53 protein-coding genes and 1 tRNA gene are annotated in these 56,039 nt (G+C 61.6%); 27 read left to right on the top strand and 27 right to left on the bottom strand.

Features of this window, described 5'->3' with window-relative positions:
* Nucleotides 1-174: 174 nt before the first annotated feature.
* The 3 genes from NIT7645_RS00005 to NIT7645_RS00015 all read right to left on the bottom strand — a co-directional run bounded on the left by NIT7645_RS00005 (nt 175) and on the right by NIT7645_RS00015 (nt 1,091).
* A tRNA-Arg gene (locus NIT7645_RS00005) sits at nt 175-251 on the bottom strand.
* 34 nt (nt 252-285) lie between these two features.
* Complete coding sequence (locus tag NIT7645_RS00010; protein ID WP_008559514.1) at nt 286-777, bottom strand: GNAT family N-acetyltransferase; 492 nt, start codon at nt 775-777, stop codon at nt 286-288.
* A 2-nt stretch (nt 778-779) separates the two neighbouring features.
* On the bottom strand, nt 780-1,091 hold the full coding sequence (locus tag NIT7645_RS00015) for an ETC complex I subunit (protein WP_046210927.1): 312 nt from the start codon (nt 1,089-1,091) through the stop codon (nt 780-782).
* Between the two features lie 224 nt (nt 1,092-1,315).
* On the opposite strand from NIT7645_RS00015, the gene uvrB reads away from it, so the two are divergent.
* Nucleotides 1,316-3,514: an excinuclease ABC subunit UvrB gene (uvrB, locus tag NIT7645_RS00020; protein WP_050685750.1), complete on the top strand. Its 2,199-nt coding sequence runs from the start codon at nt 1,316-1,318 to the stop codon at nt 3,512-3,514.
* A gap of 131 nt (nt 3,515-3,645) precedes the next feature.
* Here the strand turns inward: uvrB and NIT7645_RS00025 are convergent, their stop codons facing one another.
* The gene (locus tag NIT7645_RS00025; protein ID WP_008560171.1) at nt 3,646-3,951 is read right to left on the bottom strand and encodes a hypothetical protein; all 306 of its coding nucleotides are present in this window, start codon (nt 3,949-3,951) and stop codon (nt 3,646-3,648) included.
* A 148-nt stretch (nt 3,952-4,099) separates the two neighbouring features.
* On the opposite strand from NIT7645_RS00025, the gene NIT7645_RS00030 reads away from it, so the two are divergent.
* Nucleotides 4,100-4,285 (top strand): PLD nuclease N-terminal domain-containing protein, encoded by a 186-nt coding sequence (locus NIT7645_RS00030; RefSeq protein ID WP_008559408.1) that lies wholly within the window; start codon nt 4,100-4,102, stop codon nt 4,283-4,285.
* 102 nt (nt 4,286-4,387) lie between these two features.
* On the opposite strand, the gene NIT7645_RS00035 is transcribed toward NIT7645_RS00030, so the two are convergent.
* From NIT7645_RS00035 to NIT7645_RS00045, 3 genes are all read right to left on the bottom strand, one after another.
* Entirely contained in the window at nt 4,388-4,666 is a 279-nt protein-coding gene (locus tag NIT7645_RS00035; protein WP_008563040.1) for a TFIIB-type zinc ribbon-containing protein, read from the bottom strand.
* A gap of 125 nt (nt 4,667-4,791) precedes the next feature.
* On the bottom strand, nt 4,792-5,199 hold the full coding sequence (locus NIT7645_RS00040; protein WP_008562719.1) for a universal stress protein: 408 nt from the start codon (nt 5,197-5,199) through the stop codon (nt 4,792-4,794).
* Nucleotides 5,200-5,304: 105 nt separating this feature from the next.
* Nucleotides 5,305-5,622 carry an antibiotic biosynthesis monooxygenase family protein gene (locus tag NIT7645_RS00045; protein ID WP_008561234.1) on the bottom strand — a complete coding sequence of 106 codons (318 nt, stop codon included), beginning with the start codon at nt 5,620-5,622 and terminating at the stop codon, nt 5,305-5,307.
* A gap of 145 nt (nt 5,623-5,767) precedes the next feature.
* Between NIT7645_RS00045 and NIT7645_RS00050 the strand changes: the two genes are divergently transcribed.
* Nucleotides 5,768-6,508, top strand: coding sequence for a hypothetical protein (locus NIT7645_RS00050; RefSeq protein ID WP_008560117.1), 741 nt, complete (start codon nt 5,768-5,770; stop codon nt 6,506-6,508).
* 14 nt (nt 6,509-6,522) lie between these two features.
* On the opposite strand, the gene NIT7645_RS00055 is transcribed toward NIT7645_RS00050, so the two are convergent.
* The 3 genes from NIT7645_RS00055 to NIT7645_RS00065 all read right to left on the bottom strand — a co-directional run bounded on the left by NIT7645_RS00055 (nt 6,523) and on the right by NIT7645_RS00065 (nt 11,132).
* On the bottom strand, nt 6,523-8,808 hold the full coding sequence (locus tag NIT7645_RS00055; RefSeq protein WP_008561792.1) for a glycosyl hydrolase family 28-related protein: 2,286 nt from the start codon (nt 8,806-8,808) through the stop codon (nt 6,523-6,525).
* A gap of 118 nt (nt 8,809-8,926) precedes the next feature.
* Nucleotides 8,927-9,346, bottom strand: coding sequence for a DUF4864 domain-containing protein (locus NIT7645_RS00060; protein ID WP_008563050.1), 420 nt, complete (start codon nt 9,344-9,346; stop codon nt 8,927-8,929).
* A 142-nt stretch (nt 9,347-9,488) separates the two neighbouring features.
* Nucleotides 9,489-11,132 carry a lysine--tRNA ligase gene (locus tag NIT7645_RS00065; protein WP_008559402.1) on the bottom strand — a complete coding sequence of 548 codons (1,644 nt, stop codon included), beginning with the start codon at nt 11,130-11,132 and terminating at the stop codon, nt 9,489-9,491.
* 348 nt (nt 11,133-11,480) lie between these two features.
* Between NIT7645_RS00065 and NIT7645_RS00070 the strand changes: the two genes are divergently transcribed.
* Nucleotides 11,481-11,903 carry a tellurite resistance TerB family protein gene (locus NIT7645_RS00070; RefSeq protein ID WP_008562021.1) on the top strand — a complete coding sequence of 141 codons (423 nt, stop codon included), beginning with the start codon at nt 11,481-11,483 and terminating at the stop codon, nt 11,901-11,903.
* Nucleotides 11,904-11,939: 36 nt separating this feature from the next.
* On the top strand, nt 11,940-12,461 hold the full coding sequence (locus NIT7645_RS00075; protein WP_008563276.1) for a GNAT family N-acetyltransferase: 522 nt from the start codon (nt 11,940-11,942) through the stop codon (nt 12,459-12,461).
* Nucleotides 12,462-12,505: 44 nt separating this feature from the next.
* Here NIT7645_RS00075 and dacB read toward each other — a convergent pair whose 3' ends face one another.
* On the bottom strand, nt 12,506-13,990 hold the full coding sequence (dacB, locus tag NIT7645_RS00080; protein WP_008559345.1) for a D-alanyl-D-alanine carboxypeptidase/D-alanyl-D-alanine endopeptidase: 1,485 nt from the start codon (nt 13,988-13,990) through the stop codon (nt 12,506-12,508).
* A gap of 215 nt (nt 13,991-14,205) precedes the next feature.
* Here dacB and NIT7645_RS00085 point away from each other — a divergent pair, with 215 nt between their 5' ends.
* Nucleotides 14,206-15,012, top strand: a complete 807-nt coding sequence (locus tag NIT7645_RS00085; RefSeq protein ID WP_008562489.1) for a DMT family transporter — start codon at nt 14,206-14,208, stop codon at nt 15,010-15,012.
* Between the two features lie 9 nt (nt 15,013-15,021).
* Here NIT7645_RS00085 and NIT7645_RS00090 read toward each other — a convergent pair whose 3' ends face one another.
* Entirely contained in the window at nt 15,022-15,627 is a 606-nt protein-coding gene (locus NIT7645_RS00090) for a nicotinate-nucleotide adenylyltransferase (protein WP_037302929.1), read from the bottom strand.
* A gap of 126 nt (nt 15,628-15,753) precedes the next feature.
* Here NIT7645_RS00090 and NIT7645_RS00095 point away from each other — a divergent pair, with 126 nt between their 5' ends.
* The 5 genes from NIT7645_RS00095 (at nt 15,754) to NIT7645_RS00115 (ending at nt 20,758) form a co-directional block, all read left to right on the top strand.
* Nucleotides 15,754-17,208, top strand: coding sequence for a KAP family P-loop NTPase fold protein (locus tag NIT7645_RS00095; RefSeq protein WP_008563203.1), 1,455 nt, complete (start codon nt 15,754-15,756; stop codon nt 17,206-17,208).
* A gap of 313 nt (nt 17,209-17,521) precedes the next feature.
* Nucleotides 17,522-19,189, top strand: coding sequence for an energy-dependent translational throttle protein EttA (gene ettA / locus NIT7645_RS00100; protein WP_008562649.1), 1,668 nt, complete (start codon nt 17,522-17,524; stop codon nt 19,187-19,189).
* A 575-nt stretch (nt 19,190-19,764) separates the two neighbouring features.
* Nucleotides 19,765-20,121, top strand: coding sequence for a hypothetical protein (locus NIT7645_RS00105; protein WP_008559023.1), 357 nt, complete (start codon nt 19,765-19,767; stop codon nt 20,119-20,121).
* 74 nt (nt 20,122-20,195) lie between these two features.
* Nucleotides 20,196-20,372, top strand: a complete 177-nt coding sequence (locus NIT7645_RS00110) for a hypothetical protein (protein ID WP_242656143.1) — start codon at nt 20,196-20,198, stop codon at nt 20,370-20,372.
* 182 nt (nt 20,373-20,554) lie between these two features.
* Entirely contained in the window at nt 20,555-20,758 is a 204-nt protein-coding gene (locus NIT7645_RS00115) for a hypothetical protein (protein ID WP_008560575.1), read from the top strand.
* Between the two features lie 108 nt (nt 20,759-20,866).
* On the opposite strand, the gene trxC is transcribed toward NIT7645_RS00115, so the two are convergent.
* Together trxC and NIT7645_RS00125 are read right to left on the bottom strand one after the other, a co-directional pair.
* Nucleotides 20,867-21,292, bottom strand: a complete 426-nt coding sequence (gene trxC / locus NIT7645_RS00120; protein WP_008560417.1) for a thioredoxin TrxC — start codon at nt 21,290-21,292, stop codon at nt 20,867-20,869.
* Nucleotides 21,293-21,405: 113 nt separating this feature from the next.
* Nucleotides 21,406-22,689 carry a hypothetical protein gene (locus NIT7645_RS00125; protein ID WP_008559646.1) on the bottom strand — a complete coding sequence of 428 codons (1,284 nt, stop codon included), beginning with the start codon at nt 22,687-22,689 and terminating at the stop codon, nt 21,406-21,408.
* Between the two features lie 343 nt (nt 22,690-23,032).
* Here NIT7645_RS00125 and NIT7645_RS00135 point away from each other — a divergent pair, with 343 nt between their 5' ends.
* Entirely contained in the window at nt 23,033-23,584 is a 552-nt protein-coding gene (locus tag NIT7645_RS00135) for a L,D-transpeptidase (RefSeq protein WP_008559486.1), read from the top strand.
* A 234-nt stretch (nt 23,585-23,818) separates the two neighbouring features.
* Nucleotides 23,819-24,025, top strand: a complete 207-nt coding sequence (locus NIT7645_RS00140) for a cold-shock protein (protein ID WP_008558873.1) — start codon at nt 23,819-23,821, stop codon at nt 24,023-24,025.
* Nucleotides 24,026-24,228: 203 nt separating this feature from the next.
* On the opposite strand, the gene NIT7645_RS00145 is transcribed toward NIT7645_RS00140, so the two are convergent.
* Nucleotides 24,229-24,870, bottom strand: a complete 642-nt coding sequence (locus tag NIT7645_RS00145) for an arylesterase (RefSeq protein ID WP_008560165.1) — start codon at nt 24,868-24,870, stop codon at nt 24,229-24,231.
* Nucleotides 24,871-24,920: 50 nt separating this feature from the next.
* Between NIT7645_RS00145 and NIT7645_RS00150 the strand changes: the two genes are divergently transcribed.
* Together NIT7645_RS00150 and NIT7645_RS00155 are read left to right on the top strand one after the other, a co-directional pair.
* A complete protein-coding gene (locus NIT7645_RS00150; protein ID WP_008561898.1) occupies nt 24,921-25,637 on the top strand; it encodes an ABC transporter ATP-binding protein in 717 nt (238 codons plus the stop codon).
* On the top strand, nt 25,634-28,159 hold the full coding sequence (locus NIT7645_RS00155) for an ABC transporter permease (RefSeq protein WP_050685757.1): 2,526 nt from the start codon (nt 25,634-25,636) through the stop codon (nt 28,157-28,159). The genes NIT7645_RS00150 and NIT7645_RS00155 overlap by 4 nt, the downstream gene beginning before the upstream one ends.
* Before the next feature lie 164 nt (nt 28,160-28,323).
* Here NIT7645_RS00155 and NIT7645_RS00160 read toward each other — a convergent pair whose 3' ends face one another.
* Entirely contained in the window at nt 28,324-28,779 is a 456-nt protein-coding gene (locus NIT7645_RS00160) for an RrF2 family transcriptional regulator (RefSeq protein WP_037302528.1), read from the bottom strand.
* Between the two features lie 166 nt (nt 28,780-28,945).
* Here NIT7645_RS00160 and NIT7645_RS00165 point away from each other — a divergent pair, with 166 nt between their 5' ends.
* Nucleotides 28,946-29,587: a gamma-glutamylcyclotransferase family protein gene (locus tag NIT7645_RS00165; RefSeq protein ID WP_008560066.1), complete on the top strand. Its 642-nt coding sequence runs from the start codon at nt 28,946-28,948 to the stop codon at nt 29,585-29,587.
* Nucleotides 29,584-30,786, top strand: a complete 1,203-nt coding sequence (locus NIT7645_RS00170; RefSeq protein ID WP_008560758.1) for a DUF2254 domain-containing protein — start codon at nt 29,584-29,586, stop codon at nt 30,784-30,786. Before NIT7645_RS00165 ends, NIT7645_RS00170 begins: the two co-directional genes overlap by 4 nt.
* An 86-nt stretch (nt 30,787-30,872) precedes the next feature.
* Here the strand turns inward: NIT7645_RS00170 and gltX are convergent, their stop codons facing one another.
* A complete protein-coding gene (gene gltX, locus NIT7645_RS00175; RefSeq protein WP_008559203.1) occupies nt 30,873-32,198 on the bottom strand; it encodes a glutamate--tRNA ligase in 1,326 nt (441 codons plus the stop codon).
* A gap of 217 nt (nt 32,199-32,415) precedes the next feature.
* Between gltX and NIT7645_RS00180 the strand changes: the two genes are divergently transcribed.
* The gene (locus tag NIT7645_RS00180; RefSeq protein WP_008561349.1) at nt 32,416-33,348 is read left to right on the top strand and encodes an MBL fold metallo-hydrolase; all 933 of its coding nucleotides are present in this window, start codon (nt 32,416-32,418) and stop codon (nt 33,346-33,348) included.
* 154 nt (nt 33,349-33,502) lie between these two features.
* Here the strand turns inward: NIT7645_RS00180 and NIT7645_RS00185 are convergent, their stop codons facing one another.
* Nucleotides 33,503-35,167, bottom strand: coding sequence for an NAD+ synthase (locus NIT7645_RS00185; protein ID WP_008562713.1), 1,665 nt, complete (start codon nt 35,165-35,167; stop codon nt 33,503-33,505).
* A gap of 171 nt (nt 35,168-35,338) precedes the next feature.
* Between NIT7645_RS00185 and NIT7645_RS00190 the strand changes: the two genes are divergently transcribed.
* Nucleotides 35,339-36,850, top strand: a complete 1,512-nt coding sequence (locus NIT7645_RS00190; protein ID WP_008560762.1) for an MORN repeat-containing protein — start codon at nt 35,339-35,341, stop codon at nt 36,848-36,850.
* Between the two features lie 299 nt (nt 36,851-37,149).
* On the top strand, nt 37,150-38,721 hold the full coding sequence (locus tag NIT7645_RS00195) for a 2-isopropylmalate synthase (protein ID WP_008563252.1): 1,572 nt from the start codon (nt 37,150-37,152) through the stop codon (nt 38,719-38,721).
* A gap of 120 nt (nt 38,722-38,841) precedes the next feature.
* On the opposite strand, the gene NIT7645_RS00200 is transcribed toward NIT7645_RS00195, so the two are convergent.
* Nucleotides 38,842-39,642 carry a 23S rRNA (adenine(2030)-N(6))-methyltransferase RlmJ gene (locus tag NIT7645_RS00200; RefSeq protein ID WP_008559715.1) on the bottom strand — a complete coding sequence of 267 codons (801 nt, stop codon included), beginning with the start codon at nt 39,640-39,642 and terminating at the stop codon, nt 38,842-38,844.
* Between the two features lie 292 nt (nt 39,643-39,934).
* Here NIT7645_RS00200 and NIT7645_RS00205 point away from each other — a divergent pair, with 292 nt between their 5' ends.
* The 7 genes from NIT7645_RS00205 (at nt 39,935) to NIT7645_RS00235 (ending at nt 47,161) form a co-directional block, all read left to right on the top strand.
* A complete protein-coding gene (locus NIT7645_RS00205; protein WP_008561252.1) occupies nt 39,935-40,981 on the top strand; it encodes a rod shape-determining protein in 1,047 nt (348 codons plus the stop codon).
* A 56-nt stretch (nt 40,982-41,037) separates the two neighbouring features.
* Complete coding sequence (mreC, locus tag NIT7645_RS00210) at nt 41,038-41,988, top strand: rod shape-determining protein MreC (protein WP_008561258.1); 951 nt, start codon at nt 41,038-41,040, stop codon at nt 41,986-41,988.
* Complete coding sequence (locus tag NIT7645_RS00215; protein ID WP_008560433.1) at nt 41,981-42,517, top strand: hypothetical protein; 537 nt, start codon at nt 41,981-41,983, stop codon at nt 42,515-42,517. Before mreC ends, NIT7645_RS00215 begins: the two co-directional genes overlap by 8 nt.
* Complete coding sequence (mrdA, locus tag NIT7645_RS00220; RefSeq protein ID WP_008559448.1) at nt 42,517-44,463, top strand: penicillin-binding protein 2; 1,947 nt, start codon at nt 42,517-42,519, stop codon at nt 44,461-44,463. Before NIT7645_RS00215 ends, mrdA begins: the two co-directional genes overlap by 1 nt.
* Before the next feature lie 94 nt (nt 44,464-44,557).
* Nucleotides 44,558-45,697, top strand: a complete 1,140-nt coding sequence (gene rodA / locus NIT7645_RS00225) for a rod shape-determining protein RodA (protein ID WP_008559217.1) — start codon at nt 44,558-44,560, stop codon at nt 45,695-45,697.
* Between the two features lie 130 nt (nt 45,698-45,827).
* Nucleotides 45,828-46,238, top strand: a complete 411-nt coding sequence (locus tag NIT7645_RS00230) for a VOC family protein (protein WP_008561496.1) — start codon at nt 45,828-45,830, stop codon at nt 46,236-46,238.
* A complete protein-coding gene (locus NIT7645_RS00235; protein WP_008563191.1) occupies nt 46,235-47,161 on the top strand; it encodes a 2-hydroxyacid dehydrogenase in 927 nt (308 codons plus the stop codon). Before NIT7645_RS00230 ends, NIT7645_RS00235 begins: the two co-directional genes overlap by 4 nt.
* A 423-nt stretch (nt 47,162-47,584) precedes the next feature.
* On the opposite strand, the gene NIT7645_RS00240 is transcribed toward NIT7645_RS00235, so the two are convergent.
* The 8 genes from NIT7645_RS00240 to NIT7645_RS00275 all read right to left on the bottom strand — a co-directional run bounded on the left by NIT7645_RS00240 (nt 47,585) and on the right by NIT7645_RS00275 (nt 55,714).
* Nucleotides 47,585-49,600 carry a M3 family metallopeptidase gene (locus NIT7645_RS00240; RefSeq protein ID WP_008562722.1) on the bottom strand — a complete coding sequence of 672 codons (2,016 nt, stop codon included), beginning with the start codon at nt 49,598-49,600 and terminating at the stop codon, nt 47,585-47,587.
* A gap of 104 nt (nt 49,601-49,704) precedes the next feature.
* Nucleotides 49,705-50,049, bottom strand: a complete 345-nt coding sequence (locus tag NIT7645_RS00245) for a hypothetical protein (protein ID WP_008560685.1) — start codon at nt 50,047-50,049, stop codon at nt 49,705-49,707.
* Between the two features lie 30 nt (nt 50,050-50,079).
* Entirely contained in the window at nt 50,080-50,901 is an 822-nt protein-coding gene (locus tag NIT7645_RS00250) for an amino acid ABC transporter permease (RefSeq protein WP_008559652.1), read from the bottom strand.
* A gap of 92 nt (nt 50,902-50,993) precedes the next feature.
* Nucleotides 50,994-51,809: a transporter substrate-binding domain-containing protein gene (locus NIT7645_RS00255; protein WP_008562931.1), complete on the bottom strand. Its 816-nt coding sequence runs from the start codon at nt 51,807-51,809 to the stop codon at nt 50,994-50,996.
* A gap of 92 nt (nt 51,810-51,901) precedes the next feature.
* Nucleotides 51,902-52,969 carry a HesA/MoeB/ThiF family protein gene (locus tag NIT7645_RS00260; protein ID WP_008558915.1) on the bottom strand — a complete coding sequence of 356 codons (1,068 nt, stop codon included), beginning with the start codon at nt 52,967-52,969 and terminating at the stop codon, nt 51,902-51,904.
* A complete protein-coding gene (gene dut / locus NIT7645_RS00265; protein WP_008563093.1) occupies nt 52,969-53,424 on the bottom strand; it encodes a dUTP diphosphatase in 456 nt (151 codons plus the stop codon). Before dut ends, NIT7645_RS00260 begins: the two co-directional genes overlap by 1 nt.
* Nucleotides 53,425-53,466: 42 nt before the next feature.
* Nucleotides 53,467-54,669, bottom strand: coding sequence for a bifunctional phosphopantothenoylcysteine decarboxylase/phosphopantothenate--cysteine ligase CoaBC (gene coaBC / locus NIT7645_RS00270; protein WP_008560877.1), 1,203 nt, complete (start codon nt 54,667-54,669; stop codon nt 53,467-53,469).
* Between the two features lie 166 nt (nt 54,670-54,835).
* A complete protein-coding gene (locus NIT7645_RS00275) occupies nt 54,836-55,714 on the bottom strand; it encodes an RNA polymerase factor sigma-32 (protein WP_008562072.1) in 879 nt (292 codons plus the stop codon).
* Between the last annotated feature and the right edge of the window lie 325 nt (nt 55,715-56,039).

The following is a 56,039-nucleotide window of genomic DNA, read 5'->3' on the forward strand; positions in this document are numbered from 1 at the left end:
AATTCTCAGTGACAATTTATAGGGCTACCGGGTCAGTTCTCAGTGACAATCAACATTATAGCAAATCAGCGGACATGCGGCGGGTCATTTCCGGAACAGAATTTCCAACTCCGGCGAGCCAGAGTTCCAAATCCGCATCTAAGTGACTGATTTTCCAAACGTCTTTTCTGTTAGTGGCGATCCCTGAAGGACTCGAACCCTCAACCTGCTGATTAGAAGTCAGCTGCTCTATCCAGTTGAGCTAAGGGACCGCTGGCGCCAGTTATGACAGGACCGGCGAGAGGGTCAAGCCGCCCTATCAAGGTCCAGGCGCATAAAGAGCGACCAAGGGTCGAATGTGTATCCTTCGAACGGATCGCATTCGACAAACCCATACCCCTCATAGAGTTTTCGGGCTGGGTCAAAATCGGAGGTTGAGCCGGTTTCCAGATAGATCGCGCGCGCGCCCTCTGCTCTGGCGTGGTCCAGCAGGAACTCAAGCATGGCCTTGCCCGCCCCGGTGCCGCGGGCTTCTGAGGCGGTGTGCATTGATTTCAGCTCGCAGCCATCATTCTGCAGGGTTTTGAGCGCCCCCATGGCAATCGCCTTGCCATCCTTGCGCAGCAGGAAAAACGCCACATCCGGCGCATCAAGCCCGCTGCCGTCCAGCGCATGGCAGCTCTCTTCGGGGGACTGGGCCGCCATCTGGTCAAGGTGGCGGCGGATCAGGGCAGCGGCTTCGGGATCACTGGCGCTGGCGCGCTGAATGTCGAACCCGGTCTTGGCTGCCCCGCTCATGATCAGTGGGTCCAGGGACCGCGGCGGTTGGTGGCGAAATTTTCGCCGTAGCCGCCTGCGCGGACATTGGCCTTGCGCACTTTGGGTTCGCTGACCACGGCGTCGATCCCGTGGGCCTCTGCGTATTCCAGCGCCGCTTCCTTGGTGTCAAAGCGCAGGCGCACCTGGCTCTGCGTGTCAGAGGAGGACGTCCAGCCCATCAGCGGATCTACTTCCCGCGCGCTGGAAGGAACGAAATCAAGAACCCATTTCCGGGTCTTTGCCATGCCAGAGGTCATGGCGTTCTTGGCTGGCCGATAAATCCGCGCTCGCATCGCAGTCTCCTCGTGAATCTTTGGCAACTATATGCGCTGAACAGCGGGTCCGGGCAAGGTGGCAAATGCCGCAGATTGCGCAGGTTCGGCAGGAAATCCGCCACTTTGCCCCTGTTTTGCGCCTCATGCTGGCAACCACACCGCGGCATCAGCGGTTGTGAAGCAAATCGCACTTGAATAAGAACAAAAACAGACCATCTACTGCCCCTAGCAGGAGACCCCGAATGCCCTATGCCCATTCTGACAAGTCCACCCCCACCATGGCAGAGCGCGCGCCCCAGCAGCGCCCCAAGCTGGAAGGTGGCAAGAAATTCGTGATGCACACCGAATTTGCCCCGGCAGGTGATCAGCCAGCGGCAATCAAGGAACTCGCAGGCGGCATTCAGGACGGCGAGCGCGATCAGGTTCTGTTGGGCGCCACCGGCACCGGCAAGACCTTCACCATGGCCAAGGTGATCGAGGAAACCCAGCGCCCGGCCATCATCCTTGCCCCGAACAAGACACTGGCGGCCCAGCTTTATGGCGAGTTCAAAGGCTTCTTTCCGGAGAACTCCGTCGAATACTTCGTCTCCTTCTACGACTACTACCAGCCAGAGGCCTATGTGCTGCGCTCGGACACCTATATCGAGAAGGAAAGCCAGATCAACGAGCAGATCGACCGGATGCGCCACTCGGCGACCCGCGCCCTGCTTGAACGCGATGACGTGATCATCATCGCGTCCGTCAGCTGCATCTACGGCATCGGCTCGGTCGAGACCTATTCGGCGATGACGCAGGATCTGAAGGTGGGCGAGGAATACGACCAGCGGCAGGTCATGGCCGACCTGGTCGCCCAGCAGTACAAGCGCAACGATCAGGCGTTCCAACGCGGCTCTTTCCGGGTGCGCGGCGACTCGCTTGAAATCTTCCCCGCTCACCTCGAAGACCGTGCCTGGCGGCTGTCCTTCTTTGGAGAAGAGCTGGAAGGCATCACCGAATTCGACCCCCTGACAGGCGAGCGGACCGGCACATTTGACCAGATCCGCGTCTATGCGAACTCTCACTATGTGACGCCGAAACCGACACTGAAACAGGCGGTGATTTCTATCAAGGAAGAGCTGAGGATGCGGCTCGACCACCTGGTTGGAGAGGGAAAACTCCTTGAGGCGCAACGCCTTGAGCAGCGCACCAACTTTGACATCGAAATGCTGGAGGCCACAGGCCACTGCAACGGGATCGAAAACTATTCGCGTTATCTGACGGGCCGCGCCCCCGGCGAGCCGCCCCCGACCCTGTTTGAATTCATCCCCGACAACGCGATTGTCTTTGCCGACGAAAGCCACGTCTCCGTTCCGCAGATCGGCGGCATGTACCGCGGCGACCACCGGCGCAAATTCACGCTGGCGGAACATGGCTTCCGCCTGCCGTCGTGCATGGACAACCGCCCGCTGAAATTCGAGGAATGGGACGCGATGCGCCCGCAGTCGGTTTTTGTCTCCGCCACGCCCGCAGCCTGGGAGATGGAACAATCCGGCGGCGTCTTTGCGGAACAGGTCATTCGCCCCACTGGTCTTCTGGACCCGGAGGTCGAGATCCGCCCGGTCGACATGCAGGTCGATGACCTGCTTGATGAGGTGCGCAAGGTCACAGAAAACGGCTTCCGGACATTGGTCACGACCCTGACCAAACGCATGGCCGAGGATCTGACCGAATACATGCATGAACAGGGCATCAAGGTCCGTTACATGCACTCTGACATCGACACGCTGGAGCGGATCGAAATCCTGCGCGACCTGCGCCTTGGCGCCTTTGACGTGCTTATCGGCATCAACCTCCTGCGCGAAGGTCTGGATATTCCCGAATGCGGACTGGTGGCCATTCTGGACGCCGACAAGGAAGGCTTCCTGCGGTCTGAGACCTCTTTGATCCAGACCATCGGTCGCGCCGCCCGCAACGCCGACGGCCGTGTGATCATGTACGCTGACCGGATCACCGGTTCGATGGAACGGGCGTTGAACGAAACCAACCGCCGCCGGGAAAAACAGATCGCCTATAACGAAGAACACGGCATCACCCCCGCCACCGTCAAAAAGAACGTGGAGGATGTGCTTGCCGGGCTCTACGAGGGCGATGTGGACATGAACCGCGTCACCGCCACCATCGACAAGCCAATGCATGGCGCCAACCTGGAGGCGCATCTTGCCGGTCTGCGTGAGCAGATGCGCAAGGCCGCCGAAAACCTGGAGTTCGAGGAAGCCGCCCGTCTGCGGGATGAGGTCAAGCGCCTTGAAGCGGTGGATCTGGCGGTCTCGGATGATCCGCTGGCACGCCAGTCTGCCGTCGAAGCCGCCGCCGCAGACGCCGTCAAATCCCGCGGCCGTTCGACCGCAGGCAAGGCCGGGACACGGGCCTATCGGGGCAAGTCGCAGAAGAAATTCTCCTGAGGCAGGGGAATTCCCCCGGCAATAGACCGGCCCTGCCACCCAGCGGCCCTCTCCCAGGGCTCCATCACGTAGTATCGCATAAAAAAGCCCCCTCCGGTCGGAGGGGGCTTTTTCGCGCCAAATCCCTGGGATTAGTTGGATTCAGCAACCTTCTCGTCATCAGCGTCTTCCGGCGGAGTGATTTCCAGACCCGGCACAGAAACCTCTGCCTCTTCCATGGTCACATCCACATCCGGGACCGGCACGGTGGCGGTTTCTTCGGTCACGGTCACAGAACCGACCTCTGCGTCAAATTCGGGGAGATTGCCCCCCTCAACGGTGACATCAACATCAGGCAGGCTTGCCTCTTCGGTCTGGTCGACATCGACCATGTACATGGCAAAACCCAGGGCGATTACGGCAACAATACCAAGAATAACAGCAGAAGTCGTTTTCATGACGTGGCTCCTTTCAATCAGCAGACACCAGCTCGGTGCGTCGAAAAGGAAACGGCCTGTCAAGCGGATTTGTTCCCAATTTTTTCTCCGGAACAATTTGCCGCACATTTCCGTTTATCTGTCAGACACGCAGAAATGGAGAGTAGAAATGGGTTATAGTATTCTTGGACTTATCATCCTGATTGCAGATATTTATGCGATTTATCAGGTCCTGACATCCGGCGCATCCACTGCCGCTAAGCTGATCTGGACCTTGGTTATTCTCCTGCTGCCGGTGATCGGCCTCATCGCCTGGCTGGTCGCAGGTCCCCGCGGAGGCGCCGCGCGGATCTAATCAGCAAAAAATGCTCTAAACAACAAAACGGCCTCGCAATATCATATTGCGAGGCCGTTTTTTTGCTTTCCCAATCGCCCACCCAGAATTTCGTCCGGGAATTCAAAAATCAAACAGGTCTTCCAAAAAACCACCGCGCTTTTTCTTTTTGTACCGTTTCTCGGAATAGTCGCGATATCCGCCGTGGCTGTCTTCGCGGTAATCCTGCTGGCGCGGCTCGGCGCGGGCGGGTTGTGGTGCGGCAGGCACGGCAGAGCGTTCGATGATCTTGTCCAATTCGCCCCGATCCAGCCAGACACCCCGGCACTTGGGGCAGTAGTCAATTTCCACCCCGGCGCGGTCGGTCATTACCAGCTGGGTTCCATCAATTGGACATTGCATATCTCTCTCCTCAAAACACGCTGTGCTGAGGATTTGGGAACGCGGGACCGCTGACGCAAGGGCAGGACGTGCCGCACCTTGCCGTGCATCGGCACAATCCCGCCACCAAGGACCAATCTGCGGTGTCAGCGCACCACATGCACCGCGCAGTTGGCGTGGCGCACCACCTGCGATGCGGTCGAGCCCAAAAGCAGATCCTGCATGCCCGGTCGGTGCGAGGCGATAATGATCAGATCCGGATTGTGGCTATCCGCCCAATCCAGAATGGAGCGACCTGAATGGCCCTCGATCAGCACGCCTTCGGCATTGGGCAGCGTTTTGGCCAGCCCGTCCAGTTCCGCCTGAACCGCAGTGCGCGCACCAGACAGGTAGTCTGCAGGAACATAGGAAATCGCATAGGCGGGGATCTGTTCGATCACATGCAACAGCGTGACCTTTGCATCCGGAGCAGACAGCAACCCGGCGAGCTTCATCGGCGCGCTGACGTCGCGGTCGGGATCAAACGAAATCGGGATCAGGATATTCTTGTACATCGCGGGTCTCCTCTGGCGGTTTTGCCCTCCCCCACATCCTGCGCCCACAAGACGCAGGATGCCTTGATCGAGATCATGGGCCCTAAACGGGAAACGCTGTACGGATCAAAAGGTTGCAGCGACCTCATACATGACCGGCTCAAAACTCCGGCACAGTTCGTTGATCTTGCGGTTGCGTTTGCGCATCTCCTCGCTGCGCAACATCGCCATGAAATCCTCACGCCTGCGCCACTGGGAATAATTGGCAATCCGGGTCTGTGCGTCATTCACATGCAGCCCCGCTGCAATGAACCCCGGCTGATGCGAGATGAACTCCGCGTAGGCCTCTGTCAGCGCATCCAGAAGATCCTGACAGGTGCCCGGTGTCATTTCAAAAGTGGTGATCACAGTCTGGGTTTCGCTGTTGGTGGTGATCGTCGGCATGGCGTTCTCCCTTTTGTGTCTTTTCAGCCTACGCCGGTTTTCCAAATCCCGCAGGATTTTTCGCGCTTTGGCGTCAGGGAGTCCGCTTTGCGGACACATTCATTTCGAGATTTGACTAAATTTTACTCAACCCTAGGTGTATTTAATGCAACACCGTAGGCTGACCTGTCTGACCCGATTGCTGATCGTCCTGCTGGCGCTGACCCTTGGGCCGGGGCCTGCGATGGCCGGGGCGTGGATGCAGCAGGAGGGAAAGGGATTTGCCGCAACCCATATCGTCTATCGCAAGGATCTGATTGCGCTTCAGGGGCTTGGTACCGGTCGCGACCTGCCGGTAGAGCTGGGATATTACGGCGAATACGGGCTGAATGCCCGCTGGACCCTTGGGGTGGACCTGAATGTCCTGCGCGGCGGTGATGCGCATGCCCTGCTGTTCCTGCGCTCCCCCCTGCCCCAGCTGGGCAAAACCCATGTGGCAGCAGAGCTGGCCCTGGGCACCAACCAACGCGAGGGGCGTTGGCTTGCGATGCAGCGGCTCACCCTGTCGTTTGGGCGCGGGTTTCAGGCCGATCTGGCGGGTCGTGACCTGTCTGGATGGATGGCGCTTGATCTGGCCCATGAATGGCGCAGCATGGGCCTTGAAACGACATGGAAACTGGACGCGACCCTCGGGCTCAACCGTCCCGGCCAGCTGGCACCGCTGTTGCAGATCGAAACCAGCAAGGGCAGCGCCGGATCCGCCACCAGCATCACCCCCAGCCTCCGCATCCCTCTTGGACCAGATAAGTTCTCGGCCAGCCAGGAACTGCTTCTTGGCATAGAGCACAAGCGCGCCGGTGGGGCGCGCTCGCTTGGGGTGAAGCTGGCGCTGTGGCACAGGTTCTAGCCCGATCACCCGGCTCAGCGGTCCACCCGCACCGTCAACTGCACGGTGCCGCGCACCGCCTCTGGCCAGGTCAGACGAACCTGATCGCGGCGGCTGCCAACCCGAAGCGTCGCATGAGGCAGGGCATGACGATCAGCTCCGCCGCTGACTTCGATCGGGCCAAGTGCGATGATCGCGTCCACCCCGCGGGCCTGTCCGCGAAACGGCAGCAGATCCTCGGTGTCAACCGTCCAGTCACGGGCAACACTGCCCTGCACATGTTCAACCCGCAGCGGATTGGCCACCGCGGCAGAGACATTGTGGTAGGTGTTACCCTCATAAAACACGTCACGGGTACGGCTGAAATCCAGATCGGCAAAGCTGGTGTCCACCCGCTCCGCCCGCTCGATACTGCCGTTGATAGAGCGGAATTTGTTGCCTGACACCGTCATCCCGTTCAGGAAATGCCCGCTACCAAAGGGTTTCACGACGATATAGCTGAACCAGGGCGCGACATCGCCGCTCAGGAACACATTGTCCGTGATCGACAAGGCGCTGAAGGAAAAGCCAGAGCTGAAGTCAGGCCGCGCATCGCGTTCGTTGGTCCACTCCACAAAACAGTTGTCGATGTAGTTGTCCGACACAGTAGACGCGCAGTTGGTGCTGGTCAGGATCAACCCGGCAGTCCGGATGCCATCGGCAATGGTATCGCCCTGAAAGAAATGATTGCCCGTCACGGTCTGGTTCTGCCCGCCAAGCAGCGCAAAATGGCGGAACTTTGTCGCCCGGTTGTTGCGCAATTTGGCGTCATTTGCGTTTACATTCAGCGCGATAGAGGTGCGGTCTGCCACATCAAGCGGCTCTTCGTCAGAGAGGAACTGGCAATTGTCCACCAACATCCCCTGACACCCCGACCCGATCGAGGTGATACCCCGGTCCTTGGGCCGTGAGATAAAGCAGTGATCCAGGCTGAACACCGTCCCCGCAGGCGCAAGCCGAAGCGCACTGCACCGCCCTTCGCACTGCAATTCGACCTCTGTCATGCCAAATTTGCTCAGCGCGCTGAACCCGCTGAAATCCAGCATGTATTTGAAATCACGGAAGGTGAATACCTGTGTGCCCTCTGCATCAAACAGCGGTGCCGTCAATGTCAGCTCCTGCGCGCCAATATTCTTGTCCCGCACATAGATCTCGCGGCCAACCCCGGCCCCCTCGACCAGCGCGCCTACCGGAATATTGGCGATATTGGCCACGTTGGTCAGTTTGCGGCTATTGCTGGCACTATAGCTGGCCTGCGCGCTCATCACGTCCGTGTCCCACGCGGCAGAGCTCGCCGCCTCCAGCTGGCCATTGCGGATCACACGCCGCGTGGCATAGCTGGTCTTGTTGGGAACCGCCGCCTGCATGTCCACTGGCCCGCTCAGCCGGACCTTTCGGCCACAAAGATCGAGCGATTCATGATCCGCGTTGTTCAGCAGGGCCTGAAACGCCTTCTTGAACCCCAGCTCTTCCTCTCCGAAAATTGCGGCGTAGGTCGGGAAATCAAAGCTGCGGGTCAGCAAAAGCATACGATTGGTCGGCATGCGCACCGTGCCCTGCACCTCAACCGGATGGGTCAGCGTCACGGTGTCCGCGAGATAGAACTCTCCCGCGGGGATCAGAATGCGCCGCCCCGCCGCCGCTGCATCTGCGGCCTCAAACGCGGCGGTATTGTCGGTGCTGCCATCGCCCACCGCGCCAAAATCTGTTACATCCACCAGACTGATCATGTCGCGCAGAAAAACGCCCGTCACGTCCTCGACCACGATATCGTCGATCCGCACAACCCCACCGTTTGGCCCCGTAAGATCAAGCCCGACATGCGCAAACCCCGCCTCGCGCCCCCAGGCCATATCCACCCCGCCCCGCAGCCCGGTGCCGATGATAGCGCTGATTTCAACAACCTCGCCATAGGTGGAGAGACTGGTTGCAGCCCCCGTTTCCACAACGCCGCCGAGATGGCCACCACCGCTGGCCCCGGCCCAGGCTGCGATCCGGACGCTCGGCAACGCCCCGCTCAGCACCTTGATCCGCGCGCGCACCTGCAAATAGCAACCGGGGATCAGAGGCGTCTGGATCATGCTGCGCAACTTTTGCAGGCTTGTGGTTTTCTGCAGCTCAAGACAGCCGCCAAAATCGCTGTCGGCGGCAACAAACGCCGCATTGGCCGCACCCTGATAGCTGTCTGATCCGGGCGTGCCGTTGCCGCTCGACCAGTTGGACAGGCCCAGTGCAAATTGCGGGGGCATCAGCTGCACGCCGTCGGTAATCGCTTTGTTCATCTCTCACCCTTTCGAAAAACCGCCGATATCGGCACGGGGGGCCAAAAGCCCGGTTCGACGAAATGGTGTATCAGAGCGATTTTAACGCACTCTCAGCATAGCGTTCGCAGGGTATGCATCACGCGGCTTCCGCATCTCCGGTCAGGAGCTGCACAGCGTTGATCTTCCAGCCTTTTCCGGTCTCAACCATCTGATAGTCAAGGAGGTGCACGCGCCCCTCTGCATCCGTGATCATCACCCGCTGCCAAAGCCGCCCCGCAACGTTGCGCAAGGCCAGATATCGCACCTCCTGTGGCTGCCAAACCATTGGATAGCCAGACTGCACCATCGCGCCAAACCGCTCGGATGAACCAAAAAGCCCCCGGATATTGGGAGAGGCAAATTCAAAGGCCGCGTCGACATCCTGTCTCAGAAAGGCGTCGATCTGGCTGGCTATCACGCCTGTGATTGCCCCCTGCCCGCTTGTCTCCTGACTGCGGCCGACGGCAGGAAAGGCCAGCACCGCGACACAGATACTCGTCAACATCAACTTGCGCATCTCAGATCTCCCTTGATGGGAAATCAGCTAGGCCAGCAAGGATAGCCGTCAATTCACGCCAATTTAACGCCCCGAAACCACATGAAAAAAGGGCACCTGACAGGGCGCCCTTTCCAGATATTCACCAGCTGCAAACGGATCCTCAGACCAGTTCACCCGCCAGAGCCTGATCAATCAGCTTGATGGTATCCTCAACACCGTAAAGCGCAATGAAACCGCCGAAACGCGGGCCTTGGGACGCGCCCAACAGCACCTCATAGATGGCCGAGAACCAGGCGCGCAGCGGCTCGAACCCGTGGATCTTGCCGATGGCAAAGACGACGGACTGCAGGAATTCCTCGTCCGCGAAATCGGCTTCGGGCAGCGGGTCGTCGTTGCCTGCAATCTCGTTCTTCTTGGCAATCGCTGCCAGCGCCGCGTCCGCCGATTTCAACGCATCTGCCAGATCGCTCAGCGCCGCGCGCTCCTGATCGGTGGGCAGACGGTATTCCTTGGCCGGTTTCACGAAGTCGTTGAAATAGGCAACCGCAAAGCCAGCCGCCTGATCCATGCCCGGATGGGTTTCCGGTGTCGCGTCGGGGGCATATTTGTTGATGAAGCCCCACATGGTTTCCTTGTCCTCAGCGCTGGAGGCAGAGGCGAGGTTCAACAGCATCGAGAACGGCACCACCATATCCGACTGCGGCACGTCACCAGCGTGGATGTGCCAGACCGGGTTGTTCAGCTGCGCCTTCAGATCCTGCCCGTGATAGGCACGCAGCTGCTGGTGGTATTCATCCACCGCTTTGGGGATCACATCGAAATGCATCCGCTTTGCGGTCTTGGGCTTTTGGTACATGAAATACGCCAGGCTCTCGGTCGAGGCATAGGTCAGCCATTCGTCGATCGAGATGCCGTTACCGGAGGTCTTGGAGATCTTCTGGCCGTTGGCATCCAGAAACAATTCATAGGTGAAATGCTCCGGCGCGCGGTGGCCCAGCACCCGGCAGATGCCGTCATAGATCGGCGTGTTGGTGGAGTGGTCCTTGCCGTACATCTCAAAATCGACGCCCAGCGCGGCCCAACGGGCACCGAAATCCGGCTTCCACTGCAGCTTCACATTGCCACCAGTGACCGGCAGGGTCCATTCGCGGCCGTCCTCATCGTCGAAGGTGACGGTGTAGGTTTCGGCGCAGACCTTCTTCATCGGCACGTAAAGAACGCGGCCGGTTTCCGGGTGGATCGGCAGGAAGATCGAATAGGTCTGGCGGCGCTCTTCGCGCAGAGACTTCAGCATGATCGCCATGACGTCATCGTATTTATCGACCGCGCGTTTCAGCACCTCGTCGAACTGGCCGGATTCATAGAACTCCTTTGCCGAGTAGAATTCATACTCAAAGCCAAAGGTATCGAGGAAGCGGCGCAGCATGGCGTTGTTGTGATGGCCAAAGCTCTCGTATTCGCCAAACGGATCCGGCACCGAGGTCAACGGCTTTTGCAGGTGCTCATGCAGGCTCTCTGGGTTGGGCACATTGCCCGGCACCTTGCGCATGCCATCCAGATCGTCCGAAAAACAGATCAGCTTGGTCGGGATATCCGAGATGACCTCAAAGGCCTTCTTGATCATGGTGGTGCGGGCCACCTCGCCAAAGGTGCCGATATGCGGCAGGCCCGACGGGCCATAGCCGGTTTCAAACAGAACATAGCCCTTCTCCGGCGCGCCCTTGGCATAACGTTTGAGAACCCGGCGGGCTTCTTCAAACGGCCAGGCTTTGCTCTTCAGAGCTTCTTCGCGCAGATCAGACATTTTTCTCTCCATCGGCGGCCGGAGTGCGCACCGGCCGTGGTGTTTCTACCTGTGACGCCATCCGTGGCAGTCATGTGGGTCAGGTGTCAAACATTGGCCGGGCACCCCATGTGCCCGGTCGGCCGTACCTATGGTGAGGGCCTGCCAACTGTCAAGAAACAGCAGCTCTGATGTTGCCACTTGGCGCCTGTTTTACACGCTTTTCTGCAGGGATTTCGCCGGATCCCAAAGGCGCCAGCCGCGCCAGACCACAGGTCGCTGTCGGCGCAATTCCGCATTGCCCGTTGATCGGGGCCAGAGCGATGCCTATTCTCTGATGCGTAGCCCTTGAAGATACTGGACAAAACCATGAACGCCCAAACCGCCCATCCGCTCACCCCGCAGGACTGCCTCGTTGCGCTGATGGTCGCAGTCTCGGCGTCGGATGAGGATATCCGCACCGCCGAATTGGTCAAAATCCAGTCCGCCGTGAATATGCTGCCGGTCTTTGCCGACTATGACATCGACCGCGTCAACCGGACCTCGCAGATGGTGTTTGATCTGTTCGAGCAGGAAGACGGCCTGGATGCCCTGTTTGGTCTGATCCGCGAGGATCTGCCGGAGCGCCTGTTTGAAACCGCTTATGCGCTGGCCTGTGACGTCGCCGCAGCAGATGGCAGCCTCACCGAATCAGAGCTGCGCCTGCTGGAAGAGATCCGCTATGAGCTGAACATCGACCGCCTGCACGCCGCCGCCATCGAACGCGGCGCCCGCGCACGTCACATGGTCTGATGTGACAGGGGGGCGGACCGACCGGGACAGGCTGGTATGACAGCGCTCACCACCGCCCCCAGGCTGACAACATCGCGGCTGGTCCTGCGCGGGCCTGAGCGCGGCGACCTGCCCGCCTTTACCCGGTTCATGACCAGCGCCCCGTCAATGGTTGCGCAGGGTGAGACAGTTACCGCAGATCAGGCCTGGTTCGGGTTCCTGACCGGCGTCGGTCACTGGCAATGGCATGGGTTTGGCTTTTTCACCGTGACACTGCGGGAGAGCGGCGAACCTGTCGGCCGTGTCGGTCTGATCAAACACTCCAACTGGCCCGAGGTCGAGCTGGCCTGGCATCTGTTTGAAGGGTCCGAGGGACAGGGATTTGCCACCGAAGCCGCCATGGCCGTGAGGACATGGGCCTCCAGGGATCTGGGGCTGGACCAGCTCTACAGCTATATTGATCACGACAATCTGCGCTCGCAGGCCGTGGCAAGGCGGCTGGGGGCTGTCACCGACGGCACCCGCGCCCCGCATGAGCCGCAGGCAGAGATATGGGTCCACGCCATGGCAGACGGTTGACCTACAGGCCGTAGCCTCGGCCGCGCCTGTGTTCTTGCACGGGATCAGCTGCCGTAAACCCGGCTCCACCGTTCGATCAACGACTGCTGTAGCTGTTTGGCGCGGCGGTTCCAGCTTTTGGCGCCCTTGGGGCGTTCCCGCTCTGCCCGCGAGATGGCGGCGCGCGCGCGTTTGTCGGCGGTGAAGATCGCAAAGACCAGCTCGGTTCCGTCAGCCGCCGTCATGAAGCCCCCCAACCCAGAGACAAAATTCAGCGTGCCGGTCTTGGCCGTGACCTTGATCGGGTGGTTTTTCAACACCTTGCCGTTGCTGTCGCGCAAGGGAAACCCCTTCAGCAACGGCTTCAGCTGTCCCTTGCGGTGGGCCGTGACCAGTGCCGTCACCATGTCGTTGGGGGTAATGCGCGAGTCCTCTCCCAGGCCGGAATGATCCACCAGCTGGGCCTGTTTCAGCCCGTAGGTCGCCGCCGCCCAGCGGTTCATCTCTGCCGCCGAGGCCCGCAGGCTATTGGGGCGCCCGCCCCGTGCCTGCGTCGCCGCAAGACCGATCATCTCGGCCATCAGGTTGTTGGAGTATTTCAGCGTCGCCTTCAGCATCACATCCAGTGGCGGGCTGCTGTGATGGGCCAGAACCTTGCCGCCCGGGCTGGATTTTGCCGCTTTCGGCGCACTGACCGCAACGCCATTGGCCCGCAGCATGGTGCGCAGCACATCCGCCGCATAGGCACCGGGCTTGCGCACCGGCAACCACCGCGAGCCGCCCTTGCCCAATGCCCCACTTGCAACGGTCCACTGATCGGCGCCCTTGCGATCCGCGTAGGAGTAGACTGGCAGGCTGCGCTGCGCGACCTTCATCTGCGCCATCGCCACCTCGGGGCGATATTTGTCCGTGCGCGCATCCATCGTGACTGACCAGCCCTGCCCCGCGCGTTTCCATTCGAAATGCACCCGATTGTAGTTCAGCGCGAGGCCGGAAATGGCCGGGCTGTAGCCGACATGATCGGGCTGATCGGGATCGATGCTGCGGATCTGTGGCAGCGCGCCCTCAAAATAGCGAAAGCTGCCTCGCACCTCGCGCACACCCGCCGATTTCAGCGATTTCGCCAGACGCGCCAGATCATCGGTATTGAGCATCGGATCCCCGCCGCCCACCAGAACCAGATCGCCGTTCAGCACCCCCCCGCTCAGACTGCCGGTGGCCACCAGCTGCGTCACAAACCGATGATCGCGACCAAGCGTGTCGAGCGCATAAAGCGCGGTCAGCGCCTTGGCGACACTGGCCGGTGGCAGCGGCGTCTGCGCGCCCTCTGCTTCCAGCCTAAGCCCCGTCTTTGCATCCGCAACCGCACAGGCGACCTCTCCGCTCAGACCAGCGCGGGCCAGAACCCCCTTGAGCCCACCGCCTGCCGTGATCAGGCTGGCCGGATCACGTGCAACCGGGCGCAACGATACCGCAGGCGCGTTGGCCAGCGCCGAGCTGCCCGCGAGCGCGGCAAGTCCGGATTGAAGAAAAAGGCGGCGTGAAATCATGTCTGCAACTGTCTCATGAACGTCTTACGGTTCTGCAAATATCAAAATACGGTTTGACCCGGCTGGCAACAGGCCCATGCACTCCCCCGGTGAAAGGATCACACTGGGCCGACGGGATGACACTGGCCCAGCGTGGCGGCACAAGACCAAAGAGCCCCTGTTCAACCCCGCACCCGCCTGCTACCGCTGGCGCAATGGTGAGAGCAGTGATGATCATGTTTGTCGCCATGTCAATGATCCCTGCCGGGGACCTTTGTGGCAAGCTTCTCACTTCCAGCGGGGCAGCCACCCCCGGCTTCGTGGCATGGTCGCGCTTTGCAATCGGCACCCTTCTGGTGGCGCCCTTTGTGCCGCGCCGGGCCTATCCCTTGTTGCTGGACCGCCGGCTGTGGTTGCGCGCCGCGCTGTTGAGTGGCGGGATCGTTTCGATCCAGATGGCCCTACGCACCGAACCCCTGGCCAATGTGTTCGCAGCCTTTTTCGTGGGGCCGATCGTCAGCTATGTCCTGTCGGTTTTCCTGCTGCGAGAGCCCGCCACACTGGCGCGCAGCCTGTTGATGGCGCTTGGATTTTGCGGTGTTTTATTGGTGGTCCGACCGGGGTTTGGCGGCTCGTCCAATCTGATCTGGGCGGTCATGGCCGGGGTGTTTTATGGCGGCTTCCTCACCACGTCGCGCTGGCTGTCGCATCTGGGCAGCCCGCTGGAGCTGAGCCTGACGCAACTGTCGATCAGCGCGCTTCTTACCCTGCCCCTGGGGCTTGCCTCATTGCCGATGCCCTCTGCCGAGGCCGCGGCCCTCACCTTTGGCAGCGCCGGGTTTTCGATGCTGGGCAACCTGCTGCTGCTGTTTGCCTACGCCCGGGCACCGGCCTCGCGTCTGGCGCCTCTGGTCTACTTCCAGCTGATTGCCGCCGTCTCGCTGGGGTGGCTGGTCTTTGATCAATGGCCTGATGCGCTCACCTGGGTTGGCCTTGCGGTGGTGATTGGTGCCGGCCTGACCTCTGCGCGTCTGCGCCGCTAGCCAGATCGTTCAGGCCTCTCCCCACTCTCCCCGCGCGCGGATCTCGGTAGAGCTGACATTGACCATCGGGACATTCACGAAACACCATGCCGGGGCCGTAGCCTGAGCGAGCAGACGGCTTTGCCCGCCCTTCAACCGATAGGGTGCATAAAGCCGCGCCGCCGGAGACAGGCGCGCCGAAATCCTGTCGCCAGGCCGCGCCAGCACCCCCACGGGCACGGTATCAAGGATCTGCTGCCAATCCTTCCAGCGGTGAAAATCGGCCAGATTGTCAGCCCCCATCAGCCAGACAAAACGCACCCCCGGATGGCGGTGGCGCAGCTTTCGCAGGGTTTCAGCAGTGTAGCGCGTCCCCCACTCTGCCTCGATCCCGCTGATCGACACTTTGGGATGGTCCATCAGCGCCTCAGCCGCTGCAATCCGACGCCGGAGCGGCGCAGGCGGGCGCGGCTTCAGCGGGTTGCCGGGCGACACCAGCCAGACCAGATGATCCAGCCCAAACCGGCGCAGCGCCGCAAGGCTGATGGCGCGATGGCCCTGATGCGGCGGATCAAACGACCCGCCCAACAGCCCCACGGTCATACCCGCGCGAATATGTGGCAACCCCATCATCATGGCAGCATTGATGTGCACAGTTTCCCGGCAAGATCAATCAGCTGTTGAACGCAAGGCGCTCCCACTTGTCATTCCACAGCGTAAGGAGTTCAGTACACGCATTGATTGATTAAATTGGACCACCTCATGCGCCTGACTGTGCCCGAACCGAAGATTAACCTCTACAACGATGGCTTTGCCGATCACGACCAGCTTGACCGCAAAGCCACCGGCGACAAACTCTCGGATCTGGTGGAGCGCATCGACGATCCAATGGTCATCGCGCTGGATGGCGCCTGGGGGTCGGGCAAGTCGTTCTTTCTGAAATGCTGGGTGGGTGAGCACCTGAAGCGGAAGGAGAACACCACCCAGACCGTCTATTTCGATGCCTTCGAGCATGATTTTCTGGACGACCCGCTGATTGCGCTGACCGGCGCGATTGCCGAACGTTTCGAAAGAGATAAAAAGCTGCCGTCCGCCGAGCGTGAAAGCCGCGTTCAAAAGCTAAAGAAGTTTGGCTGGGTGCTGGGTAAATCCTCCGCCAAGATCGGCGTTTCTGTGGCGGGGCACTACGCAAAGAAGCTGGTTGGCGAGGAATGTCTGGAAGAGTTCGGTAAGGACCTCGAAGAAGCCTCTCAGAAAGGCGTCGCCACCGCCGAAGATGAGGTCAAAACGTTGATAGACAGCGGCATAGGCAATGAAGCGTCTGAAGTCTTCTGGAGAGAGCAGCGGGCCAAGATCGTTGCCATGTCGGCGTTCCGCGAGGTGCTGACCGAACTGACGGAACCTGCCACAAAAGAACAGGCGGAAGACGATCCTGAGCTGCAGGAGGGGACCCCCACCCGCAAATTGGTTGTCGTCATAGATGAGCTGGACCGGTGTCGCCCCGACTATGCCCTGTCACTGCTGGAAATCATCAAGCACTTCTTCAACGTCCCCGGCGTGCATTTCGTGCTGGGGGTAAATTTGAAGGAGCTACAGAACTCCGTCCGGGCGCGGTATGGGAGCGGGATCGACGCAGCAATGTACCTGCAGAAGTTTATCTCAATTGTTCAGCGGTTTCCACTCCGAAGCTGGGAAAACAGCGCTGCCCAGAAATCATTCTATCTAAAGACCCAGTTAGACCTCTTGGAGCTTAGCCAAGCTTTCTTTTCAAAAGACGTTATCGCATATATTGAGAGAATTGAGGACCACTATGAAATTTCCCTGAGAGGTCTAAATAAGCTCTGCACTTTGGTAGCAACGACGCCAGATTGGACTGTAGAAAACTCTATCGACGGAAAGATTGATAGATCACTAGTATCTGGCCTGCTTGTGCTCAACGCGCTGCGTCCCAAAGTCTTTAACACGATTAAAGACGAAACCGAAGATCCCCAGGAAATATTCAGCGCCCTTTGCCTAGAAACAGGCGCCGAAGCATTCACTAGCAATGAGCCGCACTCGATAGCATGGCTGCTCTGCTTTTTCCAGAAAGACCATCACAGGCATTTGCAGCAATACTATTCCAAAGATTTCAATATGATTGCATCGTCTTACCATCGCGCGACTCCTCGCTCCCTTATAAATGCGTATGTCGAAGCTTTTGATATTTCTGAAACTTAAATTCTGAAATTACATACACGCCCGAAACAGCTCGGACCACATGCCGCCGCCTGACCTTGGGGAGGCGTGAAGCGCCTTCCCGGGGGGAAGGTCAGGCGCGGGGCGTGCCGCTGGGCGCCACGCCCCAATGCGGTGGCAGCGTCCGTTCTGAAAACACGCGAACGGCACCACCCGGTGCAGCCGTCGACGCACCAAGGCTGCACAGCCGGTGAACGGATGCCCCCTCGCGCAGGCCTTTCATCCCGCATTGCCCCGGCCCGCCCCATCCGCTATCACTCCCGCCAGCGAAATTCCCCCATCACGGAGCAGTCACATGGCCGCCTATCAGTACGTCTACCACATGCAGGGGGTCTCCAAGACCTATCCCGGTGGCAAGAAATGCTTTGAAAACATCCACCTGTCCTTTCTCCCCGGTGTGAAAATCGGTGTCGTCGGCGTCAACGGCGCCGGTAAATCGACGCTGATGAAGATCATGGCCGGTCTCGACAAGGACTTCACCGGTGAAGCCTGGGCCGCGGAAGGCGCCAAAGTTGGCTATCTGCCGCAGGAGCCCCAGCTCGACGAGAGCCTGAGCGTGCGTGAAAACGTCATGCTTGGCGTCAAGGAAAAGAAGGACAAGGTCGACCGGTTCAACCAGATCGCGGTTGAAATGGCCGAAAACTACACCGACGAGCTGATGGAAGAGATGACCGCCCTGCAGGACGCCATCGACGCGGACAACCTGTGGGATCTGGACAGCCAGGTGGATGTCTCGATGGAGGCGCTGCGCTGCCCGCCGGATGACGCCAAGATCGCCGATCTCTCGGGCGGGGAAAAGCGCCGCGTGGCGCTGTGCAAGCTGCTTCTCGAAGCCCCTGACATGCTGCTCCTTGACGAACCGACCAACCACCTGGACGCCGAGACCATCGCCTGGCTGCAGCAGCACCTGATCGACTACAAGGGCACCATCCTCTGCGTGACCCACGACCGCTATTTCCTCGATGACATCACCGGCTGGATTCTGGAACTGGACCGCGGCCGTGGCATTCCTTACGAGGGCAACTATTCCAGCTGGCTGGAGCAGAAAGCCAAACGTCTGGAGCAGGAAGCGCGCGAAGACAAAGCCAAGCAGAAAACGCTGGAGCGCGAACTGGAATGGATGCGCCAGGGTCAAAAGGCCCGTCAGGCGAAATCCAAGGCCCGTATCGCCGCCTACAACGAAATGGCCAGCCAGTCCGAACGCGAAAAGGTCGGTCGCGCCCAGATCGTCATTCCCAACGGCCCGCGTCTGGGCTCCAAGGTGATCGCGGTCGAAAACCTCTCCAAGCACTATGGCGACAAACAGCTGGTCGAAGGCCTGTCCTTTGATCTGCCCCCCGGCGGCATCGTCGGCGTGATCGGCCCCAACGGCGCCGGTAAATCGACCCTGTTCAAAATGCTGACCGGCCAGGAACAGCCCGACAGCGGCTCGGTTGAATATGGCGACACCGTCAAACTGTCCTACGTGGATCAGTCGCGCGACGACCTGAATGACAACGACACCGTTTGGGAGGCCATCTCTGGCGGAGCCGAGATCATCCAGCTGGGCGACGCGCAGGTCAATTCCCGCGCCTATTGCTCGTCGTTCAACTTCAAGGGCGGCGACCAGCAGAAGAAACTGTCGCTGCTGTCCGGCGGTGAACGCAACCGCGTCCACATGGCGCGCCTGCTGAAAGAGGGCGGCAACGTTCTCCTGCTTGACGAACCGACCAACGACCTGGACGTGGAAACCCTGCGTGCACTGGAAGACGCGCTGGTCGATTTCGCAGGCTGCGCCGTGGTGATCTCGCACGATCGTTTCTTCCTCGACCGGATCTGTACCCACATCCTCGCCTTTGAAGGCGACGCCCATGTGGAGTGGTTCGAGGGCAACTTCGAGGACTATGAGGAAGACAAGAAACGCCGCCTGGGTCCCGACGCACTTGAGCCCAAGCGGCTGAAGCACAAGAAGTTTGTGCGGTGACGGATTGGTTCCCACTTTTGGGAGCCTTTGGTCTGGGTTCCGTGGTGACAGCAGTCGTGCAAAGCTGGTTGTCTCTGCGTGCCCAGACAAAAACCGCTCATTTCAAGAGCGAAAGGAGGCCTACATTGGCCTTCTTGAATCTTGGGTAAGACAAGAAAACGACAACTTCTCTGAAACATCGCTTTTCGACGTTGGCCACTGGGTGCTTCGTGCAGAACTCGTTGCATCTGCAAAAGTGTTTTCACTTCTGAAGATGTGGCAAGAAACAGTACCAGGCTCAATGGAACGCAAGCAAACTACTGATGCATTGAAAGCTGCCATGCGTCAGGACTTACGTTAGCCCTAATAGCGACATGCTTTGAGGTTGCCTCAACACAAGGCCCGCACCTGACCTTGGGGAGGTGCGAATGCGCCTTCCCGGGGGGAAGGTCAGGCGCGGGCCGTGCCGCTGCCGCACGCACCCTGCCCCTATCCCGGCGCTGCCACGGGTTCGGCATAATTTGGCCAAAATTAACCTTATCCTAAGATCTTGCCGGGGCCTTCTGCCCAGCGGCAAGCCACAGAAAGGGCATGGCATGGCAGCAATCGGTATTCTTGTGGGTGTGATCGGCGGGCTGAATGCGGCGGTGATCGGCTATACTCTGATTGGCCTGTCTTTCGGGATGAGCCTGCTTCTTTACCCGCTGATTGGCGTGCCCTCTGCGATACTGGCCATCGTTCTCTTGTGGGCCCATCGCAAGACCCGCGCTGCGCTTTTGCGCTTTGCCTCATCTCAAAGCCGGATGGCTGATCAAATCCAGCCGGGCACGCCCCGGCAAGACACCGCGCGGGTCAAGATCCGCCCGGCGGTGCGGCAGCCCGCGCGCAGAGTGCCGCAAGCTTCGGCAAAAGCGGCAAAAACTGCAACAGTGGCGGTATTTCCGACCCCTTAAAGACTTGATCAAAAGGTCTATTTCGGCTCAACTCGGTAACATGTGTACGAGGAGCCGGTATGGCGTGGTTGGCAATGATATTCAGTTCCGGCGTGGCGATGATGGTCGTCGCGCTGGCTCATGCCGTCTACGGCCTGTCGATCTGGGGATTGTTCCTGCTTTATTGCGGATTGGGCGCATTCCTCGGCACCATCTGCACCTGCGTAGTCATGGCTGTCTGTAACCCCAGCCGCAGCCCCCGTCGGAAATAGCCGGCAGCCGTCCGCATCAGCACAGGACAACGCCGCGCAAAACCTGTGGCGCGTTTACCTGTTTTCAAGACAATTCGACCTACCCTCTCCTTGTGTGATGCAGGCTTTGCTGCCTTGATCACCGCAACCGGGCGCGCCCGCATGTCGGTGCGCCCTGATCTGGTTCTGACGGAAGGGAAGATATGGCCTGGCTCGGTATCATCGTTGGCACCATTCTTGGCCTGATCTGCGTTTTTGTGGCTCCCGCGGTGTATGGTCTGCCCGTGTGGGCTGCCATCATGCTGTATCCGCTGGTGGGCACCTTTGGTGCGGTCCTGACGATCCTGATCCTGCTACAGCTGCGCCCCGGCCCCGCACAACCCATCCCTGTGTCGCGTCATCGCTGACGGGCCAGGCTGACGTCGCAGCCTGCGCCGCGTTTCGCCACCAAGCAGCCCCGGCGACTGCGCAAGTCACCATCGCCCCATCAGGCCAAACCGGTCGCCTCTTGGGGGCTATCCCTTGGCCCAGGAAATGATCTGCCCCGCACGCAGCGCGCCTGACTGGCGTTTGTGTTCCTTGCCACGCATGAAACGCACCATCGTCGGTATCCCCCGGATCCGGTAGCGCGCGCCAGTGGATTGATGGCTTTGGGTGTTCAGCTTGACCAGACGCACCTCGCCCTTCAGGGCCTTGGCGGCCTTGGCAAATTCCGGCCCCATCATCTTGCAGGGACCACACCATGGCGCCCAGAAATCCACCACCAGCGGCAGGTCATCCTGCGCCGCGGCCTTTTGCAGGATCGCAGGATCCACATCCACTGGCCCGGCAGGCACAAGCGCAGCCCCGCAGCTGCCGCATTTGGGATTCGCCGCCAGCCGGTCATAGGGCACACGGTTCAGCTGTGCACAGCTGAGGCAGGTCAGGGTCTTGCTGCCCATTGTGGTTTCTCCTGTTTCTTGGTGCAGAACGCATCAGACCCCGACCGGATACACGGCCAGACCACGCAGGAACACCCCCGTCGCGCGCCCTGCACAACAGCGTGATCAGCCCCTCAGAACGTAAGCCGCGCGCCCAGGATCACACTGTGGGACTGCACGCTGGCATCCCCCGTCACCGTCGGCATGATCAGGGGCACAAATCCGTCGTTGAACATATACTCTGCCCCCAGTGTCACATTGGGGGCCACATCCACCTCAAGCCCGAGGATCACTTGGGTCATGCTCTCCCATTCGGTGCCAGAGCCCCCCTGATTGCCGTGGCTGGTCGAAAGCGAATAGGTCGCAGGCCGCCCAAGAAAGGCGCCCCGATAACGCCCCTGTAGGGTCAGCGCGCTCACCTTGTGGTCGGTGGCAGGCCAGCGGTCGGTGGTCTGGGTGAACTCTGCCATCAGATCAAACCGCGCCCCGCTGAGCGTTGCATTCACATCCCATGCCCCGTTCCAGCCGCGATCCACCCCAATTCCCGGCGGATGATGGGCGATGCGGCTGTCATAGATCGTTCCACGCAGATACCCCGCCCCCAGGCGCAGCTGCATGCCATTGCCCAGCGACATGCGGTGGGCGGCATTCACCGCATAGTTGGTAAAAGAGCCATCGTTCGAGGGGCTGGAAATCACCCTGTTGCCGCGGTGATTGCGGATGATGGACAGGGCGACATCGGTCCGCTCGCTCAGATAGCCGATTTCGATCAGGGGATCCTTGGTCTGGGCCCAGAAATAATGCGCGTTATGGGTATGCGAAAAAGGGGCGTAGCTCTCAAAATTGCCAAAGTTCACCGTCTTGCGCCCCACCGCCAGATAGAAAGGCGCGCGGTCCAGATCCCCAATCGCGAGCCAGGCCTTGCGGAGCTGGATCTCATTTTGACCGGGGTATTCCACCTCGGTGTATTCGCCCTGCACAAACGCCGTCAGCAGGGGCGTCGTTGCGGTCACATTCAACGTGATGTCGTTGATGACCCCATAACTGTCCGAGATGCCGCTGGTGTGGGTGGGTGGCAGGCGGGACAGGATCGGGAATTTCCCCGGCGTGTTCGTGCTCTCGTGGATTACCGTGCCTAACACCCGCCCACCGAACGTCAGCTGATTGATCCCCAACAAACCGGACTGGCGCGCGCGCAGCGCAACAGCGATCTTGTCCGTCACATGAGATTGGCGATCCAGCATGGTTTCGGAATAGGCAAGAGAGGTGGCCAGCAGGCCGCCATGCCAAGACGCCCGGCTCTGCCCTGCGCTCTCGGTGACGCCTGCCCCCTGGGCCAGGCTTTGCCCGGCCAATCCTGCGCACAGCATCACAGCCAGCGCGGCCTGCGCCGCGCCTTTGAAAATGGAAACAGTCACAATCGTTACTCCAAATAACCCCCGACAAGCCGCGCGCCTTGGACCTGCGCCCAACATGGGCTGGCCCCGAAACATCTGGTCGCAAGATGATCTGCGCGCTTATGCCCCCCCGGCTGCGCCAGCAGATCCGTGCCAGACGGTGGCGACGGCGGGCCGCACAATGGCCCGAACGTCAGACTATCACGAAAATGTGAAATCGCGAAGCCTGCGGTCAAATCCGGCATCTGTCGCGGGCTGGCCACGCCGCCACGGCGCACCGACAGATCCTGGCGCGCACGGTTGACCTCTGCCCATCTGCCGCGACAAACTGGTCCTATCCGTTCCAAAACCAATAGAGCCAAGCATGTTCACACGTCGCGCCTTTATGGCCTGTACCTCTGCCGCCGCCCTTTGGCCGCAGACAAGCCCTGCCGAAACCGTCTTTGACCCGACACCGCAGGATGTCCGCATCAAGAAACAGTTCGAGCCCGGTCAGATCCTCGTGCTGCCCCGCTCTTACTATCTGTATTTCGTCACCGAACGCCGCCGCGCGCGCCGGTATGGTGTTGGCGTAGGCAAGGCCGGGCTGGAATTCACCGGCACCGCCACAATCGAGGCCAAGCGGGAATGGCCCAGCTGGCGCCCGACGCCAGAGATGATCCAGCGTGACCCGCGGGCCTATGCGCGGTTTGTCGACAACGACTACATCCAGCCCGGCGGCAAGAGCAATCCGCTTGGGGCGCGCGCGCTCTACCTGTTTCAGAACGGTGTCGATACGTATTTCCGCATCCACGGGACGAATAAGCCGGAAACAATCGGCTCTTCTGTATCAAATGGCTGTATCCGGATGACGAATGAGCATATCGTCGATCTATACGACCGGGTGCCGATCGGCACGGTTGTAACTGTTCTGTGACAAAACCCGCCAATTTGCGGGCCTTATTCGGCAGAATCGGGGTGGTTTCGCCCCGGATCAAAGAAGCTATGCTCATTCTCCTTGCGCCGAGTCAGTAATGCCTGCACACTAAAGGCCGCAAGGTTACGCAGAAGTCATCGCTGTCCTACGGCAGGCTCGGTCATGAAATACGCAATGGCATTGCCAGTCTGTCGCATGTTGCGGGCAGAACAAGAAGACTCAGGAGTACAGACGATGGCCACAGGCACCGTCAAATGGTTCAACACCACCAAAGGCTACGGCTTTATCGCACCCGATTCGGGCGGCAGCGATGTTTTCGTGCACATTTCCGCAGTTGAGCGTTCCGGCCTGACCGGCCTGGCCGACAACCAGAAGGTTAACTACGAACTGCAGCCCGGCCGCGACGGCCGCGAGTCCGCGGTGAACCTGGAACTGGTCTGAGACCAGACCAGTTCAGAGGGGCCAACCCCCTCATGATAGACGAACGGCCCCGGATTTCGGGGCCGTTTTGCATTTGCGGGATCTGTGCCACCGGTCAGGGTCTGTGCCGGGATGGGCGTCACAGGGTGTGTGTCACTGGGTGGGCGTCCGGGCTGAGGCTTCATTCTGTTGGGCAGGCGTGATCGGATCACCCCTTTGGCCCATCACTGCGCAACCTGCTCAATCAGCTGTTGCACCTTGGGACCGATCGCCGCCACATTCAACGCCACGCCTTCGGCGTTGGGGTGGATCCCGTCATCCTGCAGATATGCGCCAGCCGCCTGAATATCATTGCCGGTCGCCGCGCGGATGCCCGCCAGACTGTCGGGATGCAGCAAGGCGTCAAATCGCGCCGCGAGATCTGGATAGATGCCGTCAAAGCTCTCTTTGAAGTCCGCGCCGTAATTCCCCGGCGCCTGAATGCCCACCAGCAGCACTGGCAGGGCCTTGGCCTCTGCCGCTTCCATGATGGCGGTGAGATTGCGGCGGCTTTCCTCGGGGGCGAGCCCGCGCAGCAGGTCATTGCCCCCCAACGCCACGATCAGCGCATCAGGCGCATCTGCCAGCGTCCAGTCAATGCGCGCAGCGCCCCCTGCCGTCGTGTCCCCAGAGACGCCCGCATTGATCAGTTCAACCTCTTCCCCCTGCGCATCCAGCCAGCCCTGCAGTTGCGGCACCCAGCCCTGCCCCTGCGGCAAGCCATAGCCCTGAACCAAGCTGTCCCCAAAGGCCGTGATACGGACCGGATCCGCCTGTGCCCCTGCTGCCGCCAGTACAAAAATCAATCCTGCCATCACCTTGCGCATCGGCTCAAAGGCTCCATATCGAGAGAAGTTACAAAACAGGCTCATGATCTATGCATTCCAATCCGTCCGCTCAACCCGAACCCATCCTGTCCCTGCAAGATGCATCACTTTCGCTGATCGGCAACACCGGCCCTGTGGACATCCTGCACGGCATCACACTGGATGTCACCGCGGGTGAGACACTGGGCCTGATCGGGCCGTCGGGGTCGGGCAAGTCCTCGCTCCTTATGGTCATGGGCGGGCTGGAACAGGCGAGCGGCGGGCGGGTGCATGCGCTGGGTCAGGATCTCACGGCGATGGACGAAGATGCGCTCGCGCGGTTTCGCCGCGACAACATGGGCGTGGTCTTCCAGAGCTTTCACCTGATCCCGACGATGACCGCGCTGGAAAACGTCGCCACCCCGCTTGAGCTGGCCGGGCAAAAGGATGCGTTCGAGCGCGCCCGCGCAGAACTGGAGGCTGTCGGCCTTGGCCATCGGGCAGATCATTTCCCGGCACAGATGTCCGGCGGCGAGCAACAGCGCGTGGCCCTGGCCCGCGCCCTTGTCACGCGGCCACGCATCCTTCTCGCGGATGAGCCTACAGGCAATCTGGACGCCACCAACGGCGCTGCGATCATGGATCTGCTGTTTGACCTGCGCGATCGCTATGGCGCAACTCTGATCATGGTCACCCACGCGCCCGAACTGGCCGCCCGCTGTGACCGGGTGATCCGTCTGCGCGACGGTCGGCTGGATCAGGACGCGGCCCGTGAGGCGGCAGAATGAGCGCCTCACGCCTGTCGCTTGCGACCCGTTTTGCAATGAGAGAGCTGCGTGGTGGTCTGCGCGGCTTTCGTGTTTTTCTGATCTGCCTTGCCTTGGGCGTTGCGGTGATTGCGGGGATCGGCTCGCTGCGGACGGCCATCGAAACCGGTCTGAGCGAGGAAGGCGCCGTCCTGCTGGGCGGCGACGCAGAGCTGGGCTTCACCTATCGCCGTGCCTCCCCGCAAGAGCAAGCCTGGATGGACGCCAACGCCCTGCGCCGCTCCGAGGTGATCGACTTCCGGTCTATGGCTGTCGTCGGAGACGAGCGCGCGCTGACGCAGGTCAAGGCCGTGGATACCGCTTATCCGCTTGTCGGCACTGTCCGTCTGTCACCGGACATGCCGCTGGATCAGGCGCTGGCCGGAACTGACAGTCTGCCGGGCGGGGTGATGCAGCGGGTGCTGGCCGACCGGCTGGGCCTGGCGGTCGGGGATCGCTTTGCCCTTGGCACACAGGAGTTTGCCCTGACCGCCATCCTGGAAAACGAACCAGATGCTGCCAGCGCGGGTTTTACCCTTGGGCCGCGCACCATCGTGCAAACGGATGATCTCGCCTCCTCGGGCCTCTTGCAGCCGGGAACCCTGTTTTCCAGCAAATACCGCCTGATCCTGCCAGAAGGTCAGGATCTTGCCGCCATGCAGACCCGCGCCGAAGCAGAGTTTGAGGCCGCAGGAATGCGCTGGAGCGATGCGCGCAATGGCGCCCCGGGCATCGCAACCTTTGTCGAACGGCTGGCAGGGTTTCTGGTGCTGGTTGGCCTGTCCGGGCTGGCTGTGGGCGGGATCGGTGTTTCTGCCGCCGTGCGCGCCTATCTCGCGGGCAAGACCACCACGATTGCCACCCTGCGCACTTTGGGCGCGGATCGCGCGACACTGTTTCTGACCTATTTCCTGCAGATCGGCGCGCTGGCACTTCTGGGGGTGGCAATCGGCTTGGTGATCGGTGGCATGACGCCTGTGATCCTTGGCCCCTGGATTGCGGCGCAGCTGCCCTTTCCGGCCGTCTTTGGCCTGGCCCCGGCGGCCTTGGGCGAGGCTGCGCTATATGGCCTGCTCACCGCATTCGTCTTTGCGCTCTGGCCGCTGGCACGGGCCGAACGGATCCGCGCCGCCGCCCTGTTTCGCGACGCCCAAGACAGCCGCACACGGCTGCCTGCGCCGCGCTACATCGTGGCAACGGCACTGGCTGTTGCGGTGCTGGTGGGCTCTGCTGCGGTCTTCAGTGGTGCAATTGCACTGACGCTTTGGACCGCCGCCGGCCTGATCGGAGCGTTGATCGTACTGTTGCTTGCGGCGGTTGTCCTCAGCTGGATGGCCCGTCGCCTTGCCCCCTTGGCGCGCGGGGTTCCCGCGATCCGCTGGGCACTGGCCGCAATCGGCACCTCCCGCGATGCGGCGGTGCCCACCGTGCTTGCGCTTGGGCTTGGGCTGACCGTTCTCGCCGCCATTGGCCAGGTCGATGGCAATATGCGCCGCTCGATCGAGGGCAACCTGCCGGATCTTGCCCCCTCCTATTTCTTTGTGGACATCCAGCGCGATCAGATGCCCGACTTCCTCGGCCGGGTCGAAGGTGATCCCGCCGTCAGCCGGGTGGAAAGCGCACCGATGCTGCGCGGGATCCTCACCACCATCAACGGCACCCCCGCAACCGAAGTGGCAGGCGATCACTGGGTGGTCACGGGTGATCGGGGCATCACCTATGCCGCGGCCCAACCCGAAACCACCACTCTGGTTGCAGGGCAGTGGTGGCCCGAAGACTACAGCGGCGCACCACAAGTCAGCTTTGCCCGCGAAGAGGCCGAGGAACTGGGGCTCGGCCTTGGCGATACACTCACCCTGAATGTGCTGGGCCGCGATATCACCGCCACCATCACCAGTCTGCGCGAAGTGGATTTTTCGACCGCGGGAATGGGCTTTGTCATGGTTCTGAACGAGGCCGCATTGGCCGGGGCGCCCCACAGCTATATCGCCACTGTCTATGCCGAGCAGGACGCCGAAGCGCAGATCCTGCGGGATCTGGCCAAGGCGATGCCCAACATCACGGCAATCCGCGTGCGCGACGCGCTTGATCGGGTCTCTGACCTGCTGCGTCAGCTGGCCTCTGCCACCGCATACGGGGCGGCGGCGACCCTGCTCACGGGCTTCATGGTGCTGATCGGAACCGCCGCCGCAGGCGAACCCGCCCGCCGCTACGAGGCCGCGATCCTCAAGACACTTGGCGCCCCGCGCAGGCAGATCCTGCTCAGCTTTGCCACCCGCTCCGCTCTCTTGGGGGCAGGCGCCGGGCTGGTCGCCCTCATCGCCGGCATGACAGGGGCCTGGGCCATCAATGTCTATGTCTTCGAAAGCGATTTCGTCGTGATCTGGAGCAACGCACTGGCAATTATCAGCGGCGGCATTCTAACCACCCTGCTGGCCGGTCTGGCCTTTGCCTGGCGCCCCCTGCGCGTTCGCCCTGCCCGGATCCTGCGGGCCCGCGACTAACGTCAGACCCCCGATCACGCGCAGGCGCAAGCCGCGCGAAAACACGAAAAAAGGGGAGAGGCCAGATGCCTCTCCCCTTTCTGATTTATGGGCTGTTCCCCACCCCGGTTGGGGAACAGCCAACGGCATCACCGACAGGCCCCCCTTGCCAGATGGCAAGACTGTCAGCGGCCGTATTGCGGACAGGGGGCGGCCTGAAACAAGGCAAACAGCTCGTCATTGTCACAGACAAGCGCCTCCAGCGTGATCCCGTCCAAAGAGCGATAAAAGGCCTGCGCCGCATCCGCGAGGGCAACCCGCAGCCGACAGGCCGAGACTAGCGGGCAGGTGTTGTCGGCATCGGCAAAACACTCCACCATCGGAACCGTGCCCTCGACGTCGCGAAACACATCGCCAATCCCGATCTTGCCAGCAGGTCTGCCCAAACTCATCCCACCGTTGCGCCCACGTTGGGTTCGCAGATAGCCAAGCTGGGCAAGCTGATTAATCACCTGCGCCAGATGGTTTTCAGAGATATTGCACCGCTCCGCGATCTCCGACTTCGTGACCAGCCGGTCCGAGTTGGCCGCGCAATACATCAAGAGCCTCACAGCGATATTTGTCCGTTTCGTAATACGCATGTGTGCCCCTTCCGATGCGTCCCATGACGCACATCTTTGCATGTGGGGGCAAAGGGCTCTTTGACATGCATCAAAAGACCGCATTGCAGGGGCGACAACAGTGCTAAGTCGCCCTATCTGTTAGAGGAACGCCGCCACCCTGACCCGGATTTCACAGGAGACCGCAATGCCTGCCCCCTACTTCTTTGGCTATGGCAGCCTCGTCAACACGCGCACCCATGACTACCGCCAGGCCCGGCCCGCGCGGTTGCGGGGCTGGCGGCGGGCCTGGGTGCACACCGACCTGCGCCCGGTCGCCTTCCTGAGCGCGGTTCCCTGTGAACACAGCGCCATCGACGGTCTGATTGCCGAGGTGCCGGGCGCGGATTGGGCCGCACTGGACGAACGTGAATTTGCCTATGACCGCCTGCCCGCCCAGGGCGCGGTAGACCATGATCTGCCCACCCAGACAGACATCGCAGTCTACGCAGTCCCCGCCCACAGCCAGCAGGCCGCGAGCCACCGGCACCCCATTCTGCTCAGCTATCTGGATGTCGTGGTTCAGGGCTATCATCAGATCTTTGGCCGCGAGGGGGTGGCGGATTTTGTCACCACAACCGACGGCTGGGACGCACCGATCCTGAATGATCGCACGGCCCCGCAATATCCCCGGCATCAAGCGCTGAGCCCACAGGAAACCGCGCTGGTCGACCGGACCCTTGCTGATGTGAACGCCACAGTTGTCGAAAATGTGGTCGACAGCATGATCGACACCGCCCCGACCGCAGGCGCAGGCGCAGGCACCACACATCCGGGCAGCACAGCGTGATTTCCCGCACCCTTTTATATGTGCGCCGCATCACCCGGCAGCTGTGGTTTCGGGTTGTCCTGCTGTCGGCCTGCTCGCTTCTGGCGCTGGCCGTGGCGCCCTGGCTAACCGGGTTCATTCCCGAAGATCTTGGCGATCGGTTTGGCCGGGACGCGGCGCTGCCGGTTCTGACCATTCTCGCCTCGGGCATGCTGGCCGTTACCACCTTTTCGCTCAATATCATGGTGTCGGCCTATCGCACCGCTGCGGCCACGGCCACACCAAGGGTCTATCGCCTGCTGCTGGAGGATACGATCACCCAAAGCGTGCTGGCCACATTTGTCGGCGGCTTCGTCTTCAGCCTCAGCGCGGTGATCCTGTTCCGCTCGGGCTTTTACACCGAGGACGCCGCCGTGGTGGTGTTTGCCACCACCGTGGTGATTGTCGCACTGATTGTCGGCTCGATCCTGCGCTGGATCGACCATCTCTCCGGGCTCGGCAGCATGGACCACACCCTGCGCTTGATCGAAACCCGCAGCCGCACCAGCCTGCGCCAGCGCGCCGAACGGCCATGCCTGGGGGGATGCGCCATCACAGACGACAACAGCGATGCCCGCCCCGCAGACAGTATCGCCATCCCCGCCGCCGAAAGCGGCTTTGTCCGCTTTATCGACATGACTGCCCTCAACACCCTGGCCAAAGAGGGCGACACCCGCGTCCGCATTGCCCGCAGCCCCGGCGAATTCGTGCTGCGCGGCCAACCCGTGGCCTGGCTGTTCACGGCAGACGAGGATCTGGCTGACACGGCAAGCGGGCATATTGAAATCGGCGATGTGCGCAGTTTCGATCAGGATCCCTCCTTTGGCCTGACGCTGCTGGCCGAAACCGCCCAACGCGCCCTCTCCCCCGGGATCAACGACCCCGGCACCGCGATGGAGGTGATGGGCCGCCTCGAACGCCTTCTGTGGGAGAGCACCCCAGACGACATCCCCGACGCCCGCGAGGATGTGTCCTTTCCCCATGTCGAAATGCCGCCTGTCACCGCGCGTTACCTGCTCGACTGCGCCTTTCCCCCCATCGCCCATTGCGGCAAGGATGACCCGTCGGTGATGGATTGGATGCAGAAGGGGCTGACCGCGCTGTCCGATCACCCCAACAGCGACATGGCCAAAGCGGCGCAATCACTGGCCGATCACCTGTTTCCCACACAGACCGACTAGCCGACTAAGCCTGCCAACAAAAAAGGCGGCGCTTTGCGGGCGCCGCCTTTTGGTGATTTGGATCAGGCTTCTGGGCCGGGCTGTTGTCAGCCGCGGGCGCGGACGGTTTCCATCAGCGCCAGCAGGGCAGACATGTCAGGGCCGCGTTCCATGCCGGTCACGGCTTTGCGCAGCGGCATGAACAGGCCCTTGCCCTTGCGGCCCGTCGCGTCCTTGACGGCAGCGGTCCACTTGCCCCAGCTGTCGCTGTCGTAGGGGCCTTCAGGCAAGAGCGCCATCGCCTCGGCGATAAAGTCCTTGTCCTCATCCGCCACCAGCGGCTCGGCGCCGTCGCGGCATAGATCCCACCAGCCGGCAAGATCCTTGAGGGTGGTGATGTTTTCCTTGGCCATATCCCAGAAGGCGGCCTGTTTCTCTGCCGGAACCCCCAGCGCGTCCACATGGGCCTGCACGGCCTCCAGCGGCAGCGACTGCAGGTGGCGCGCGGTCAGCGGGTAAAGATCCTGCACATCAAACTTGGTCGGTGCTGCGCCAAAGCGGTTGATGTCAAAGCCGTCAACCAGCTCAGCCAGTTCCGAACGCAATTCCACCGGATCAGAGGAGCCAAGACGCGCCATCAGGCTCAGCAGCGCCATCGGCTGCACGCCCGCCTCGCGCAGGTCGCGCAGCGCCAGGGTGCCCAGACGCTTGGACAGCGCCTCGCCCTGTGGGCCAGTCAGCAGCGAGTGGTGCGCAAAGGAGGGCACAGAGCCGCCCAGTGCTTCGATGATCTGGATCTGGGTCGCTGTGTTGGTCACGTGGTCAGAGCCGCGCACCACATGGGTGACGCCCATTTCAGTGTCGTCCACAACCGAGGCCAGTGTGTAAAGGAACTGGCCGTCACCACGGATCAGCACCGGATCAGAAACCGAAGCCGCGTCGATGGAGATGTCGCCCAGGATGCCATCGGTCCATTCAATGCGCTGATGATCCAGCTTGAAACGCCAAACACCATCGCCGCGCTCGGCGCGGAGCGCAGCTTTCTCATCATCGGACAGGTTCAGCGCGGCGCGGTCATAGACCGGCGGCTTGCCCATGTTCAGCTGCTTCTTGCGCTTCAGGTCCAATTCGGTCGGGGTCTCGAACGCCTCGTAGAACCGGCCGATTTCGCGCAGGCGATCGGCGGCGGCGACATAGCGGTCCAGACGCTCGGACTGGCGCTCGACCTTGTCCCAGGTCAGGCCCAGCCACTCCAGATCCTGCTTGATGGCATCGACGTATTCTTCCTTGGACCGCTCCGGGTCGGTGTCGTCGATGCGCAGGATGAAGGTGCCGCCAGCCTTGCGGGCGATCAGATAGTTCATCAGCGCGGTGCGCAGGTTGCCAACGTGGATATAGCCGGTTGGCGACGGGGCAAAACGGGTGGTGGTCATCAGATGTCTCCTGTTGCCCTGCCCATGTCACACGGGCAGCGTTTTGTCCAGTTTTCCCCGCAGATCGACAGCTCTGCCCACCTGTCTGTGGCGATTGGCGCCGCGTTGCGATCTCACGTTGGCGTGACGGGCCTGCGCGGGTGGTTTGAAATCTTCGTACGCGACCTAACTCTTTCCCAAGACCAAAGACCGAAACAGCAACAGTGAGGATCCCGCCATGTCCCTGAAGATCACCCGTCGCGCTGCGCTCAGCGGAGCTGCCGCCCTGCCCCTTGCCGCCACCGTGACCCCGGTGCTTGCGGATGGACACGCCGCCAAGGCACCCGCTGCCCACAGCCGCAGTTTCAAGCTGGGCGACTTCACCGTCACCACATTGCTGGATGGCAGCTTGCCGCGCGATGGAGCCAAGGAGATCTTTGGCGGTGGCGCAACAGACGAGGAATTTGCCAAGGTCTCGGCGGAAAACTTCATCCCCGCCGACATGGCCCAGTTCTATTTCACACCGACGCTGGTGGATACCGGCTCTGAAAAGGTGTTGTTTGACACAGGTCTCGGCCAGGGGGGCATCCAGAAGGCACTGGCCGAGGCTGGTGTCAGCCCCGAAGAGATCGACGTGGTGGTTCTGACCCATATGCACCCCGATCACATCGGCGGAATGACAACAGAGGGCGCCGCAACCTTTGCCAATGCCCGCTATGTCACGGCGAGCGCCGAATATGACTTCTGGTCCAAGATGGAGGCCGGCAATCGCGTTGGTGATCTGGTCGCGCAAAAGGTCACGCCGATGGCAGAGAAAATGTCCTTCATCGAAGACGGTGGTTCCGTGGCCTCCGGCATCACTGCCATGGCCGCCTTTGGTCATACGCCCGGCCACATGACCTATATGCTCGACAGTGGCGGCCAGCAGCTGGTGCTGACTGCGGATCTGGCGAACCACTACGTCTGGTCCTTTGCCCACCCGGAATGGGAAGTGCGATTTGACATGGACAAGGCGGCGGCCACGGCCTCACGCCGCAAGGTGATGGAGATGCTGGCAGGCGACCGGATCCCGATGATCGGCTATCACATGCCTTTCCCCGCTGCCGGATTTGTCGAAACCCGGGGGGAAGGGTTCCGCTTTGTGCCGGTCAGCTATCAGATGATGGGCTAACGCGCCAAAAGACGGGCAAGGCAGCTGCGACGCTCGCAGCGCCAGACACCCGACCTGACCACCAACCTGAACACAAAAAAGGCGCGGCCAATCGGGTCCGCGCCTTTTCATCATGTTCTGTCTCGGCCCGTCCTTCAGACCCTTCAGCGGACCATCAGGCGCCGCTGGGGTCGCGCCAGCGATTGGCGATCGGATAGCGGCGATCCAGCCAGAACGCCCGCGGTGTCAGCCGTGCCCCCGGCGCCGACTGGAAGCGTTTGTATTCACTGATGTAAATCAGGTGCTCCACGCGTTTGGCGACCTCACGATCAAACCCCGCCGCAACACAATCGGCAATCGAAGCCTCCTGATCCACCAGCATCTCCAAAAGCGCGTCCAGTTCAGGATAATCCGGCAGGCTGTCGCTGTCCTTCTGATCCTCCCGCAGCTCGGCGGAGGGCGGCTTGTCGATAACGCTGGGGCGGATCACTTCCCCCTCCGGGCCCATCATCCAGGGTCGGTGGTTGGCATTGCGCCAGCGGCAGGTCTCAAAGACGCGGGTCTTGTAGAGATCCTTGATCGGGTTATAGCCGCCGTTCATGTCGCCATAGATCGTGGCATAGCCCACCGCGACCTCGGATTTATTGCCGGTGGTCAGCAGCATCTCGCCAAATTTGTTCGACATTGCCATCAACAGCAGGCCGCGCAGGCGGGACTGGATGTTCTCTTCCGTCAGCCCCTCTTCCAGACCGGCAAACAGCGGGGCCAGCGTGTTGGTGATGGCCGCGCGCCCCTCTGAAATCGGCACATAGTCGTAATGCACGCCCAGCGCCTTGGCCACCGCCTCGGCATCATCAAGCGAGCCCTGCGAGGTATATTCAGACGGCAGCATCACACAACGGACATTCTCGGCCCCAAGGGCGTCCACGGCAATCGCCGCCACCAGCGCGGAATCGACCCCGCCCGAAAGCCCCAAAAGCACCTTCTTGAAGCCGGTTTTGCGCATGTAGTCCCGCAGCGCATAGGTCATAACCTGATAGTCCTGCTCCCATGCGTCGGGCAGGCTGGCCTTTTCTCCCTCAACCGCACGCCACCCGTCGGGGGTGCGCTCCAGATCAAGGTGCTGGATCGCCTCGTCAAAAACCGGCATCTGCAGCGCCAGCGCGCCACCGGGGTTCAATACAAAAGACCCCCCATCAAAGACCTGATCGTCCTGACCGCCCACCATATTGAGGTAGATCACCGGCAGACCGGTTTCGACGGTGCGCGCCACCATCAGGTTCTGCCGCACCTCCATCTTGTTGCGATAATAGGGCGAGCCGTTCGGGATCAGCAGGAACTCTGCCCCTGTTTCCGCCAGGGTCTCGGCCACATCCTCGTACCAGCCATCTTCACAGATCGGGCTGCCGATGCGCACGCCGCCGACGGCGTAGGGGCCGCCAAGCGGACCGGATTGGAACAGGCGCACCTCGTCGAAGACGGTCGCATTGGGCAGATGGTGTTTCAGCACCTGCGCGCTGATCTTGCCGCCCTGCAGGATCAGGTAAGCGTTGTAGAGATTGCCATCCCGAACCCAGGGGCTGCCGATCGCCAGCGCCGGTCCATCGGCGCAATCGGCGGCCAACCGCTCAACCTCGGCGATGGCGCTTTGGTGGAAAATGGGCTTCTGGATCAGGTCCTGGGTGTTGTAACCGGTGATGAACATCTCCGGCAAAGCAACCAGATCGGCACCCGCCTCCTTGCCTGCGGCCCAGGCCGCGCGGGCCTTGTCTGCATTGCCTGCGATATCCCCGACAGTGGGATTGAGCTGCGCCAGTGTCACGCGGAAACGATCGGCCATCCTGCTTGCGTCCTTCGATAATCCTGCCCAATGCCCATAAACAGATAGCGCCGCGAGGGAAAGACCACAGCGCCAAAAGACATTGCGGCAGCAGCGGCTGTGGCATAGTTTCCAGACAAACCCCATAATAAGACCACCAAACCGGCTCCCTCCATGGCAAGCAGAGAATTCATGACCCGTCTTTTCCCCTCCGCACTCCTGACCTCTGCGCTTGCGCTCGGCGTCTTTGCACCGACCCTGCCCGCCCGCGCCCAGGACGAGGGCAAGATCCTCACCACCCAGGACGAGATCGGCGGTATCTACGAGGGCACATTCCGGGGCGGCCTGCAGCACGGCACCGGCACCTACACCCTGCCCAATGGCTATCAGTACAGCGGCGAGTGGGTCGACGGAGAGGTCCGCGGCCGCGGCGTTGCCCGCTTCCCCAATGGGTCAGTCTACGAAGGTGAATTCGCCAAGGGCAAACCCGAAGGCGCAGGCAAGATCACCTTTGCCGATGGCGGCACCTATGAAGGTGAATGGTCAGACGGTGTGATCAGCGGCCAGGGCGTTGCGGTCTATGCCAATGGCGCCCGCTACGAAGGGGGCTTTCGCGACGCCAAACACCACGGCAAGGGCGTGATGCAGAACCCCGGCGGCTATATCTATGACGGCGACTGGGTTGACGGGCGCAAGAACGGCACCGCCAAAATCACCTACCCCGATGGGGCCACCTACGAGGGCGAGGTCAGCGATGGCCAGCTGCAAGGCACCGGCACGCTTACCATGCCGGACGGTCTGATCTACGAAGGCGAATGGGCCCAGAACCAGATGAACGGCACCGGCAAGCTGACCCAGCCCAATGGTGACATCTACGAAGGCCCGCTGGTCGCAGGGCGCCGTCAGGGTGAAGGCAAGCAGATCCACGCCAATGGCGATGTCTATATCGGCAACTTCGAAGATGACCTGCGTCACGGCGAAGGCACCTTCACCAAGACGGATGGCTACGTCTACACAGGTGAATGGCTGGCAGGCCAGATCGAAGGTCAGGGCAAGGTCACTTACCCTGATGGCTCTGTATACGAAGGCCAGTTCCGCGACGATCTTGCCGATGGTGTGGGCAAGATCACCTACCCTGATGGCTCTACCTATGAAGGGGACTGGGTCGCTGGCGTGATCGAAGGCACCGGCACCACAACCTATCCCAACGGTCTGGTCTACACAGGCGAATTCAAGAACGCCAAGAACGAAGGCCAGGGCGTGATGACCTACCCTGACGGGTATCGCTACGAAGGTGGCTGGAAAGACGGCGAACGCCACGGCGAGGCGGTTGTGACCTACCCCGACGGCTCCGTCTACACCGGCAGCTTTGCCAACAGCCAGCGGCACGGCACCGGCAAGATCGTGATGGCGGACGGCTTCTCTTATGAAGGGGACTGGAAAGAGGGCAAGATCAGCGGCCAGGGCGTGGCCACCTATGCCAATGGCGATGTCTACGAGGGCAGTTTCCTGAACTCCAAACGCCAGGGCCCCGGCGTGATGCGCTATGCCAGCGGTCAGGAGGCAGAAGGCACCTGGGAAAACGGCGCGCTCAAGATCCAGGACAGCACGGCACCCGCATCACAGGATGGTGCCAGCGAGGCAGACAGCGCCGATACACCCGCAACCGACCCTGCCCCCGCAACCGCCAGCGACGGCAACTGATCCACGCCGGATCGTGGCAGGCAGGCGTGGTCATTGCGTGGCGCCTGCCCCACCCTTGTGACATGTTGCGCGTTTTGCGTGAAATTCTGTCTTTCCATTCGCATCCTGCTCTGTATAACTCTGCGTCATGACCATGCGTGCAGATATCCTTCGCTCCGCCACCGCGTTTCGCGGTGCAGATCTGCGCGCCCTACTGATCCTAATCCGCCTCTGAGCGTGCCATCCGGCGCGCCCGCTCAGAGGGGAAGGCATGCGCGCCATCAGGATTGGTTTTTAGGACAGACAAGAAAGATACCGACATGACGACTGCAGCTGACAAAGATCGCGTCTTGATCTTCGACACCACCTTGCGCGATGGCGAGCAGAGCCCCGGCGCAACCATGACCCATGACGAAAAGCTCGAGATCGCAGAGCTGCTGGACGATATGGGCGTCGACATCATCGAGGCGGGCTTTCCCATCGCCTCCGAAGGTGACTTCAAAGCGGTAAGCGAAATTGCCGAACGCTCCAAGAACTCCGTGATCTGTGGTCTGGCGCGCGCCAACTTCAAGGATATCGACCGCTGCGCCGAAGCGGTGCGCAAATCCGCTCAGCCGCGCATCCACACCTTTATCGGCACCTCGCCCCTGCATCGCGCCATCCCCAACCTCACCATGGATGAGATGGCAGAGAAGATCCACGAAACGGTCACCCATGCCCGCAACCTGGTGGACAACGTACAGTGGTCCCCGATGGATGCGACGCGCACCGAATGGGACTATCTCTGCCGGGTGATCGAGATCGCCATCAAGGCAGGCGCGACCACCATCAACATCCCCGACACCGTGGGTTACACCGCCCCGGTCGAAAGCGCCGATCTGATCAAGCGCCTGATCGAGACCGTTCCGGGTGCCGATGACGTGATCTTTGCCACCCATTGCCACAACGACCTCGGCATGGCGACCGCCAACGCGCTGGCCGCTGTGGCCGGTGGCGCGCGTCAGATCGAATGCACCATCAACGGTCTGGGCGAACGCGCGGGCAACACCGCGCTGGAAGAGGTCGTCATGGCGCTGAAGGTGCGCAATGACATCATGCCGTTCCACACTGGCATCGACACCAAGAAAATCATGCACATCTCGCGCCGCGTCTCGACCGTGTCCGGCTTCGTGGTGCAGCCGAACAAGGCCATCGTGGGCAAGAACGCCTTTGCCCATGAAAGCGGCATCCATCAGGATGGCATGCTGAAGAACAAAGAAACCTTTGAAATCATGCGCCCCGAAGATGTGGGCATCGCCGGCACCTCCCTGCCCTTGGGCAAACACTCCGGCCGCGCAGCCCTGCGCGACAAGCTGAGCCAGCTCGGCTTTGAGGTGGGCGACAACCAGCTGAAGGATCTCTTTGTCCGCTTCAAGGAGCTGGCTGACCGCAAGAAAGAGGTCTTTGACGACGACATCATCGCGCTGATGCGCACCGGCGGGGATGACGACGATCACCTCAAGCTGGTTTCGATGAAAGTGGTCTGCGGCACCGGCGGCCCGGCGGAATCCACCATCGAGATGGAAGTCGACGGCAAGGACGTGACCGAGGCCGCAGAGGGCGACGGCCCGGTTGATGCAACCTTCAAGGCAATCCGCAAGATCCACCCGAACGCCGCGCATCTGCAGCTCTATCAGGTGCACGCCGTGACCGAAGGCACCGACGCGCAGGCCACGGTGTCTGTCCGTCTGGAAGAAGACGGCGTGATCGCCACGGGCGAAAGCGCGAACACCGACACGGTTGTCGCCTCTGCCGCGGCCTATATCAGCGCCCTCAACCGCCTGATCGTGCGCCGCAGCAAAATGGGCGAAGGCGCCGACACGCGCGAGATCTCCTATAAGGACATCACCTGATCAACCTTTTGATCTGAAACGCATATCCCAACAACAAAGGCCACCCATCGGGTGGCCTTTTCCGTGTCGTAGCTGGGTCGTCACAGTGGGGTCACAGTGGCGTCGCTGGGTCGGTCCTGCTCAGCCCAGTTGACTGAACAGCTTGGTCAGCCGCTTTGCCTCATCCTCGGTGCCGTAGGGCGCGTTCACGATGAACATGCCAGAACCCACCATCCGGTGCCCCTCTCGCGCCGGGGGAAAGCGGACTTCGTGACGCAACACGCCCGGCAGGTCCTGCGCCTCCAGCGCGTTCAGCATCGGCTTATGCGCCCCATCGGTCAGGATCGGGTACCACAGGGCAATCACGCCAACATTCCATTTGCGGTGCAGCTTGGCGATATGGCCGGGGATCTGGGCATAGTCACGCTTGATCTCGTAACTCGGGTCAATCAACAGCATGCCGCGTCGCGGTGTCGGTGGCGCCAATGACAACGCCAGTTCAAATCCGTCCTGCTGATGCACCCTGACGCGCCCGCCTTTGGCATGAGGCCGCATCGCCTGGCGCAGCGCCGCGTTTTCCTGCGGGTGCAGCTCGGCAAAGTTGAGACTGTCGCCCTCGCGCAAAAGATGCGCCGCAATCATCGGCGAGCCGGGATAGGCGGCTGCCCCGTGGGCGGCCCGAGTCCTGGCAATCGCCTCTGCCAACGGATGATCCTGCGCCAGCAAAGCGTCATTCAGAAGGCGGCTGATGCCTGCCTCGGCCTCTCCCGTCTTGACCGCCTCCGCCGCGTCCAGCTGATAGAGCCCGCGCCCTGCGTGGGTCTCCAGATAGCTGAGCGGCTTATCCTTTTGGGTGAGATAGGCCAGCATCCGCGCCAACAGCGCGTGTTTCTGAACGTCCGCCAGATTTCCGGCGTGATAGATATGTTGATATGACAGCATCCCTGCCCTCTAACGCCAAAACCGCCACCGCGAAAGTCCCTGACGCAACGTGAAGCACACACGCGCCTGCCTCCGCTGCGCCGCGAACATCGCCCCCACCACCATGTTCCGCAACAGCCCGATGATGGGGCACACCCATCAATGCCCTCCACGGGCCCCCTTGCAAGCGGCGGAAAGGTGCCATTTGTCCCGAATCCGCCCTTTCGCGACGTGCAACCCCTGCTTATAAGAACAAAAGCCCGCTCTCATCAGAGTCGCGGGATTGGTGGCAGTATTTACAGGGTCCTACTATATGTCGATCTTCGGAAGTCTTGGCGGGTTGTTCACGTCTGATATGGCAATTGACCTCGGCACGGCGAACACGCTGGTTTACGTCAAGGGTCGCGGTGTCATCCTGTCAGAGCCCTCCGTGGTGGCCTATCACGTGAAAGACGGCGTCAAAAAGGTTCTGGCGGTTGGCGAAGACGCCAAGCTGATGCTGGGCCGGACCCCCGGCTCGATCGAGGCCATCCGCCCGATGCGCGAAGGTGTGATCGCTGACTTCGACACCGCCGAAGAGATGATCAAACACTTCATCCGCAAGGTCCACAAACGCTCCACCTTTTCCAAGCCCAAGATCATCGTCTGCGTCCCCCACGGTGCCACCCCCGTGGAAAAACGCGCGATCCGTCAGTCCGTGCTCTCGGCTGGTGCCCGTCGCGCCGGTCTGATCGCAGAACCGATTGCCGCCGCCATCGGCGCAGGCATGCCCATCACCGACCCGACCGGCAACATGGTTGTCGACATCGGCGGCGGGACGACCGAAGTCGCGGTTCTGTCGCTGGGTGACATCGTTTACGCCCGCTCCGTCCGCGTCGGTGGCGACCGCATGGATGAGGCGATCATTTCCTACCTGCGCCGCCAGCAGAACCTTCTGGTGGGTGAAGCAACGGCAGAGCGCATCAAAACCTCGATCGGCACCGCCCGGATGCCCGACGACGGCCGTGGTCAGTCGATGCAGATCCGCGGCCGTGACCTTCTGAATGGCGTGCCAAAGGAAATCGAAATCTCGCAGGCCCAGGTGGCCGAAGCGCTGGCAGAACCGGTGCAGCAGATCTGCGAAGCGGTGATGACCGCGCTGGAAACCACGCCGCCGGATCTGGCCGCTGACATCGTTGACCGCGGCGTGATGCTGACCGGCGGCGGCGCACTGCTGGGTGATCTGGATCTGGCGCTGCGCGAACAGACCGGCCTGGCCGTGTCGATCGCCGACGAAAGCCTCAACTGCGTGGCCCTTGGCACCGGCAAGGCGCTGGAATACGAAAAACAGCTGGCACACGCCATCGACTACGACAGCTGATGGGCACACGCAGAACCGCGCCCCGCGCGGGCTCTGCATGACCTGAAAGGGAACCCTTGGCCAAAGATCGGTCCCAGCGCGATGATTATGCGGCCCCGCTGCGTCGTTTGCTGACCGGGGTTGTCTGCCTGTGCCTGCTCGCCCTCTTTCTGATCTGGCGGATCGACAGCCCGCGCGTCGAACGGTTCCGCGCGCAGGTGATCGACGCGGTGGTGCCCAGCATGGACTGGGCCATGATCCCGGTCGAAGGGGCAATCAACCTGTTCCGCGACTTCCAAAGCTATCAGCGCCTTGCCGAACAGAACCGCGAGCTGCGCAGCGAATTGCGCCAGATGAGCGCCTGGAAAGAGGCCGCACTGCAGCTGGAACAGGAAAACGCCCGTCTGCTTGATCTCAACAACGTCCGCCTTGATCCGCGTCTCACCTATGTGACCGGTGTGGTCATGGCCGACAGCGGCTCGCCGTTTCGCCAGTCGGTGATCCTCAACGTTGGCGCCCGCGATGGGGTGCGGGATGGCTGGGCCGCGATGGACGGCATCGGCCTTGTGGGCCGGATTTCGGGCACCGGGCAGAACACCTCCCGCGTGATCCTGCTGACAGATGCCTCCAGCGCCGTGCCCGCGATGATCCAACCCTCCGGCCAAAGCACGCTGGTCGCGGGCGACAATAGCCCCGCCCCGGTGATCGACTTTCTTGAAAACCCCGATCTGGTGCGCCCTGGCGACCGCGTTGTCACCTCTGGCGATGGGCAGGTCTTTCCGGCGGGTCTGCTGATCGGTCAGGTGACACAAGACCGTTTTGGCCGCCTGCGGGTGCGCCTGTCGGCCGATTACGAACGGCTGGAATTTCTGCGGGTGCTGCGCCATCACGGCTCTGAGGTGATCCGCGACCCCGGCGGGTTGATCGTGCCGGCGCCCGGCACCGGCACCATCCCCCGCCCGCGCCCCGAAGGACTGGGGGCAGACACCGGCGACGGGACAGAGCCTGCGGAGACCGAGGATGGCTAACACCTCCCCGGCGCGGATCTGGGTCATGCGGGCCGCCTTTCCGGCCCTCTCGCTTCTGGTGATCTTTCTGCACCTTCTGCCGCTGTCCACCCTGCCCTCTCGCTGGGCGCCGCCCGACGTGATGATGGCGCTGGTGATGGCCTGGGCCGTGCGTCGCCCCGATTTTGTCCCGACCCTCAGCATCGCCTTCACCTTCCTGATGGCCGATCTGCTGTTTCAGCGCCCACCGGGGCTGATTGCGCTCTTGGTGGTGCTCGGCGCGAGCTTTCTGAAATCGCAGGTCCACCCCCACCGGGAAACCGCCTTTCTCGGGGAATGGGTCAGTGTCGGAATTGTGATCGTCGCCATCACCCTCAGCAACCGGCTGATCCTTGCCGTGCTCAGTGTCGAACAGCCATCCTTGGGTTTGATTCTGATCCAGATGGTGGCAACATTGGCCGTCTATCCGCTGATCGTCCTGATCAGCGAAAGCCTCTTGGGCGTTCAGAAACTCTCGCCTGCCGAAGCAGAAGCTCTGGGAAGCCGCTGATGAAACGCAACACCAAGGACGTCGAAGCCTCGCACCGCAAGATGAGCCGCCGCGCGCTGTTTCTCGGCGGGCTGCAACTGGCCTTTGCCGGTGGTCTTGCCATGCGGATGCGTCACCTGCAGGTCGATCAGGCCGATCAGTTCCGCCTGCTGGCCGAGGAAAACCGGATCAACATTCGCCTGATCCCCCCGGCCCGTGGCCAGATCTATGACCGCAACGGCATGATCCTGGCGCAGAACTCTCAATCCTACCGCATCACCATCGTGCCCGAAGACGCAGGCGATGTGGATGCGGTGATCGAACGGCTGTCGCGCCTGCTGCCGCTTGATCCCGAAGACATTGAGCGCGCCAAAACAGAGATGCGCCGCTCTCCGCCCTTTCTGCCGATCACACTGGCAGATCAGATCAGCTGGGACGATATCTCCAAGGTCGCCGTCAACGCCCCCGCCCTGCCCGGCATCACGCCAGAGGTGGGCCTGACCCGCGTCTATCCCCAGCGCGAGGATTTCGCCCATGTGGTCGGCTATGTCGGGCCGGTGTCAGATTATGATCTCAGCAAGCTGACAGATCCCGAACCCATCCTGCGCATTCCCCGCTTTCAGATCGGCAAGGTCGGATTTGAGGCCAAGGTCGAAACCAGCCTGCGCGGCAAAGCGGGCGCCAAGCGGGTCGAGGTCAACGCCACCGGTCGGGTCATGCGCGAGCTGGACCGCCGCGAGGGCGAAGCGGGCGCAGACATGCAGCTGACCATCGACGCCGAGCTGCAAAGCTACACCCAGGCCCGTCTCGGCAGCGAAAGCGCCAGCGCTGTTCTGATCGATTGCGAAAGCGGCGATGTGCAGGCCATTGCCTCGGCCCCCAGTTTTGACCCGAACCTGTTCGTGCGCGGGATCTCGGTTGCTGACTACCGGATGCTGACAGAGGACAAGTATCGCCCTCTGGCCAACAAAACGGTGCAGGGGGTCTATCCACCCGGCTCAACCTTCAAGATGATCACAGCCCTCGCCGCACTTGAGGAAGGGCTGATCGGCACCGAAGAAACCGTCTGGTGCCCCGGCCACATGGAGGTCTCGGGCCGCCGCTTTCACTGCTGGAAACGCGCAGGCCACGGGCATGTCGACCTCAACACCTCGCTCAAAAGCTCCTGCGACGTCTACTACTACGATCTCGCGATCAAGGTGGGCATCGACAAGATCTCGGCGATGGCGAAACGCTTTGGCCTTGGCGTGCGCCACGATCTGCCCATGTCTGCCGTTGCCAAGGGGCTGGCCCCGAACAGGGCGTGGAAATCGGAAACCTACGGCCAGGACTGGCTGGTGGGGGATACGGTCAACGCCTCGATCGGTCAGGGCTATATGCTCGCCTCGCCATTGCAGCTTGCGGTGATGACCGCGCGGCTGGCCACCGGCCGCTCTGTTGAGCCGCGGCTGGTGAAATCCATCGACGGTGTCGAACAACCCGGCGGCGCAGGCGAAGCGATGGATATCAACCCCAACAACCTGCGCACCGTGCGCAAGGGCATGTACTCCGTCAGCAACGAACGCCGTGGCACGGGCTATGGATCGCGCATCATCGCCGAGGGCATGCGCATGGCGGGAAAAAGCGGCACAAGCCAGGTGCGCAACATCACCGCCGCAGAACGCGCCGCCGGGGTGATCCGCAACGAAGACCTGCCCTGGGAACGCCGGGACCATGCGCTGTTCGTGGCCTATGCGCCCTATGACAAGCCGAAATACGCCACAGCCGTCGTGGTCGAACACGGCGGCGGCGGCTCCAAGGCCGCAGCCCCCATCGCCCGCGACGTGCTGCTTCAGGCGCTCTATGGCGGCACGCCCCCGCTAGAGGCCTATCCCACCAAGGACCGCAGCCGCATCCAGGCCCAGCAGGAACGGCTGGAGCGCGAGCGCCTCAAACGCGACCGCGGCGACGACAGCGAACAGGCATAAGCCACAGACCGACCACCAGTGACGACCCCAGTGACGACCACCAGACCGGCCCCGCAGAGAACGCTCTGATCAGGCCACAAACGAAAGCACAAAGATGAGCTATCTTGCCAACAATGCCCAGACGGTCCCCACCGGCCTGCGCAAGATCCTCTATCTGAACTGGCCGCTGACCCTTCTGTTGGCCAGCGTCGCGGCGGTTGGCTTTCTGATGCTCTATTCCGTCGCGGGCGGCAGCTTCAGCCCCTGGGTCGAGCCGCAGGTCAAACGCTTCATCCTCGGGCTTGCAGTCATGCTGGTGGTGGCGATGGTGCCGATTTGGTTCTGGCGCAATATCTCGGTGCTTGCCTATCTCGCCTCGATGGTGCTGCTTTTGGCGGTAGAGTTCTTTGGCACCGTCGGCATGGGCGCGCAGCGCTGGATCGACCTTGGGTTTATGCGGCTGCAACCCTCCGAGTTGATGAAGATCACGCTGGTGATGCTGCTTGCCGCCTATTACGATTGGCTGCCGGCCGAAAAATGCTCGCGTCTGCAGTGGGTTATCTTGCCGGTCATTATCATCATCGTGCCCACGCTTCTGGTCCTGCGCCAGCCTGATCTGGGCACCTCCATCCTGCTGATGGCTGCGGGGGGCGGTGTCATGTTTCTGGCTGGTGTGCACTGGGCCTATTTCGCCGCCGTCATTGGCGCCGCCGTTGGGCTGGTCGCCGCCGTCTTCAAAAGCCGCGGCACCGAATGGCAGCTGCTGAAAGACTACCAGTTCCGCCGCATCGACACCTTTCTTGACCCTTCGCAGGATCCGCTTGGGGCCGGCTATCATATCACCCAATCCAAAATCGCCCTCGGTTCTGGGGGCTGGTCCGGACGCGGCTTTATGCAGGGCACCCAGTCGCGCCTCAACTTCCTGCCGGAAAAACACACCGACTTCATCTTTACCACCCTGGCCGAGGAGTTCGGCTTTATTGGCGGCATCACGCTGTTGTTCATCTATCTGCTGGTGATCGTCTTCTGCATCGCCACCGCACTCGCCACCAAGGACCGCTTTGCCTCGCTGGTGACATTGGGGATTGCGATCACCTTCTTCCTGTTCTTTGCCGTGAACATGTCGATGGTCATGGGGCTCGCCCCTGTGGTGGGCGTCCCCTTGCCGATGGTGTCCTACGGCGGGTCCGTGATGCTGGTGCTGATGGGGGCCTTTGGCCTTGTGCAAAGCGCAAACATCCACCGCCCCCGCTAGGGTCAGACCGCCCCACCCAAGGCAAACATAGGCGCGCACGATCTTTTTTCAGGCCGTGCACGACAAAACGCCTATTCATATCGCGCCCTGCCCCCTATCCCTAGGACAACAGAGTTCAGGGAGCAGATTGATGAGCATATTTCACCTCGCCTATCACGTGGATGATCTCGATAAGGCGCGCGATTTTTATGGCGGGCTTCTGGGCTGCGCTGAGGGGCGCAGCACCGACACATGGGTGGATTTCAACTTCTTCGGCCATCAGATCTCGCTTCACCTTGGCCCGGTTTTCGCAACAGCCAACACCGGCAAAGTGGGCGAGCACATGGTGCCGATGCCCCATCTGGGGGTGATCCTGCCACAGGCAGACTGGCGCGCGCTGGCCGACCGGCTAGAGGCTGCGGGCATCGAGTTCACCATCCCCCCCACCACCCGCTTTGCAGGCGAGCCGGGAGAGCAAAGCACCATGTTCTTCCATGATCCCGCAGGCAATCCGATCGAAGTCAAAGGCTTTGCCGATATGGCCGGAGTGTTCGCCACATGATCAACGTCCAATTCGCCGCCCGGCCCGAACGCTGGGCCACCCAAGAGGCGCCTTTGCGTGCCGCCTTTGCACAGGCCGGGCTAAACGCCGATCTGCGGCCCGACCATGACCCGGCTGATGTCGACTATGTGGTCTATGCCCCCAACTCCGACCTGCAGGATTTCACGCCCTATACCCGCTGCAAAGCGGTGCTGAGCCTCTGGGCCGGGGTCGAGAAAATCGTCGGCAACCAGACCCTGACAATGCCGCTCTGCCGGATGGTGGATCCGGGCCTGACTGCGGGCATGGTGGAATGGGTCACGGGCCATGTGCTGCGCTATCATCTCGACATCGACAACACGATCCACACCCAGGACAGATGGGAGCCCAAAGTCCCGCCCCTCGCAGAGGAACGCCCGGTCACGGTTCTGGGCCTTGGTGCGCTGGGGCAGGCCTGTGGACAGATGCTGGCGACACTGGGCTTCCCGGTAACCGGCTGGTCACGATCCGAAAAATCCATCGACGGGATCACCTGTCATCACGGTGAAGCCGGGCTGCGCACGGCCCTGACGGGGGCCGAAATCGTGGTTCTGCTGCTGCCGGATACCCCGGCCACGGAAAACACACTGAACGATGAAACCCTTGCCCTGCTGCCCAAGGGCGCGCGCCTCATCAATCCGGGTCGTGGTCCTTTGATTGACGATAACGCCCTGCTCGCCGCACTCGACAGCGGTCAGGTGGGTCACGCAACGCTTGATGTCTTTCGGGTGGAGCCACTGCCGCTGGACCATCCCTATTGGGCCCATCCCAATGTGACCGTCACCCCCCATATCGCAGCCGAAACCCGCGCCATTACAGCCGCGCGTGTCATCGCGGAAAACATCCGCCGGGGCGAAGCAGGCGAGCCGCTGTTACATCTGGTCGACCGTAGCCTCGGCTATTGAACCGCGCCCGCCCACCGCGAGCGGGGATGGTTAACAGGTCGTTACCACCCCGCTCGCCCTGCTCAGCTTTGCTTTAGATCGCTGCGCTAATGTGGGGGCAATCGCGATTGCAGGATCCGGGTTTGGCACCCCGGCTCCGACCAGGAAACGGACCCCGATCACCGGGGCTGTGCAAAGACCTGAGCACTCGGGCAGATGCCCGTCCTCCTCCGCCCCCGTGGCGGCGCCGTCCACTTATCGCCTTGTCCCGCTGCGGACACATCCCACATGTGCAGATCGCAAAGAAATGCACACAACAGACAACCAACAGCCCGCCCTCCCCGAACGGCCCCGCCGGATCGGGCCAAACCTGTGCACCAGCCCCAACAAAAAAGGGCAGGCGCATCACGCCTGCCCTTTACATCACTCTGGTTCGGCAACAGCCTACGACGCCGCCAACCCCCGCCCCTTCAGCAGCGCGTCGACACCGGGCAGACGCCCGCGGAACGCAGTGTAGAGCTCAGCCGGATCGCGCGAACCACCGGTAGACAGAATGTTGGCCTCCAACGCTGTGGCGCGCTCGGGATCAAAGGCGCCGCCCGCCTCTTCAAAGGCGGCAAAAGCATCGGCATCCATCACCTCTGACCACATGTAGCTGTAATAGCCCGAGGAATAGCCATCACCCGAAAACACATGCGCAAAATGCGGCGTGGCATGGCGCATGATGATGGCAGACGGCATGCCGATCTCTGCCAGAACCTCGGCCTGTTTGGCCATCGGATCCTTCGGCGCGGGCCCGTCGTGAAACGCCAGATCCACCAGCGCAGAGGCCACATATTCCACCGTCTGAAACCCCATATCAAAGGTCGACGCCGCCAGAACCCGGTCGCGCATCTCCACAGGCATCGGCTGGCCGGTCTCGGCGTGGGTGGCGAATTTGCCCAGAACCTCCGGCACATCCAGCCAGTGTTCATATAGCTGCGAGGGCAGCTCCACGAAATCGCGCGCCACCGATGTGCCAGAGATGCTCTCGTAGGTCACATTCGACAGCATCTGGTGCAGCGCATGGCCGAACTCGTGGAACAGGGTGCGCGCATCATCATAAGACAGCAGCGCCGGATCCCCCTTGGCGAAGTTGCAGACGTTGATCACGATGGGCGTCTGCACATCGGGGAATTTGGCCTGGCTGCGCATGGCCGAACACCACGCGCCCGACCGTTTGGAGGAGCGGGCGAAATAGTCGCCGATAAACACCGCCACATGATCGCCATTGCGGGTCACCTCCCAGGCGCGGCAATCCTCATGATAAAGCGGCACATCAAGCGGCGTGAACTCCAGCCCGAACAGACGGGTGGCACAGTCAAAAGACGCCTCGATCATGCGATCCAGCTGGAAATAGGGCTTCAGCTCCGCCTCATCGAGATCATGCTCTGCCTTGCGCCGTTTCTCTGCGTAATAGCGCCAGTCCCAGGGCTCCAGCTCGCCGTTGATGCCATCGTCCTGCATCATCTTGGTCAGCACCCAGGCATCCGCTTCGGCCTGCGCCTTGGCCGGCTCCCAGACCTGCATCAGCAGATCGCGCACCGCAGCCGGGGTCTTGGCCATCTCTGTTTCCAGCTTGTAGGCCGCGAAATTCTTGTAGCCGAGCAATTGCGCGCGCTCTTCGCGCAGCTTCAGGATCTCGGCGGCAATCTCGCGGTTGTCGCTGTCGCCGCCATTGGCACCGCGCGCAGCCCAGGCCTCGAACGCTGTCTTGCGCAGGTCGCGGCGGGGGGAAAACTGCAAAAACGGCGTGATGAGAGAGCGCGACAACGTGACTGCCGGGCCATCCAGCCCCTTGTCCTTGCCCGCCGCACGCGCGGCATCAACAACGAATTGTGGCAGGCCGGTCAGATCCTCCTCGCTCAGCTCCATATACCAGCTGCGTTCATCAGCCAGCAGGTTCTGGGTGAACTCGGTCCCAAGGGTCGCAAGGCGGGATTTGATCTCCTGCATGCGGGTGTCATCTGCCCCTTCCAGCGCCGCACCGCCGCGCACAAATCCACGATGGGTCAGCATCAGAACACGCGCCTGTTCCTCGCTCAGATCCAGCGTATCGCGCTGGTCCCACACCGCTTTGACACGGGCATAAAGCGCCTTGTTGGCGGTGATGGCGGAAAAATGTGCCGCCAGCTTGGGCGAAAACGCCCGCTGCAACGCCTCGCGCTCGGGGTTACTGTCGGCCCCGGCCACGCTGTAAAACACCGACAGAACCTGCTCCAGCTCGCGGCAGGGGGTTTCCAGCGCCTCGATCACATTGGCAAAAGTCGGTGCCTCCTGCGAGGTCGCAATCGCGTCGATCTGCGCCTGATGGGCAGCCAGCGCCTCCTCCAATGCGGGGGCAAAATCGCTGTCCTTGATCTGGTCGAAAGGGGCAATTTCAAATGGCGTGTCCCAGGTGGACAGCAGCGGATTGGTCATGGCAAATCTCCTTTGTGAGGAAGCTATGTCCGCCCCTGCCCGCCGTCCAGAGGACCGTGGAAATTTATCCTGTTATTCGCCCCGGCCCGCCAGCCTGCCCCCGCCTAGCCGGTCGTGTCATCCACCAGTTCTGCAGGCAGGATGATGATAGAGACGCCCGCGATGTTGGCCGCGCGCGCAATGCGCCATTCAAAGCGGCCAAAAATGCCGTCGGTGTCGATCAGCACCACCACCGGTTCCTTGCCGGTGATTTCGGCAGCAAAAAGCACCTGCTGCAAACTGTCGAGACTGCTGCGTTTATCCAGCCCCACCTCAACCACCCGCCGGTCGTTTTCGCAATCCACCCGGATTGCGGCCTCTCCGCCGGGGTAGTCAAAGGTATGGGTGCGCTCTGCCTCGCCGCCAAAAAGACTGGCACATAAAAGCGCAATGTAGTGGGCTTCGGTCAAATCGGGGGGGCTCTTCGCTCAAGCTGTGGGCTAGCGGTGTTCTTGTCGGCTGCGCAGGTGCTTTTCCAGACGCCGCAGCGCCAGCGACAGACCGATGGTCAGCGTCAGGTAAATCAGCGCCACGACATTGTAGGTTTCAAAATAGCGGAAATTACCCACCGCGGTGATCTTGCCCAGCTGCGTGACGTCAGCAACCCCCAGCACGGACACCAGCGAGCTGTCCTTGACCAGCGCCACGAAATCATTGCCAAGCGGCGGCAGGATGGTGCGGATGGCCTGCGGAAAGACGATGAAACGAAAGCGCTGCCAGCGGTTCAGGCCCAGCGCCTTGGCCGCCTCGATCTGGCCCTCATCCACCGATTGCAGACCCGCGCGAAACACCTCGGAGATAAAGGCAGAGTAGGCAATCATCAGCGCAATGATCGCGCGCCACAGCAATGGAAAATTGCGCGTGCGGATCGGATCAAGTCCAAATTGCGCGCCGATCCAGTTGCGCAACTCCACCAATGCAGGCGCCAGCACAAAAGCGACGTAAAGCAACAGAACGATGATCGGAATGCCGCGCACCACTTCGATGTAGAACCGCGCGCTTTGGCGGATCACCAGCCAGCGCGAGCCAGCCGCAAGCGCCAGCCCAAGCCCCAGAAGAGACGCGAGAAAGAAGCTCACCAGCGTCACAAAGATCGTCAGCTGAACGCCTTTTGACAGGGTTTTCAGGATGTTGAGATAGAGATCATCCGCCACCACCTGCCAGCCGAGATAGACGCCAATCAGCGCAACAGCCGCAAGCCACCACGGAAAGTCCTCTTTCTTGTCCGTCCCTTTGACCGGTTTGGGGGGCTGATCGCTCATCTTTGCTCCGCGTTGTTGAAGGCCCATGTTGAAGGCCCCAAAAAATCCCCGGCGCCAGGCACCGGGGACGGGGTCAGGTTTGGCCGGATCTATCAGCCGCCGAGCTTATATTCCAGAAACCACTTCGTGTTCAGCGCATCCAACGTGCCATCTGCCTCCATCGAGGCAATCGCTGCGTTGATCGGCGCCACCAGGTCGCTGCCCTTGGGGAAGATGAAGCCAAAGTCTTCGGTGCCCAGCGGTTCGCCCACGATTTTCAGCGCACCCTCAGAGGCCGCGACATAGCCATTTGCGGCGGTGCTGTCCGACAATGCCAGATCCACATCGCCCGTGCGCAACGCCTGAATGGCCGCACCAAAGGTTTCAAACAGCTTGATGCGCGGGTTTGCCTCGTCACCGTCAAGGATGTCGTAGACGGTCACGTAAAACGGCGTGGTGCCCGGTTGCGCGCCTGCCAGCAGATCCGCATCAGCGGCAAAGCCTGCTGCGTCGTCAAACCGCGTTTCATCCCCGGCCACGATCATGCGCATTTGCGAGGTCAGGTATTTGTCCGAAAAATCAACCTTTTCCTTGCGATCATCGCGGATGGTGATGCCGGTCATGCCCATGTCGTACTGGCCATCGCTGACGGCAGGGATCATCGCGTCCCAGCTGGTTGTTTCGTAAACCACGGTGATGTTGATGCGTTCGGCGATCTCTGCCATTGCATCGTACTCCCAGCCGATTGCCGCGCCGCTGGCGGGGTCGACAAACTGCAGCGGCGGATAGGCGTTTTCCACCGAAACGACGACTTCGCGGCCCTCGAGGTTGGGCAGGTCAGCCGCCAGCGCGCCCCCTGCAAGCGTGGCAAGGCCAAGAGCCGCTGCCGCCAGTTTTGCCGCCGATGTTGCGGTGTGTTTCGCTGTCATAGTCTGTCCCCTTCGTTGGTCTATCCCGGCATCTCAGGATCCGGGTTGGGTGGATCGGCCCCAATCGGGCCGGGTCATTTTTACATACAGCCTTACCCGGCAGAGACGGCGGCCCCCGTCGCACAAACCGGGCAATCGCTGCGCTGGCTGAGGCTGATCTTGCGGCTTTCGGAATAAAGCCCGTCGTATATCAGCATCTCGCCCTGCAGGGTCTGACCTGCGCCGGTGATGGCCTTGATCGCCTCTAGCGCCATCATCGCGCCAACCACGCCGGGCAATGGGCCCACAACGCCCGCCTCGGAACAGCTGGGCGCAAGGCCGGCTGCCGGTGCTTCGGGAAAGATGCACTGATAACAGGGGCCGCCTGCGGTGGGGTGAAACAGGGAAATCTGCCCCTCCCACTGCGACAGCGCGCCTGAAATCAGCGGCCTGCCCAGGGCCACAGCCGTGCGATTTGCCAGATAGCGCGTGTCGAAATTATCGGTGCCATCAAGGATGAGATCGTAATCCGCAAACAGATCGGCGGCGATGTCTTCGCTCAGCCGTCGATGATAGGGGCGCACGGTGATATGGGGGTTCTGGGCCTCCATCGCGGCCTGGGCCGAGAACACTTTGGGCATCCCGATGTCCTGATCACGGTGGATGACCTGACGCTGCAGGTTGGCGTTTTCCACCACATCGTCGTCGATCACCCCGATGGTGCCGACCCCGGCGGCTGCAAGATATTGCAGCGCAGGCGCGCCAAGCCCCCCTGCCCCGATCACCAGCACGCGCGCCTTGCGCAGCTTTTTCTGGCCCGGTCCGCCCAGTTCGCGCAACACGATGTGGCGGGCATAGCGGTCCAACTCGCTGTCAGAGAATTTGTCCGCGCGGGGTTTGGTGGCGGTCTCCTCCGCAGTGTCGGGCTGGGCGCGGCTGCGCAGCCGACGCAACAGGTGGCGATAGGCCATCACCAGTACGACAGCGCCTGCCAGCATCAGCCAGGGGGCCGCAGATCCGCCAGTTGCGGCACGCAGCGGCGCGCCTTCGGGCAGGGTCAACTGGATTGCCAGCACCGCGAGAAAGATCAGCGCCAGAAGGGACAGGCGCAGGCGGCGGTCCAGACCGGCAAAGCCGCCCCCCCACCAGATCAACGCTGCAAGAAGGAAGATCGACAGCATCAGCGCTGCCCCGTAGAGCCAAACCCGCCGCTGCCGCGCGCGCTGTCGCTGAGGCTGTCGACAAGGTGGAACCGGGCCTGCAGCACGGGGGCCACCACCATCTGCGCGATACGGTCGCCATGGGCGATCTCAAACGGTGCATCGCCCGCGTTCATCACGATCACCCCCAGCGGGCCACGGTAATCGCTGTCGATGGTGCCCGGCGCGTTGGGCAGGGTGATGCCGTGCTTCAGCGCAAGGCCCGAACGGGGGCGGATCTGCACCTCGTAGCCTTGCGGGATTTCCAACCGCAGCCCTGTCGGCACCAGTCTGCGCTCTCCCGGTGCCAGCGTCAGAGATTGGCGGTCCGGCAGGTTGGCGCGCAGGTCCGCGCCTGCGGCTTCCGCTGTCTGATAGGCAGGCAGTGGCACATCCCTGTCTGCGCCCTCGTCATATGTGATACGGATCTCGACCATTGCTGTGGCGTGTCCTTGCTCGTTTGTTCCCGTTCGGGCGGCTCAGCCCTTGTCTGTCAGCGCGGCGGCGATGCGTTCGGCCAGTTGGCGCGCGACGGCTGTCTTGTCCATGCGCGGCCAGCTTTCGGCACCTGCATCGGAAATCAGGATCACCGCGTTTTCGCTGCCCCCCATGATGCCCGTCGCCGGAGAGACATCATTGGCCACGATCCAGTCGCAGCCCTTGCGCAGGCGTTTGGCGGTGGCGTTGTCCACCACGTCGTTGGTTTCGGCCGCAAACCCCACAACCAGCCCCGGTCGCCCCTCGTCCAGATGCGCGACGGTCTTGAGGATATCGGGGTTTTCGGCAAACTCCATGACCGGCAGGCCGTCCTTTGACTTCTTCAGCTTGCGGTCCGAGGCGCTGGTGACGCGCCAATCGGCCACCGCAGCGGCAAAGACACCGGCATCCGCAGGAAGCGCCGCAAAAACCGCATCTGCCATCTGTTGGGCGGTCTCGACCGGCACCACCTCTACCCCCTCGGGTGGCGCGACGCTGGCAGGGCCCGTGATAAAGACCACTTCAGCGCCCAGATCGCGCAGAGCACGGGCCAGCGCTGTTCCCTGCGCACCGGAGGAGCGGTTGGCGATATAGCGGACCGGGTCGATCGGTTCATGGGTGGGGCCGGAGGTGACGACAATGCGCCGCCCCTTCAGGGGGCCATCCGACAGTTTGGCGGTGATGGCGGCAACAATCGCCTCTGGTTCGGCCAGACGACCGGGGCCAAATTCGCCGCAGGCCATGCCGCCCTCATCCGGGCCAACACAAGCGACACCATCGGCCAGCAGCGTGGCCAGATTGCGCTGGGTTGCGGGGTGCTGCCACATGCGCACGTTCATCGCAGGCGCCAAGAGCACCGGCGTATCCGTTGCCAGCAGCAGGGTAGACGCCAGATCATTGGCATGGCCATTGGCCATTTTCGCCATCAGATCCGCCGTCGCCGGGGCCACCACCAGAAGATCCGCACTGCGCGACAGCTGGATATGGCCCATCTCTGCCTCGGCGGTGAGATCAAACAGATCGCGGTGCACCGCCTGCCCCGCAAGTGCGGAGACCGACAGCGGGGTCACAAATTCCTCTCCCGCCTTGGTCAGAACCGGCACCACCTCGGCGCCCTGATCCTGCAAGCGGCGGATCAGCTCCAGCGATTTATATGCCGCGATGCCGCCGCCGATGATCAGAAGAATACGTTTGTTGGCCAGCATTTATCCGTCCTTGCCGCAAAGTCCGCCAAACAGTACTGCGCCTGCGCGCGAGAGGGAAACGGTTTTCACCCTGCCGGCCGCGCTGTGTTGCCGACAAGAAAGGCGCGCCCGTTTCGGACGCGCCGGTCTGGTCTTTGATCTATCGCGGCTGCGATCTGCGCCCCGCTTACATCAGGAAATTCTGCACCTCACGCGAACAGGTTTCGAGCGACTTGCGCATTTTCTGGAAAGCTGCGGCCTCTAGTTGGCGGACGCGTTCCTTGGACAGGCCCAGCTCATCCCCGAGGCTTTCGAGAGTGCGGGGTTTGTCGCGCAGTTTGCGTTCGGTGATGATGAACCGCTCGCGATCGTTGAGCGCCTGCATCGCCTCTACCAGCCAGGTGCGCAGCTGCCTGGTGTCGTGGCTTTCCTCGACCAGTTCGGCGGCTTGTGCGCTGTCATCTTCCAGCGCCTCGATCCACTCGCGGCCCTCATCCTCGGCCGACTGTACCGCGTTCAGTGAGAAATCCGCCCCCGACAGGCGGCCGTCCATCATCTGCACGTCGCGCAGCGGCACGCCGATTTCGGTGGCGATTTTCTGGTGCAGCTGATGCTGGTCCAGCTGCTCTCCGCTGGCGGCGGCTTCGCGCTCCAGCTGGGCCTGGACGCGGCGCATGTTGAAGAACAGGGATTTCTGGGAGGAGGTAGAACCGGTGCGCACCATCGACCAGTTGCGCATCACGTAATCCTGAATGGAGGCCTTGATCCACCAGACCGCATAGGTCGAAAAGCGCACGCCGCGATCCGGGTCGAATTTGTCAGCGGCTTTCATCAGCCCCAGACCCGCCTCTTGAATGAGGTCATTCATCGGCGCGCCGTAGCGTCGGAATTTCGAGGCCATGGAGATCGCCAGCCGCATATATGCGTTGATCAATCGATGGAGCGCCTGGACATCCCGCTCATCCCGCCAGGCGTAGGCCAGCTTGAGCTCGGTCTCGGCATCAAGCAACTCGGCCTTCATCGCCCGCTTGGGCAGTGGGTTTTCGATCATGGTATCAAGTGCCATTTTTCTTCCCCGTTGATGAGTTTGACCCTGTTACGTGGCGGCAGGCACATTGGATCAATTCTAAATTGGCAAAAATCCAAAGCGCCTGATCGGACCGCTGCGCGGAGGCCAGTTTGAGGCTGTGATCCGGGCCGAAAATGGTTCAGGCGAAAGGCCTATGTCCGGCGTCGGTGATGTCTCGGGTCTTGGCAGTCTGCATTGGAATTGCGGTACGCTAACGCGCGAAATCCACCTTGGTTCCCGGATGATGCAAAATTCATGGTCATCGCGGGTCTGTCAGCGGGGCGGCAGAGCGATTGCCGCACCCAATGCGCCACATGAGCCC

This window comes from Phaeobacter italicus (genome assembly GCF_001258055.1).
In the GTDB taxonomy this organism is placed as follows: domain Bacteria; phylum Pseudomonadota; class Alphaproteobacteria; order Rhodobacterales; family Rhodobacteraceae; genus Phaeobacter; species Phaeobacter italicus.

Bases quoted from the DNA above. Each gene is read 5' to 3' on its own strand.
- NIT7645_RS00260 (WP_008558915.1), bottom strand. From the start codon at position 52,969: ATGCTGTCGATCTTCCTTCTTGCAGCGTTGATCTGGTGGGGGGGCGGC.
- NIT7645_RS00095 (WP_008563203.1), top strand. From the start codon at position 15,754: ATGCGCCTGACTGTGCCCGAACCGAAGATTAACCTCTACAACGATGGC.
- ettA (WP_008562649.1), top strand. From the start codon at position 17,522: ATGGCCGCCTATCAGTACGTCTACCACATGCAGGGGGTCTCCAAGACC.
- NIT7645_RS00255 (WP_008562931.1), bottom strand. From the start codon at position 51,809: ATGACAGCGAAACACACCGCAACATCGGCGGCAAAACTGGCGGCAGCG.
- NIT7645_RS00185 (WP_008562713.1), bottom strand. From the start codon at position 35,167: ATGGCCGATCGTTTCCGCGTGACACTGGCGCAGCTCAATCCCACTGTC.
- NIT7645_RS00135 (WP_008559486.1), top strand. From the start codon at position 23,033: ATGTTCACACGTCGCGCCTTTATGGCCTGTACCTCTGCCGCCGCCCTT.
- coaBC (WP_008560877.1), bottom strand. From the start codon at position 54,669: ATGCTGGCCAACAAACGTATTCTTCTGATCATCGGCGGCGGCATCGCG.
- dacB (WP_008559345.1), bottom strand. From the start codon at position 13,990: ATGATTTCACGCCGCCTTTTTCTTCAATCCGGACTTGCCGCGCTCGCG.
- uvrB (WP_050685750.1), top strand. From the start codon at position 1,316: ATGCCCTATGCCCATTCTGACAAGTCCACCCCCACCATGGCAGAGCGC.
- NIT7645_RS00160 (WP_037302528.1), bottom strand. From the start codon at position 28,779: ATGCGTATTACGAAACGGACAAATATCGCTGTGAGGCTCTTGATGTAT.
- NIT7645_RS00060 (WP_008563050.1), bottom strand. From the start codon at position 9,346: ATGCGCAAGTTGATGTTGACGAGTATCTGTGTCGCGGTGCTGGCCTTT.
- NIT7645_RS00025 (WP_008560171.1), bottom strand. From the start codon at position 3,951: ATGAAAACGACTTCTGCTGTTATTCTTGGTATTGTTGCCGTAATCGCC.
- NIT7645_RS00030 (WP_008559408.1), top strand. From the start codon at position 4,100: ATGGGTTATAGTATTCTTGGACTTATCATCCTGATTGCAGATATTTAT.
- NIT7645_RS00165 (WP_008560066.1), top strand. From the start codon at position 28,946: ATGCCTGCCCCCTACTTCTTTGGCTATGGCAGCCTCGTCAACACGCGC.
- NIT7645_RS00055 (WP_008561792.1), bottom strand. From the start codon at position 8,808: ATGAACAAAGCGATTACCGACGGCGTGCAGCTGATGCCCCCGCAATTT.
- NIT7645_RS00115 (WP_008560575.1), top strand. From the start codon at position 20,555: ATGGCCTGGCTCGGTATCATCGTTGGCACCATTCTTGGCCTGATCTGC.
- NIT7645_RS00275 (WP_008562072.1), bottom strand. From the start codon at position 55,714: ATGGCACTTGATACCATGATCGAAAACCCACTGCCCAAGCGGGCGATG.
- NIT7645_RS00065 (WP_008559402.1), bottom strand. From the start codon at position 11,132: ATGTCTGATCTGCGCGAAGAAGCTCTGAAGAGCAAAGCCTGGCCGTTT.
- NIT7645_RS00015 (WP_046210927.1), bottom strand. From the start codon at position 1,091: ATGCGAGCGCGGATTTATCGGCCAGCCAAGAACGCCATGACCTCTGGC.
- NIT7645_RS00090 (WP_037302929.1), bottom strand. From the start codon at position 15,627: ATGATGATGGGGTTGCCACATATTCGCGCGGGTATGACCGTGGGGCTG.
- NIT7645_RS00250 (WP_008559652.1), bottom strand. From the start codon at position 50,901: ATGAGCGATCAGCCCCCCAAACCGGTCAAAGGGACGGACAAGAAAGAG.
- rodA (WP_008559217.1), top strand. From the start codon at position 44,558: ATGAGCTATCTTGCCAACAATGCCCAGACGGTCCCCACCGGCCTGCGC.
- NIT7645_RS00045 (WP_008561234.1), bottom strand. From the start codon at position 5,622: ATGCCGACGATCACCACCAACAGCGAAACCCAGACTGTGATCACCACT.
- NIT7645_RS00240 (WP_008562722.1), bottom strand. From the start codon at position 49,600: ATGACCAATCCGCTGCTGTCCACCTGGGACACGCCATTTGAAATTGCC.
- NIT7645_RS00050 (WP_008560117.1), top strand. From the start codon at position 5,768: ATGCAACACCGTAGGCTGACCTGTCTGACCCGATTGCTGATCGTCCTG.
- NIT7645_RS00190 (WP_008560762.1), top strand. From the start codon at position 35,339: ATGACCCGTCTTTTCCCCTCCGCACTCCTGACCTCTGCGCTTGCGCTC.
- NIT7645_RS00150 (WP_008561898.1), top strand. From the start codon at position 24,921: ATGCATTCCAATCCGTCCGCTCAACCCGAACCCATCCTGTCCCTGCAA.
- NIT7645_RS00235 (WP_008563191.1), top strand. From the start codon at position 46,235: ATGATCAACGTCCAATTCGCCGCCCGGCCCGAACGCTGGGCCACCCAA.
- NIT7645_RS00155 (WP_050685757.1), top strand. From the start codon at position 25,634: ATGAGCGCCTCACGCCTGTCGCTTGCGACCCGTTTTGCAATGAGAGAG.
- NIT7645_RS00105 (WP_008559023.1), top strand. From the start codon at position 19,765: ATGGCAGCAATCGGTATTCTTGTGGGTGTGATCGGCGGGCTGAATGCG.
- NIT7645_RS00110 (WP_242656143.1), top strand. From the start codon at position 20,196: ATGATATTCAGTTCCGGCGTGGCGATGATGGTCGTCGCGCTGGCTCAT.
- NIT7645_RS00140 (WP_008558873.1), top strand. From the start codon at position 23,819: ATGGCCACAGGCACCGTCAAATGGTTCAACACCACCAAAGGCTACGGC.
- mrdA (WP_008559448.1), top strand. From the start codon at position 42,517: ATGAAACGCAACACCAAGGACGTCGAAGCCTCGCACCGCAAGATGAGC.
- NIT7645_RS00205 (WP_008561252.1), top strand. From the start codon at position 39,935: ATGTCGATCTTCGGAAGTCTTGGCGGGTTGTTCACGTCTGATATGGCA.
- trxC (WP_008560417.1), bottom strand. From the start codon at position 21,292: ATGGGCAGCAAGACCCTGACCTGCCTCAGCTGTGCACAGCTGAACCGT.
- NIT7645_RS00040 (WP_008562719.1), bottom strand. From the start codon at position 5,199: ATGTACAAGAATATCCTGATCCCGATTTCGTTTGATCCCGACCGCGAC.
- NIT7645_RS00195 (WP_008563252.1), top strand. From the start codon at position 37,150: ATGACGACTGCAGCTGACAAAGATCGCGTCTTGATCTTCGACACCACC.
- NIT7645_RS00035 (WP_008563040.1), bottom strand. From the start codon at position 4,666: ATGCAATGTCCAATTGATGGAACCCAGCTGGTAATGACCGACCGCGCC.
- NIT7645_RS00075 (WP_008563276.1), top strand. From the start codon at position 11,940: ATGACAGCGCTCACCACCGCCCCCAGGCTGACAACATCGCGGCTGGTC.
- NIT7645_RS00200 (WP_008559715.1), bottom strand. From the start codon at position 39,642: ATGCTGTCATATCAACATATCTATCACGCCGGAAATCTGGCGGACGTT.
- NIT7645_RS00180 (WP_008561349.1), top strand. From the start codon at position 32,416: ATGTCCCTGAAGATCACCCGTCGCGCTGCGCTCAGCGGAGCTGCCGCC.
- NIT7645_RS00010 (WP_008559514.1), bottom strand. From the start codon at position 777: ATGAGCGGGGCAGCCAAGACCGGGTTCGACATTCAGCGCGCCAGCGCC.
- gltX (WP_008559203.1), bottom strand. From the start codon at position 32,198: ATGACCACCACCCGTTTTGCCCCGTCGCCAACCGGCTATATCCACGTT.
- NIT7645_RS00145 (WP_008560165.1), bottom strand. From the start codon at position 24,870: ATGCGCAAGGTGATGGCAGGATTGATTTTTGTACTGGCGGCAGCAGGG.
- NIT7645_RS00215 (WP_008560433.1), top strand. From the start codon at position 41,981: ATGGCTAACACCTCCCCGGCGCGGATCTGGGTCATGCGGGCCGCCTTT.
- NIT7645_RS00085 (WP_008562489.1), top strand. From the start codon at position 14,206: ATGTTTGTCGCCATGTCAATGATCCCTGCCGGGGACCTTTGTGGCAAG.
- NIT7645_RS00230 (WP_008561496.1), top strand. From the start codon at position 45,828: ATGAGCATATTTCACCTCGCCTATCACGTGGATGATCTCGATAAGGCG.
- NIT7645_RS00070 (WP_008562021.1), top strand. From the start codon at position 11,481: ATGAACGCCCAAACCGCCCATCCGCTCACCCCGCAGGACTGCCTCGTT.
- dut (WP_008563093.1), bottom strand. From the start codon at position 53,424: ATGGTCGAGATCCGTATCACATATGACGAGGGCGCAGACAGGGATGTG.